38 protein-coding genes (2 of these 38 cut by a window edge) are annotated in these 57,671 nt (G+C 58.1%); 28 read left to right on the top strand and 10 right to left on the bottom strand.

What is annotated here, in order from left to right; translation table 11 throughout:
* From AB1E33_RS06800 to AB1E33_RS06775, 6 genes are all read right to left on the bottom strand, one after another.
* Window positions 1-881 carry the 5' portion of a M24 family metallopeptidase gene (locus AB1E33_RS06800; protein ID WP_372576498.1) on the bottom strand. It extends 229 nt beyond the left edge of the window, so only the first 881 of its 1,110 coding nucleotides appear in the window; it begins with the start codon at window positions 879-881; its stop codon lies off the left edge, out of view.
* A 62-nt stretch (window positions 882-943) separates the two neighbouring features.
* Window positions 944-2,536: an ABC transporter substrate-binding protein gene (locus AB1E33_RS06795; RefSeq protein ID WP_372576497.1), complete on the bottom strand. Its 1,593-nt coding sequence runs from the start codon at window positions 2,534-2,536 to the stop codon at window positions 944-946.
* A gap of 728 nt (window positions 2,537-3,264) precedes the next feature.
* The gene (locus tag AB1E33_RS06790; RefSeq protein WP_372576496.1) at window positions 3,265-4,464 is read right to left on the bottom strand and encodes a phospholipase effector Tle1 domain-containing protein; all 1,200 of its coding nucleotides are present in this window, start codon (window positions 4,462-4,464) and stop codon (window positions 3,265-3,267) included.
* 22 nt (window positions 4,465-4,486) lie between these two features.
* A complete protein-coding gene (locus tag AB1E33_RS06785) occupies window positions 4,487-5,647 on the bottom strand; it encodes an MBL fold metallo-hydrolase (RefSeq protein WP_372576495.1) in 1,161 nt (386 codons plus the stop codon).
* 56 nt (window positions 5,648-5,703) lie between these two features.
* Window positions 5,704-7,785, bottom strand: coding sequence for a S8 family peptidase (locus AB1E33_RS06780; protein WP_372576494.1), 2,082 nt, complete (start codon window positions 7,783-7,785; stop codon window positions 5,704-5,706).
* Window positions 7,786-8,472: 687 nt separating this feature from the next.
* Complete coding sequence (locus AB1E33_RS06775) at window positions 8,473-10,146, bottom strand: glycosyl hydrolase 108 family protein (RefSeq protein WP_372576493.1); 1,674 nt, start codon at window positions 10,144-10,146, stop codon at window positions 8,473-8,475.
* A 622-nt stretch (window positions 10,147-10,768) separates the two neighbouring features.
* Between AB1E33_RS06775 and iadA the strand changes: the two genes are divergently transcribed.
* The 10 genes from iadA to AB1E33_RS06725 all read left to right on the top strand — a co-directional run bounded on the left by iadA (window position 10,769) and on the right by AB1E33_RS06725 (window position 25,984).
* Entirely contained in the window at window positions 10,769-11,938 is a 1,170-nt protein-coding gene (gene iadA / locus AB1E33_RS06770) for a beta-aspartyl-peptidase (protein WP_372576492.1), read from the top strand.
* A gap of 41 nt (window positions 11,939-11,979) precedes the next feature.
* On the top strand, window positions 11,980-12,855 hold the full coding sequence (locus AB1E33_RS06765) for a cyanophycinase (protein WP_372576491.1): 876 nt from the start codon (window positions 11,980-11,982) through the stop codon (window positions 12,853-12,855).
* Between the two features lie 35 nt (window positions 12,856-12,890).
* Entirely contained in the window at window positions 12,891-15,692 is a 2,802-nt protein-coding gene (gene cphA, locus AB1E33_RS06760) for a cyanophycin synthetase (RefSeq protein WP_372576490.1), read from the top strand.
* 14 nt (window positions 15,693-15,706) lie between these two features.
* On the top strand, window positions 15,707-17,449 hold the full coding sequence (locus AB1E33_RS06755) for a Mur ligase family protein (RefSeq protein WP_372576489.1): 1,743 nt from the start codon (window positions 15,707-15,709) through the stop codon (window positions 17,447-17,449).
* Between the two features lie 575 nt (window positions 17,450-18,024).
* Window positions 18,025-20,739: a hypothetical protein gene (locus AB1E33_RS06750; protein WP_372576488.1), complete on the top strand. Its 2,715-nt coding sequence runs from the start codon at window positions 18,025-18,027 to the stop codon at window positions 20,737-20,739.
* A 16-nt stretch (window positions 20,740-20,755) separates the two neighbouring features.
* Window positions 20,756-21,139, top strand: coding sequence for a hypothetical protein (locus tag AB1E33_RS06745; protein ID WP_372576487.1), 384 nt, complete (start codon window positions 20,756-20,758; stop codon window positions 21,137-21,139).
* Between the two features lie 15 nt (window positions 21,140-21,154).
* Window positions 21,155-22,381, top strand: a complete 1,227-nt coding sequence (locus AB1E33_RS06740) for a hypothetical protein (protein WP_372576486.1) — start codon at window positions 21,155-21,157, stop codon at window positions 22,379-22,381.
* Between the two features lie 463 nt (window positions 22,382-22,844).
* A complete protein-coding gene (locus tag AB1E33_RS06735; RefSeq protein ID WP_372576485.1) occupies window positions 22,845-23,870 on the top strand; it encodes a catalase in 1,026 nt (341 codons plus the stop codon).
* A 3-nt stretch (window positions 23,871-23,873) separates the two neighbouring features.
* Window positions 23,874-24,590: a hypothetical protein gene (locus AB1E33_RS06730; protein ID WP_372576484.1), complete on the top strand. Its 717-nt coding sequence runs from the start codon at window positions 23,874-23,876 to the stop codon at window positions 24,588-24,590.
* Complete coding sequence (locus tag AB1E33_RS06725; RefSeq protein ID WP_372576483.1) at window positions 24,587-25,984, top strand: hypothetical protein; 1,398 nt, start codon at window positions 24,587-24,589, stop codon at window positions 25,982-25,984. The genes AB1E33_RS06730 and AB1E33_RS06725 overlap by 4 nt, the downstream gene beginning before the upstream one ends.
* Here AB1E33_RS06725 and AB1E33_RS06720 read toward each other — a convergent pair.
* From AB1E33_RS06720 to AB1E33_RS06705, 4 genes are all read right to left on the bottom strand, one after another.
* The gene (locus tag AB1E33_RS06720) at window positions 25,981-29,193 is read right to left on the bottom strand and encodes an ATP-binding protein (RefSeq protein WP_372576482.1); all 3,213 of its coding nucleotides are present in this window, start codon (window positions 29,191-29,193) and stop codon (window positions 25,981-25,983) included. The two genes, AB1E33_RS06725 and AB1E33_RS06720, sit on opposite strands and share 4 nt — an antisense overlap.
* A 137-nt stretch (window positions 29,194-29,330) precedes the next feature.
* A complete protein-coding gene (locus AB1E33_RS06715; RefSeq protein ID WP_372576481.1) occupies window positions 29,331-30,257 on the bottom strand; it encodes an SMP-30/gluconolactonase/LRE family protein in 927 nt (308 codons plus the stop codon).
* A 279-nt stretch (window positions 30,258-30,536) separates the two neighbouring features.
* Window positions 30,537-30,692, bottom strand: coding sequence for a hypothetical protein (locus tag AB1E33_RS06710; protein ID WP_372576480.1), 156 nt, complete (start codon window positions 30,690-30,692; stop codon window positions 30,537-30,539).
* A 160-nt stretch (window positions 30,693-30,852) separates the two neighbouring features.
* A complete protein-coding gene (locus tag AB1E33_RS06705) occupies window positions 30,853-31,773 on the bottom strand; it encodes an AfsR/SARP family transcriptional regulator (protein ID WP_372576479.1) in 921 nt (306 codons plus the stop codon).
* A gap of 377 nt (window positions 31,774-32,150) precedes the next feature.
* Here AB1E33_RS06705 and AB1E33_RS06700 point away from each other — a divergent pair, with 377 nt between their 5' ends.
* The 18 genes in view from AB1E33_RS06700 to AB1E33_RS06615 are tightly spaced (at most 19 nt apart) and all read left to right on the top strand, a layout consistent with a single transcriptional unit that may run on beyond the window.
* The gene (locus tag AB1E33_RS06700) at window positions 32,151-34,130 is read left to right on the top strand and encodes a phage tail sheath family protein (RefSeq protein ID WP_372576478.1); all 1,980 of its coding nucleotides are present in this window, start codon (window positions 32,151-32,153) and stop codon (window positions 34,128-34,130) included.
* Window positions 34,131-34,140: 10 nt separating this feature from the next.
* Window positions 34,141-34,665 carry a phage tail protein gene (locus tag AB1E33_RS06695; RefSeq protein WP_372576477.1) on the top strand — a complete coding sequence of 175 codons (525 nt, stop codon included), beginning with the start codon at window positions 34,141-34,143 and terminating at the stop codon, window positions 34,663-34,665.
* Window positions 34,619-35,362, top strand: a complete 744-nt coding sequence (locus tag AB1E33_RS06690; protein ID WP_372576476.1) for a hypothetical protein — start codon at window positions 34,619-34,621, stop codon at window positions 35,360-35,362. Before AB1E33_RS06695 ends, AB1E33_RS06690 begins: the two co-directional genes overlap by 47 nt.
* Window positions 35,359-36,096 (top strand): hypothetical protein, encoded by a 738-nt coding sequence (locus tag AB1E33_RS06685; RefSeq protein ID WP_372576475.1) that lies wholly within the window; start codon window positions 35,359-35,361, stop codon window positions 36,094-36,096. The genes AB1E33_RS06690 and AB1E33_RS06685 overlap by 4 nt, the downstream gene beginning before the upstream one ends.
* Window positions 36,093-37,385 carry a Pvc16 family protein gene (locus tag AB1E33_RS06680; RefSeq protein ID WP_372576474.1) on the top strand — a complete coding sequence of 431 codons (1,293 nt, stop codon included), beginning with the start codon at window positions 36,093-36,095 and terminating at the stop codon, window positions 37,383-37,385. Before AB1E33_RS06685 ends, AB1E33_RS06680 begins: the two co-directional genes overlap by 4 nt.
* Complete coding sequence (locus tag AB1E33_RS06675) at window positions 37,382-39,253, top strand: ATP-binding protein (RefSeq protein ID WP_372576473.1); 1,872 nt, start codon at window positions 37,382-37,384, stop codon at window positions 39,251-39,253. Before AB1E33_RS06680 ends, AB1E33_RS06675 begins: the two co-directional genes overlap by 4 nt.
* Window positions 39,250-39,537, top strand: coding sequence for a hypothetical protein (locus AB1E33_RS06670; protein WP_372576472.1), 288 nt, complete (start codon window positions 39,250-39,252; stop codon window positions 39,535-39,537). The genes AB1E33_RS06675 and AB1E33_RS06670 overlap by 4 nt, the downstream gene beginning before the upstream one ends.
* Window positions 39,534-47,189 (top strand): eCIS core domain-containing protein, encoded by a 7,656-nt coding sequence (locus AB1E33_RS06665; protein WP_372576471.1) that lies wholly within the window; start codon window positions 39,534-39,536, stop codon window positions 47,187-47,189. The genes AB1E33_RS06670 and AB1E33_RS06665 overlap by 4 nt, the downstream gene beginning before the upstream one ends.
* On the top strand, window positions 47,186-48,589 hold the full coding sequence (locus tag AB1E33_RS06660; RefSeq protein ID WP_372576470.1) for an eCIS core domain-containing protein: 1,404 nt from the start codon (window positions 47,186-47,188) through the stop codon (window positions 48,587-48,589). Before AB1E33_RS06665 ends, AB1E33_RS06660 begins: the two co-directional genes overlap by 4 nt.
* 6 nt (window positions 48,590-48,595) lie before the next feature.
* Complete coding sequence (locus AB1E33_RS06655) at window positions 48,596-49,264, top strand: hypothetical protein (RefSeq protein WP_372576469.1); 669 nt, start codon at window positions 48,596-48,598, stop codon at window positions 49,262-49,264.
* Window positions 49,261-49,620 (top strand): LysM domain-containing protein, encoded by a 360-nt coding sequence (locus tag AB1E33_RS06650; protein ID WP_372576468.1) that lies wholly within the window; start codon window positions 49,261-49,263, stop codon window positions 49,618-49,620. The genes AB1E33_RS06655 and AB1E33_RS06650 overlap by 4 nt, the downstream gene beginning before the upstream one ends.
* Entirely contained in the window at window positions 49,617-50,768 is a 1,152-nt protein-coding gene (locus AB1E33_RS06645; protein WP_372576467.1) for a hypothetical protein, read from the top strand. The genes AB1E33_RS06650 and AB1E33_RS06645 overlap by 4 nt, the downstream gene beginning before the upstream one ends.
* 12 nt (window positions 50,769-50,780) lie before the next feature.
* Entirely contained in the window at window positions 50,781-51,293 is a 513-nt protein-coding gene (locus tag AB1E33_RS06640; RefSeq protein ID WP_372576466.1) for a phage baseplate assembly protein V, read from the top strand.
* Window positions 51,294-51,312: 19 nt separating this feature from the next.
* Window positions 51,313-51,657: a hypothetical protein gene (locus tag AB1E33_RS06635; protein ID WP_372576465.1), complete on the top strand. Its 345-nt coding sequence runs from the start codon at window positions 51,313-51,315 to the stop codon at window positions 51,655-51,657.
* Window positions 51,654-52,013, top strand: a complete 360-nt coding sequence (locus tag AB1E33_RS06630) for a GPW/gp25 family protein (protein WP_372576464.1) — start codon at window positions 51,654-51,656, stop codon at window positions 52,011-52,013. Before AB1E33_RS06635 ends, AB1E33_RS06630 begins: the two co-directional genes overlap by 4 nt.
* A complete protein-coding gene (locus tag AB1E33_RS06625; protein WP_372576463.1) occupies window positions 52,010-54,433 on the top strand; it encodes a putative baseplate assembly protein in 2,424 nt (807 codons plus the stop codon). Before AB1E33_RS06630 ends, AB1E33_RS06625 begins: the two co-directional genes overlap by 4 nt.
* Window positions 54,430-56,940, top strand: coding sequence for a baseplate J/gp47 family protein (locus tag AB1E33_RS06620; protein WP_372576462.1), 2,511 nt, complete (start codon window positions 54,430-54,432; stop codon window positions 56,938-56,940). Before AB1E33_RS06625 ends, AB1E33_RS06620 begins: the two co-directional genes overlap by 4 nt.
* Window positions 56,940-57,671 carry the 5' portion of a hypothetical protein gene (locus tag AB1E33_RS06615; RefSeq protein WP_372576461.1) on the top strand. It continues 1,500 nt past the right edge of the window, so only the first 732 of its 2,232 coding nucleotides appear in the window; it begins with the start codon at window positions 56,940-56,942; its stop codon lies beyond the right edge, outside the window. The genes AB1E33_RS06620 and AB1E33_RS06615 overlap by 1 nt, the downstream gene beginning before the upstream one ends.

The following is a 57,671-nucleotide window of genomic DNA, read 5'->3' as shown; positions in this document are numbered from 1 at the left end:
CGATCCGCGAAAGAGGAGTCCTCGAGCACACTGATCACAGCGTCATCGATCTCATGGGCCGTCACGCCTGCACGTGTCACATCAAACCCTTTGAGATTGGCCCGCAGGACCGTGTCATAGACCGCTTGCCCCTCGTCGGTGGCATGATCCAGGAACACCGTGCGGGTAATATCAGCGGCAAAGCCATGTTTCCGCGCGCCAAAATCCATCAACAATGCATCGCCCGCTTTGACCGCATAATCGGGGCGGGCCGTGGCATGCGGGCGCGCCGAGCCATCGCCGGCCGCGACGATCGGACTAAAAGACAGATCTTCGGCTCCTTCTGCGAACAACGCTTGTATCAGCACCTGCTCGATCTCTTTTTCATTCTGGCCAAGCCGAACAGTATCGAGCGTGCGTGCCAGAGCGCGCTCCGAGATGGCAATCGCGGCCTTCAGGGCGTCGATATCAGAAGATGTCTTGATCATGCGCAGGCCGGAAATCTCGCGCTCTGCATCGAAGATCTTGAGATCGGGTTGTGCAAGCTTTATCGCGTGATGCACAAACACCCGCATGACCTGCCCTTCGACGGCCAGCGACGTGATGTTCATATGAGCCAGTAGGGCGGCGAAAGCCGCGTCATAGCCATCCTGATCGCGCCAGTCGAATACGGCACCTTCAAAGCCGACTAGATCCCAGCTTCGCAATTCGAGATTGGGAACCAGTGCAGCAGCGGCGCCCTGCACCGGGATCACCAGCATAAAGGGGCGTTCGTGGCTCATGAACGTGTGTTCAACCGCACGAGTAAAGTTGGGGCCGGGCACAAGCGCCACTGCATCCACACCCAAATCTGCGGCAACCTCCGCATAGGCGGTCAAGCGATCAGAAAGGGAATGCGACACCTGGGATAACCTTGGAGTTGTTGGAGGCGGCGCATGCGCGCCGCCCCTTTTCTCAGGATCGCTTACTGCGAAAGACCAACCTGGTTGAAGATATGGCCCCCCAGCGGGTGCACGACATATCCGTCAACTTCGGGGCGCATGGTCATATAGACAACCGAATGCGCGATGGTCGCCCAGGGCGCCTGCTCTTTGAAGACCTGCTGTGCTTCTTCGTAAAGCGGCTGACGCTCTTCCTGTGTCGGCAGCACCTTGGCCTGCTGGATCAGGTCTTCGAATGGCTGGTGGCACCATTGAGCACGGTTCGAGTTTTCGCGACCGTCGCAACCCAGCAAAACGGCAAGGAAGTTGTCCGGGTCGCCATTGTCGCCAGTCCAACCCAGCAGGACCGCGCCATCGCGGTCCAGTTCGCGCGACCGCGACAGATACTCGCCCCACTCATAGGACACGATCTCGACATTGACGCCGATTTTTGCGAAATCCGCCTGCAACAACTCGGCCATGCGGCGCGCATTCGGGTTGTAGGGGCGCTGTACGGGCATCGCCCAGATTTTCAGGTCAAGTTTCTCGACACCCTCGGCGGCCAGCAATTCCTTTGCCTTCTCGGGATTGTACTCGTCATCTACGATGGCCTCGTTATAGGACCACATCGTTGGCGGGATCGGGTTCTTGGCGATCTGGCCGGAGCCCTGGAAGACCACATCGATGATCGCCTGCTTGTCGATTGCCATGTTCAGGGCGCGACGCACATTTGCATTGTCATACGGCGCAACAGTGGTGTTGTAGGCGAGATAGCCGACGTTCAGACCTTCCTGCTCCATGACAACCACATCCGAGGCATCTTTCATGGCCTGAACATCTGCCGGGTTCGGATAGGCCATGACATGACATTCGCCTGCCTGGACCTTCTGATAGCGCACTGAGGCGTCAGGCGTGATTGCAAAGATCAGGCTTTCCACCTTGGCCGGATCGCCCCAATAGTCGTCGTTACGCAGATAGCGGATCACGGCGTCTTTCTGATAGGCTTGGAACGCAAACGGGCCAGTTCCGATGGGCGCCTGGTTCAGCATCTCGGGGGTGCCGGCATCTTGCATGGCAGCCGCGTATTCTGCTGACAAGATGGACGCAAAATCCATCGCCATGTTGGCGACAAACGGTGCCTCGGGACGTGTCAGATTGAATTTGATGGTATAATCATCGACCTTTTCGATGTTGTCGATCAGGTCAGGCATCGACATGCCGTCGAAATACTCCCAAGTGCCGCCAGACACTTTGTTATACGGGTGATCGTCGTTCTTCTGGCGGTCAAAAGTAAAGATTACATCATCCGCGTTAAAATCACGGCTTGGCGTGAAATTGTCGTTGCCGTGAAACTTCACACCTTTGCGCAGGTTAAAGGTGACGGTCCGGCCATCATCGGACACTTCCCAGCTTTCCGCCAGCCCCGGGATCACTTCGGTCGTGCCGACCTTGAATTCGGCAAGACGATTATAGATCGGGTGGCTGGACGCATCAAAAGTCGTACCAGCGGTATAAAGCGCCGGATCGAATCCTTCGGGCGAGCCTTCGGAGCAATAGACGAGCGCCTGTGCAGATGCCATTGATGCACCAAGCGTGGCCATCAGAATTCCCGAGGCAAGCTTTTGTTTTAGTGACATTATGTCCTCCAACTGTCGGTTTTTTTGGCGGTTTCTGCTTGTTAGCTGGGCGACTTGTCTTGCGCCTTGTCAGGCAAATGCTCGCTAGCAAACAATTCCGCTCGGTTCTCGGAGCATCTTTATTTGGATGCACGAATATTGTGCATACGATCACGAATGATCATCCTTGCCAAGCTGATAACGGCGTTTGGTGTTTCATCCCAGAAAGTGATAGTGCGATCTGTTTATTGGGTATCGCCAAGTGCTTGGTTTGTTCTATCTGGGCGCAGCGGCGGCGGTTTTGGTGCAAATTCTGGGGCCGGTCTTCAGGCCTAGGTCGTGTTGACAAAAAAGGGTCCAAAAAACGATTTTGGGCATGATTCAAGCCGGTCTTTGCGAAGGAGACCAGCTTGGCACGAAACACGATAATGGACGAAGAAAGAGCTGTTCTGGTTGGTTTCGAGCTAGTCAACATGATCCGCAAAGGCCAGTTTGGTTCTTCAACAAGCTGATTCCGTCAATTTGTAGAGCTCGCTGGAAAAACCACTCAATCAGAGCGATAGCTTTGAACCACACCAAAGATTGCGACGTACCCAAAAACAAAAAACAAGCCATATATTGCTGGCGAGGGCGGCAATGCAGCAGTGGACTCGAAACATTTTATGCCTGGAATGACGCCACCTCAGATGTTTGAAATCCGAGTATCAGGATATCTTCGTGGATTGGAAATTAATGTTGCAATTCCGTTGCTAGATGTCTTTAGGGAACGAGTATTTGGTAGGGTCTAAGCCGTAACTACGAACAAATTGCTCGCCATCCATTTTGTGCAAACGTGCAACCGCAACCACTTCTTCCGACCGGTAAGGTTCAGACATGTTTTTGAATTTTGCCGGATCGCTGCACAAGCGTTTGATAACCGAAGGGTCGATCGACAAGTTTGAAGTCGCGGGCTGGTCGCCAAGTGATCTTGTGCCTTTGCCAAGCTTGAAGCGAATTGCCTCGATCATCTTGAAGCCCAGGCCGTAGGAATTATCTAGCGAATCCTGGGGGAAGGGGCGGTATTTACCAAGAAATTTGGAGTCTACCGCCACGCCGTGCGCCCTGGCTTCATCGACAATCCAGTGCAGCGCGATATTGGCCAGCCCGTCATTGCCGTAACTGCCACCGACGTTTCCATGGACCCCTGCGAACCAGCGCTGTTCCAGCGTCTGCCCCTCAAGGGCGGTTTGCCAGATCTCAGGACGAAAGTCATACCGCTTTTCATCGATAGCCAGCGCCTGCCGCGCATGCCGGACGCAATCCGCCGGGTGTGGCAACACGTGGAAGGACTTTTCGGATACTGATGTACCGGACTTGGCCTGGAATCTTGAGCCGAGAGCCATGACCGTGTCCCAAACCCCTAAAAACCCGACTTCGACAGGGCGAATACGGTCTGCCGGTCTATCACCCCGGGAGGACACGACATCCGACGGTGCGCCGCTGCCGCCGGTATCCAGATAGCGCCGGAAGAAAATCGGAATATAATAGGCATCGGTCTTTTCTGGCAGCCCTCCCATCCAAGAAATGAAGTGGGTCAGGCCCCGCGCTTGCGCTGCGCCACGGCTGAAGCCAAATACGAAAATCTTTTCTTCGGGGGCGTGATTATGCGCAAGGAAAGTTACCGCCTGTTCAATATTCGCCTCGAATCCGGCGCCCCAGGCACCGCCCAGCTTGCTATCGGCGAAATTCAGAAGCTTGTTGCTGATCCCCGGATAGAGCCCAAGCGCCCCGACGCCGGAATCGTAGTACAGGATCTGACGGGTACCGTCCACAGGATCAACCGGCAGGATCGCGCGAGCCAGTTTCAGAGGGTTCGCCGGTTTCAGCACACTGGTTTTGCCCTCTCGCTCCAACGGCTTGAAGGTGCTGTTCCAGGTTCCGTCCAGGCACAGGATCACTCTTCCCTTCATTTACACATCCTTTTCCAGAGGGTCAAACCTCGATATCTATGTATTTGTCGCCGTTGGTGGGGAAATTCAGAACTTTTCTGCGCGCTGGATCGGCCAGTACCTTATCCAGTTGGGCGACGAGCCCGCTCTTCTTGAATGCTCTGTGGGTTTTTATCTCTTCCGGACCATAGGTCATGTGTACTGTGTAGTTCAGATCCGGCCGCGCGACAAAGAGCATCTGCAATGTATGCGGCTCTGGGTTGCCATGTTTGCCGTCTCCGCAAACCACATAGTGATCTGCCGTAACTCTCTGAAAGAACTCGTTGGTTACGTTTCGATCGCTACCATGATGTGGCAGTTTTACGATGTCGAAATGCGCCTTTCCTCCCATTGCCAGACGGCCGTTCTGTTCTAGCCACTGTATGACCATTTCGCCCCGGGCATCTCCCGTCAGCAGCGCCGTCTTTCCACCTGCTTCGGCCGCCACTACAATCGAAGCGAGGTTCGACACAGATGTATCCATGCTGCGCGCCGCAGTTTGCGCATCCGCTTCTTTCTCCAAGATTTTCTTGAGCTTCTTCGCCCACTCGTCGCGCAGCTTGTCGATTTGTTGCTGTTCCGGGCCGATTACTTCGAGCGTGAGTGCACCGTGTTTCCAAGGTACGGCAGCATTTCCATGAAGCGCCATGCGATCCTTGAATTGGGGGTTGATGTCGATGTTCAACGCTTTGAGGTCCAGCCGCAACTGCCGGCCCTGCGCGACGCTGGACAGAACGAGTTTGGATTCATGCGGGTCAAACCCGTCGATTGCGATTTCGTCAAAGACACTGGCCAGGGATGCGGCCTTGCCACGTGCCGCCGACGCGCTGGTGCCAGTGATCCGGGCGATCGTGTCGGCAAAACTGTTGTGCCAGGCTGTACGGATATGCACGATCGGGTCACGGTCCTCATCGCGCGCTTCGATCAGTTCAGCGGTCAGGTCCAGGATGCCATCGATGTGGTCCGCATCAACATGGCTGACCATCAACAAGTCGATGACCGGTGGCTCGCGATTGTTTTTCGGAAGTCCCCTGAGCTGGTCGCGCAAAAACCGGTTGTAAACGCCCGAGGGTCCGCCATCGATCAGTACAGTGGCTCGTTTGGCAAACAAGAGCAGACTGTCGCCATGCTTGGCTTTGATGGCGCGAAGAGTCAGGTGAGGCATCTACAAATCTCCCTAAATCAAGACTGTTTGAACTTCGGCAGGCGCTGTGAAATGCGTCAGACCGATTGCAGCGCGCGCAGGATGTCGACTAGGCCGTGGCCCTGGAAATACCGTTCGCGTTCGAGATCCGTGGAGGTCTCACAGAGGATGCGTTTGATGCGCTCGGGCTGCGCGATCAATTCCGTGTGCCGGGCCATCAGCAGGGCAGCAGCACCGCTGACATGCGGTGCGGCCATGCTGGTGCCATCCTTATATTCAGCACGATTGTTCGGAGTTGGACCGCGAATTTTTTCGCCGGGGGCGACGATGTCGGGTTTCAGCCTGCCATCCCCGGTCGGCCCGCGGCTGGAAAAGTAGCTGACGCCGTACTCGTGGGGCCGCTTGCGGTGGGTCGAGCCGACGGTGATCACCCCATCTGCATTTCCCGGATCGGTGATCGAGACAGAGCGATAACTGTCAGTCGACTGCACTTCTTCCATATCGGTCATGTCGAACCCGCGATTGCCGGCCGCAGCAACGATCACCATCCCGGCGGCGACGGCTTCGTTGCATTCATCGCAGATCGGTGTGCGCCCACAGGCAAAGCGGCGGACTTCGTGAATCAGAGACAGACTCAGATTGGCGCCGTGCACCTGCATTGTTCCAGCGCGCGAATTCATCCAGCGCAAGTACTGAATTGCGGCGAGCAGTTCGAATTCGTCGGTCAGGCCGTCGTCACGGAACACCCGCACATCGATAAGGTTGACATCGGGGCAGACACCCTGCATCCGGCGAGTGCGTGCGTGCAGGGGTAACTTCCTTTCCTGTTCAGCGTCCTCGTCGATCCAATCCGCACCGAGAATGCCGGCCACATGAGTGCCGTGATCGTTGATGGGCACCTCGGGGTTGTTATCAACTATGGCCGCTTCGAGGTCTTGCCAGTTGATGTCTTTGCCGTCCTCAATGCGGCGGGACAGTTCGTCGAGTAGCTCCCTGGCCTCGTCCTTTATGCCGACATCCTTCTTTCCGGGCATCCGACGCGTGATTTCCTCGAGCACCTCGCGTTTGTTTTTCTGCGCGACGTCATCGTCCTTGTCCATCTCGATATCAAAGTCTAGCAGCGAGCGCAGGCGCGTGAAATCAAGGGTTTTGATCACACGGCTCCGCTTGAGATGATCGAGCGTCAGGTCAACATCATCTGACGCCAACGGGCGGGCGCCGGGAGCATTCTTGAGCTCGTTCCGGACCTCTTTTTCATATTCGGAGGACAGCAATTTGAAGGCATTGTGTTGGGAATCAATACCACTGTCGACCACCGCCCATGTCATGTTTTCGCAAGAGATGTCGAACAGACGGATCGCAGCGTCGGCCTTGATCGTCAGAGCGGACTTGTTCACCGCCAGGCGGATCGGGCGGTTCTTTGTGACCCGCCAGATGTATTTGTCTTCAGAGTAGGTGTCGGACGTATTCCAGTCCCAGTAGAGATCCGTAAAGGCCTTGACGACCTGCCTGCGTGCCTCGCGCGCCTGGTCCCGCGAGATCGTCGATCTTCTTTCACGGTCACGCATTTCGTCTCGCGTTTCGATCAGATCGGGATCAAGGCGCGCACGGCGGCGATAGGCAAATTCGGTCTCGAACTGCCGACCCAGAACGTCATCCTTGTCCAGGAGGTTATGCCCGTTGAGAAAACAATTGGCGATCAGGCCAGCGATACGCACGAACCAGGACAGATCGGGGGGAATGTCGCGGATATATTTATAGCGATCGGAATCTTCCTTGATCCCGGTGCCGTTCCGGTGCCCGGGATCAATTTCGCGGCGCATAAACATCAGCGCATCGCACAGATCCTTTTCGCGCCCGCCTTCTGGATCGGGTTCGGGAAACTTCGTCCACTTCGCGACTTTGGCGGTGGCCGGCAGCGTGTGTTCCAACTCGCGCAACCGGTCATAGGTTTCATGCCACCACCGGGTCAGCGGCAGAACCACGCGCATCAGTTCGTCGAAGTAAAGCAGTACCGCCAATTGCCCTGGGATGTAAGAAATCCGAGGCCGCTTCCCCAAAGGTTTGCCAGCCTTCTTCTTCTTGCTGCGATAGGTATTCAGCATATCTCTGATCTGAAACGCGGCGCTTCCGGTCCCACCATTACTATTGGTGGTCAAGATCAGCTCTTGCTGCAGGTGAGGTTCGGCCGCGAAGGCCAACCATACATTGGGCAGTATCGGGCTGTCCTGCGTATATCGTAGCCCCCCCGGCGTCTCAAATAACAGACTGTTTGTAAAAGCCAATCTGCGCTTGCTCTCCTCGGCCATAGCCCCACCCAATTAGCTTATAAAAAGTCGCGGTTGTCAAAAGATACGCTAAATCGAACATGATCACGTTACCCCAAAATCCCGCCATTTTCTAGTCGCTTAGGGGGTTCTCAATCCCCAATGGAGGAATCTGGTCCAGATAAAAGAGCTTCATTTCCGGTTTTCATCTCCGAAAAAGTCGAGCACCCTTTTGGGAGGACGTCTTCTGGTTATTTCGTTCGGTTCTGAACTAGGTTTTCACTGGTTGATCCTTCTCTGATTTTGAACCCCCGCCAGCATCACAGAACAGCCATGAACATACGAGACGGTGGTGTCATGCTGACCCAATTTGGGTTGCCAATGCCTACATTTGGACCTAGGTGACATCAACGAAGGCATCGTCAATTAGCTGTATCCGCAGGACTTGAAACGGGTAAAGATGGCCTTCTCCAACTTATGGCCCCTGTTAAAAACCTTCCGATCGAACCCACAGCGACATATGGCGCAAACCCGGGCATGTCTGTGGCCTCAGTTCCGAAGAAAAATACTCCAAATCTGTCAAGTCCGTTCATTCACCATCCCAACCAGCCGTATCGCCTTATCTAGCTTGCCGAACATCCCCCATCCCGTGAGCAGCGAAAACAGCGTCAGCAACAATTCGGTATTATCGGAAATGAATTGAACGATGTCCCCCGAAATTCCAAGGCTTGGCAGAACCGCCGTCAGCACCAAACCGACAATCCCCGACACTGACTTTTTGCCATTCATTGCCTTGCCAATCGTTTCTCCGAGTGCAGCGTTGATCGGTGTCAGGGGAGGTTTTCCGTCTGGCCCAGTTGTAATGGTCGAGACATCCTCTAACTCACCGTCGCCAGCTAACTTATCTTTCAGAAGCAACCGTAGCAGGGTCTTGTTGCGGGAGCTTGTCGAACCGTCCTCGGGATCGGACTCCAATACCAGTTCGGCAATCTTGGCAAGCGAAGCTTTCGTATCACCCTCTCGGGCAGAAATCGCAATGGAAAGAATATCCTGAAAATCTACTTTGTTTTCGGAAATGTTCATCTTCGTTGTCGGGCGCACACCCGCTCCTGTTGGCAGAGTATTTACGATCTCACGAAGCCCGGCCATCCTGTTCAGCCATCCGGCCCCAAAAACCGAAAAGGTATCCAAGCCGCGCAGGTGTTTTTCCTGCTGATCCATAAAGGCGTCGGCCAGAATACTGGGATCGGTCTGTTTTATGGCCCCCATTGTTAGCCGGCCCAAGATGCCATCAACGCCAAGACCTTTACCATCTACCGTCAAGCCTAAGATATTAAAGGCTTCCTGCGCCATTTTTATGGACGTCTTTGGCCCTGATAATACAGCGCAGTTATAGACCACCATGGCCATTCGATCGGGCATCTCGCCACAGCGACACATTGCGTAATACCTTGCGCGGAAAATGTCGTCAGCTTCGGCACGAGTCAGGTTGCGAACATCCTCCACGCTTACATCTGAGCCGCGCCAGTCGGCCAGAGTGCCAATGGTAACACCCATGTTCGTAGCGCCGCCTTTGTCAGCGGGATGATTTACGAAACCGCCTTCCCAACGCTTGATAAAGTCGTGGAACTTCTGAAACCGAGGGTCGAAGACTGCGCTCATGATTTGGCTTGGCATGTCGCTGTCGGACTCGACCTCGAGTTCCGCCAGAATCGCCGGGTCCAGTGGCGGGCGGTCGGGGGCAAGGTCGGGTGGTGGCGGCGCGGTACCTGGTCCTTCCCAATTGTCGATCAGGTCACTTAAATGTTCGGCCCAGATTTCATCGCCACCATCGGGATACTTGCCTTTGCGCAACTCAGATGCCGAAACGCCTACCAACTGAATGTGTGGCTTTTCGATCAGTTTTCCCTTCTTGTTGAAAAGGGGAGTCATGCCATTCTTTTGGGCTATTTCGTGCATCCGATCCCAGAACTTGGCCTCAGGGCCGCTATCGTCCCAAGACCAATTTCCATCGATCTTGAGGACAAAGTCCACAGCCAATCCGTATTGGTGGATCGACCCCCATGGGCCCACCCAGGTGACCTTGGGACGTTTTGCGAATAATATCGCTTGCCGTTCCGGCGTGCGAAATGCTTCGAATACTTCAAATGGGATCTTTTCGCTGTGAAGTTGCTTTTGTATCGCTGCAACTTTTTTACGGATTGCCGGGTGAAGTCTGGATGTGTCGCTGTCACGCTTAGCGGAATTTCCCATGGTAATAACCGTTTTCCAATATATTCAAAAAAAATACCTTAGCTGCCGACGAAGGCGATTGCGTCGGTTAATTCAGAACTCGCTAGACTCATCAAATCGAGATGCAGCGAAAAATACTTACAACACAAAACGTCTCTAGAGATTGGCGATCAAGATAGCAAAAATTGGCATTAAAGTCATCCCTTAGCTTACTGAGGGTGGAATCACCCACTTCGTTGGACCTATGCGATCAGTAAGTGTCTATCGTGATGGGTGCCCGCACTCACGCCCAAGTTTATCGCGAACCTGGGCTGACCCCGAAAATCTGGCACGGGTAGTCGGAGATTCCGTGACCCTAGGTGTTTGAACCCAAGGTTTGATGGTGCGATCCACTCGATGGAATGGAAGGAAGCCCTAACCGAACAAACCCTTGAGCTAGACCGCACGGAGCAAAAAAGTTCGATAAGGCTCGCTGCCATCGTGCCAGACCAATGCTAGTATTCGCCAGGAGTAGGAAAACCACAGAAATTGCTCATCGGGGTCGGATGTTTTCACCTTTCATAGCCAGTTCAATCGGGGTCGAGTTTGTAAACCGCGTGACAAGCCATTACGAAAGCGATGGAATCCTCAAAAGGCTTGCCGCGTGCTAACACTTCTGACCAACGCAGAGATTTTTGCGCCCGACCTACTTGGATCGGGCTCTATTCTGATCGCTGGCGAGAAAATCGCCTATCTGGGCACCGAGCTACCGGCACTGCAAGCTGCGCTTGAGGTTTCCGTGCATGACCTGGGTGGAGCTCCAGTTGTGCCCGGCCTAATCGATGGGCATGCCCATATCACCGGCGGTGGAGGTGAAACCGGGGCGTCAAGCCGCGTTCCGCCTCTCCACCTGTCCTCCTTTACCTCCGCTGGTGTCACTTCCGTCGTCGGCGTCCTTGGCACCGACGATTTGACCCGAAGCACCGAAAGCTTGGTGACTCAGACCTATGGATTGCGAGAAGAAGGGCTTTCGGCGTGGTGCCATACTGGTGGTTATCATATTCCCATGACCACTCTGACCGGTTCAGCACGCGGGGATATTGTCTTTCTGGATCCGGTGATCGGTGTCGGCGAGCTTGCGCTCAGTGATCACCGGTCTAGCCAACCCACCCTGAACGAGGTTCTGAGGATCGCCAGCGAGTCGCACGTTGCCGGCCTGATGACGGGCAAAGCCGGAATCGTGCATTTTCATATGGGCGATGGACCCCGGGGTTTGGAAATGCTGGAACAGGCAATCAAAACCAGTGAGATTCCGGCACGGGTCTTCAACCCGACCCATGTAAATCGCAACAGACCATTGCTTGAGCAGGCTATTGCACTTGCGCGGCATGGCTGCTTTATCGACGCGACGGCCTTTCCCGATGGCCATATCGACCCCGGAGTTTCGGCTGCCGATGCGTATCTTGAGTTTCGAGAGGCCGGGTGTCGGATTGACCGCTTCACAATCAGTTCGGATGGCGGTGGCTGTCTGCCGGCCTTTGACAGCGATGGTAGGCTGACGCGGTTCGGGGTAGGCGTGTCTCAGACCCTGCCTGACACGTTGACCGAGCTTGTCGGATTGGGCGTTCCACTTGAAGAAGCGCTTGCTCCCTTGACCTGCAATGTCGCGGACCTGCTGAAACTGCATCACAAAGGCCGTCTGGCTGTTGGCATGGATGCCGATCTGGTGATTTTGGATGGCGATCTGGGCGTTCGGGATGTTATGGCTCGCGGTAAGTGGCACATGCAGGATCATCAGACAGTGCGTCGGGGCATGTACGAATCCACGAAGTAACCCTCCGAACAATCGGGACGAACGAAGGACAGAGAACGGCTATGTGCCCAGCACCAGCAAACGAAGATACGGATCGCGGATTTATCATCCCGATTGGCGGGGGCGAAGACCGGGTCAAAGAGATGCAAATCCACCGGAAATTTCTGGACCTGTCCGGTGGGCCAGACGCAGATATTGTCGTGATTCCAACCGCCTCGATGTTGGAAGATACGGGTCCCGATTATCACCGCATCTTCTCTGATCTGGGGGCCGGTACGGTCGAGTTTTTGCCCATCTCGCGCCGGGCCGATTGCGACAATCCGGAATTTGCCGACATGCTGGACCGGGCGACCGGGATTTTCATGACGGGAGGCAACCAGCTCCGTCTCTCAGCCATTCTTGGCGGAACCCTCGTTGCGCAGAAGATTCGCCGCCGAAACGCGGCGGGTATCCCTGTCGCTGGAACGTCCGCCGGTGCCTCCATCATGTCCGAGCACATGGTCGCCGGTGGCAGCAGCAACGCGGCGCCCGCAGAGGGGAACATCACGTTGGCGCCCGGGATGGGGCTGACCAATGCGGTGATCATCGATCAGCATTTTACCCAGCGCAACCGGCTGGGGCGTTTGCTAACTGCTTCTTCGTTTAACCCTTTTCTGATCGGCCTGGGGATCGACGAAGACACGGCTGCCTTTATCGGTCCCGACAACGTAGTGGAGGTTGTGGGCAGCGGGACGGTCACTGTTGTCGACGCCAGCCATCTGACACATTCGTCCATGTGGGACGCGCGCCGCGGAGAGGCGCTCAGCCTTCTGGGCCTGCGCCTTGACGTTTTAGGTGAAGGATGCCGTTATGACCTTGCGGCACGTCAAGCCTATCCACCCGATGAGCATGCGGCGTTCTGCACCCTTCCTGTGCCAAGTGGCGGCAACATCGGGTGATTGGGGGGAACAATAATTCTTGAACGGGGAAGCCTATGAAAATCGTCTCAACCAATGTCTATGTCGGCCCCAACGTCTGGGCGAGCTTTCCGGTCATACGACATGTCATTGATTTGGGATTTTTGGAAGACTGGCCCTCGGCAAAAATCGGTAGCGGATTTGTCGACGGCCTGATAGCGGCATTGCCGGGGCTGTCAGAGCATGGCTGCTCCTATCGTGAACCCGGCGGGTTCATCCGACGTCTGCGCGAAGATGAGGGCACTTGGCTTGGCCACGTGATGGAACATTGCGCACTGGAAATTCAGGGCGTTGCAGGCACCGATGTGACTTTCGGGCGGACCCGTTCCGCCGGCGAGCCTGGACAGTACAACATGGTCTACCAGTACCGGCAGCGCGACGTTGGTCTGGATGCCGGCAAGTTGGCGCTGCGATTGCTGATGCATCTGTTGCCACAGACACTGAAGGATCAGTCCGACTATGAGTTCGACGAAGACTTCAACTGGGAAGAAGAGCTGCGCACCTTCGTGTTGCGCGCGCAGCGCAAGGAATTTGGCCCTTCGACCGGGTCTCTGGTCAAAGCGGCGGAAGAGCGGGATATCCCTTGGATCAGGCTCAATGAATACTCGTTGGTCCAGTTCGGTCACGGTAAGTATCAAAAGCGGATTCAGGCGACGATTACCTCTGAAACCAAGCATATTGCGGTCGAAATATCCTGCGACAAGGAAGACACGCATAACCTGCTGAATGATCTCGGGCTGCCGGTGCCACAGCAACACATGGTCTATAGCGGTCGTGAAGCTATCCGCGCCGCACGTCGTATCGGTCATCCGGTCGTCGTGAAACCGCTGGATGCCAACCATGGGCGCGGCGTGTCGATCAATCTCAATACCGACGAAGAGGTTGAGGCGGGCTTTCACGAGGCCAAGGAGCATTCCAAAAGCCGTGCCATCCTGGTCGAGAGCTTTGTCACTGGGTTCGATCATCGGATGCTGGTGATCAACAACAAGCTCGAGGCAGTGGCAAAACGCGTGCCGGGGCATGTGGTGGGCGACGGAAAAAGCTCGATTGCCGAGTTGATCGAGATCGTGAACCTCGACCCGCGCCGGGGGATTGGTCACGAAAAAGTACTGACCCAACTGGAGCTGGATAATCAGGCGAACCGGTTGTTGGACGAAGCAGGGCATAGCGCCGAAACAGTTTTGCCCGAAGGCGAAATCTTCTATCTCCGCTCGACCGCAAACCTGTCAACCGGTGGCACGTCGATTGACATGACCGATGTTGTCCATCCCGATAACCGCGACATGGCAGAGCGCGCGATCATGGCAGTAGGATTAGACGTGGGCGGGGTCGATTTCCTGATCGATGACATCACCAAATCCTACAAAGAAATCGGTGGTGCGATTGTCGAAGTGAATGCCGCTCCGGGGTTCCGCATGCATGTCGCCCCGTCCGAGGGCCAGTCGCGCGACGTCTCAGGCAAGGTGATGGACATGCTGTTTCCGGTCGGGGAAAGGGCGCGCATTCCGATCGCGGCGATCACCGGTACCAATGGGAAAACCACGACCTCACGGATGCTGGGCCATATCATGAAAGGCAGCGGCAAGACCGTTGGCATGACGTCGACCGACGGCGTCTATGTAGATGGCAAGCTGAGCGTCAAGGGCGACATGACCGGCCCAAAATCCGCTCAGATCGTCCTGCGCGATCCGATGGTTGATTTCGCGGTGATGGAAACAGCGAGGGGCGGGCTGGTACGGTCCGGACTTGGATACCAACGCTCAAACGTGGCGGCATGCCTGAATGTTTCAGCTGATCATCTTGGCTTGCGCGGGATCAACACTGTTGAGGAACTGGCCGTCGTCAAACGTGTGGTGGTGGAAAGCGCGACAGAGACGGCGGTTTTGAACGCTGACGATATCAACTGCCTCAAGATGGCGGATTACGCTGACGTCAATTCGATCTTCTATGTCACTACCAATCCCGGGCACAGTCTGGTGAAAGAACATATCAAGGCGGGTGGTAAGGCCATCGTACTGGAAAACGGCATGAATGGTGACATGCTGACCATCTACGACAATGGCTTGCATATGCCCGTGCTCTGGTCGCATCTGATCCCGGCAGCGCTGGAAGGCAAGGCGATCTTCAATGTCCAGAACGCGATGTTCGCAGCGGCCATGGCCTATAGTTTCGGTGTCGACCTTGACAACATCCGCCATGGGTTAAGAACCTTTGACACAAGCTATTTCCAGGCTCCGGGCCGGCTGAATGTCTATGACGAGCATCCGTTCAAAGTGATCCTGGACTACGCGCATAATCCGGCCGCTATCGGCGTTGTGACCGATCTTGTGGACCGACTGGACGTCAAGCGCCGCCGTATTGCCGTGGCCGCGATGCCGGGTGACCGGCGGGACGAGGATATTCTGGAAAGCGCGGGCATCCTTGCCGGGCATTTCGATCATTACATCTGCAAGGCGGATGATCGTCGCCGAGGGCGCGGCCATGATGAAGTCCCGCAGATGATCAAAGCGGAATTGATGCGCAACGGTGTGCCGGAAAGCACAATCAGCGTTATCCCCGCCGAGGTCGAAGCGGTGAATGCCGGGCTGGAGATGGCGGCTGCAGGCGACCTGCTTGTCATCTTCGGCGATGACAGCGCGCGCTGCTGGAAGCAGATCATCTATCACAACGCAGGCGATGACGAGGCTGAAGCCGAGGTGCAAAGCTCAAGACCTGCGGCCGTGACGGGTTTCGAAGAGATGTTCGAAGCCGATCAGTCGCTCATTCGGGATGAGCGCGGTGTGCGCCTCGCGCGCGAAATAGACGAAGAAGCCGATTGATCGAAGGATCGCCGATGGATCGTATCGAAGAGCTTGAGACAGCGTTGACGATTGTCAGCGCGACCACAGATCACATTCAGGTTGATGATGTTCGCCGCCTGACAGGACCAGGTTTGCTATGGGACCGCCCGGGCGCAGTGATGGACGTGTTTTGCGAAGACGCAGAGCGCGATCTGATTGCGAGATTGTGGGAACGTCACGCCCGTAGGGTTCTGGATGCTTTGGGCTGGCAACAAGAGAACCGTATCGTTCGCCAGTTTCAAGGAGGCGTGAACCTCGCGATTTCCGCTCCGATGGATCAACTATATTCATCTATTTTTGCAGCTCAGACCGCGTGGCACTTTTGCGCCGCGGAGTTGCTCGGGCAAACTCCGGGTAATTTCGACACCATGATTGCGGATGTCAAAACGGTGATGGCGAAAGAGGCGAACCCGGCTCTGATCGCTTTGATCGCTGCCGCGCATACCCATGGTGTCGATATCCTGTGCGATGATGATGAGATCTCGATCGGCCACGGGACGGGCAGTCAGGTTTGGCCGGTCGACGCCTTGCCAATGCCCGATCAAGTTGATTGGGCCACTCTTCATGATGTGCCCATCGCCTTTGTCACCGGAACCAATGGCAAGACCACCACAACCCGGCTCTGCGCGGCAATTGCCAGGGCGGAGGGCAAGATTGCGGGGCTAACCTCCACCGATTTTGTTCGTGTCGGAGACGACATCCTCGACCGCGGCGACTACTCGGGCCCAGGCGGGGCCCGCATGCTGTTGCGCGATACCCGGCTGGAAGTTGCCATTCTCGAAGTGGCACGCGGTGGCATCCTGCGGCGGGGCCTGCCTACACGCCGGGCAAGGGTTGCCGTGGTCACCAATGTCGCCAATGACCATCTGGGGCAATATGGCGTGAACACCGTCCCGGATCTGGCTCAGGCCAAGTTCGCTGTTCGCAGGACTTTATCGGAGGGCGGCGTGCTTGTCCTGAACGCCGACGACCCTTTTGTTGTTGCCGAGGCTGATCGCGCCGATGCAACAATATGGTGGTTTTCATTGGATTCAAATGCACCGCAAATCACCGAAGCTCGTGCCCAGGGCGCACCCTGTGCCTATCTGCTTGATAGTAAAATGGTGTTTTTTGACGGTCAGGCAGAGCATTCTGTGACATCTGTTCGCGATGTACCGATCACAATGAATGGAGCGGCCAGTTACAATGTGTCAAACGCCTTGGCCGCGCTCTGTGTCGGTAGGGCAATGGACTTGGCCGATGGTAGTATATGCTCTGGGCTTTCTGGCTTCAAACCCGACGCCAAGGACAACCCGGGTCGCTGTAACGAGTTTGCGTGTAACGGCGCCCGCGTTTTTGTGGATTTCGCCCATAACCCGCATTCTATTGCCGCAGTATGCGATGCGATGTCCGCCATTCCGGCCAAACGCCGGTTTATTATGCTCAGCCATGCGGGCGACCGGTCTGACCAGGATATCAATGATGTCACCCAGACTGCGCTGCAGTTCAATCCGGATGTTGTGGTTGCGGTTGAAATGGAAAGCTATTTGCGCGGGCGTGAACTTGGGGAAATCCCGGCCCTGATTAGGAGCGCGGCGATCGATGCAGGCTTGACGTCGGATAGCGTGCTTTATGCTGGCTCGCCCACAGAAGCGGCGCGTGTAATTCTGGATCAGTTAAAGCCCAACGACTTAGCGTTGCTACTGGTATTGTCCGAACGTGATGCGGTTTTTGATCTCTTGGAAAGTCAAAACTGATTGCGGGTCGCAACTGTAGTTGTGATAGCAGCCTTGTCACTTTGAATTTGGGTCAGGCCTTCGGTATTGGGGCGGTTCCAGTCAAGTGGTTTGCCGCCGCAATGTCGCGGCGTTCCGATAGCATGAAATCAAGGATATTCTTGTCGCGACCAGCTCGTGGCAACCGGTCAACAATGCCAGGCACAGCCGATCTGCTATTTCAAGAACTGGTATTTTGGCTTCAAGCAACTTGGCAATCTTACTGTGTTCTACCTAACTCATGTGACGGTTGCGGACTCCCATTCAATGCCCCCTATGCTCTGCGAGAGTGTCCCAGCCGGTGTTGCGCCGCGCGGTTTGTCGATAGCCAGTGGAGGCGCTTTCTGGTCTGACGTCCGGAGGCGCCGCAGCCTTGTCTTGCTGATTTTGATATCGGCAAACCCCAAGCCGTGTTCTATTGTTAGAGAAAAGATGAAACCCAACCTGATCAGCAGGAGTGAAGAGTAGCCCAAAAAGACGCCGGAAATTGTCCAAGGCGTCGGAAGTAGCTCAGGCTTTGGTGCTACCATATGGCCGCACAACGAGAAGACTTAGCGATGGCACGGAACCCAGACGCACTTTCGAAATATCCAAAAATACAAGAATGGGCTGCCAAGTTTTACGAGGTTAAGGCCTGGCAAATGTCCAATACGCCACCAGATCCGGCTGAGAGCGATCCGCTGGCCGGAAGGCGTGTAACCGCGCGATCCGAGATCGACAAGATTGCCCTTGGCAAAACACTGTTGTCTGGCTCGCGGCGGGCCTTTGCCTCGGCCAAGGCGGCCTTGGCGCGAAAAGTTGCGACCATAAGTGACGCGGCTACATTTGATGAGGTCGACGGCGAAATCGCCAAGCTGGCAGTGGATGTTGCCGCACAGACCGAAATCGCCAGTGCCCGGATCATCAGCGAACAGTCCATGCAACAGGTGCAGGCCAAGTTTGACAGTGTGCGCAAGTCTCTTGACGAGGGCGGCTATGTTTATCTTCAGGCCAAACTATCTGATGTGATGGCTCTTCACCGCGAAGCTGAGAGCAAATCAGACTATGACACGGCGCAAGACGGCGCGGCGGCGTTCATAATGAAGGCGGCGCAGGCAGAGGCCTTTGGGGATTTCTATTCGAAATGGCGCCAAGACACACTTGCCTTTACCGAGATGGCTGTACCGGATGTTCAGAAAGCGACGGCGCTTGGCAATCGCAGTACCTGCAAGGCAGCGGCCAATGCTGAAACCCGACAGGGGAAATTCACTGAAGCGCAGGCAGAGCTTGTGAAGTTCGCGAAACAGGCCCCGATAGTCGAAGCGGACTTTCAGGATGCTCGCCCTTATTTCGCAAAGGTAAAAGAGTTTGAAAACGAGCATCGGGTCACGTTTTCCGTGGTCGCCTCAAGCGATGTCAAAGATGCCAACAAGCTTAAGAGAGGCTACAAGGCGGCGCGCAAGCTCGGAGATGTCGATCATAAATATGTTGAGGCCATTGCAGCAATCGACGTGTTGCTCCTGTTTGTCACGGCCAATTATGACCTGGCCGTCGAAATTAACAAATACGACAAGATGATGCTGCGAAATGAGCCCTATCGCAACGCAAAGCGAGATGCCGAGGCGAGAATAAAGGCAGGCGACCCTGCGGGGGCGGCGCAATTGCTGCGGGACTTTGCGGAAGATGCCGGGAACACGGCTGCGATTGACGCATGTAATATTCGCGTGTCAGAGCGTGCCCTGTCGCGCGAATACGACGCCCTGTCAGCTATTTTGACTGGCACCGAGAAATCTGCGCTGGACGACGCCTGGACCGATCTGGGCGCGGCCCGGTCGCAGAATCCGCCTGATTATGCGACCGCGAAGCCGCATTATGACAAGATCGTCGACATGACAAACCTTTCGGAAATTATCTCGTTGATGGCCGAGATCCGGCCTGTTCGCGGCAAGTACCCTGCCGCTGATGGGTATGGTTTTTTGAACAGTTATCAGACTTCGCGCAGCGCTGGCAGATTTGCGGAGGCGTTGCAGCACCTGAAACCGGTCGTGCCCAAGGTCAAGGCGCTGGCCGGGTATCTCGATGTTCTGGCCTTTGCCAATCAGGTTCTGTCGAAACTGCCCGGTGGATCAGCTTTGGCGGCAGGATTGACCACCGAAATCACGCAGGCCGAAGTCAAGGCGAGGGGCGGGAATCCGGATGGAGCACAAACAGATCTCGACGCAGTGCTGACCGGCACCGATTATGCGGAACTGGCAGAACAGCAGAGAGACTATGAAATCCGGTACGATGCGCTGAAAAAACGCCAGAACCGCGCCTTGCGCCTGATGATCATCAATGAAGCAAAGACGCCTTTGGTGACTGCGTTGACTTCGATCAGGTCTTTGGGAAGCAGCGGTGCGTACGACGAGGCGCTTTTGCAGATGCATGCACATGGCCATCGAATAGAAGAGGCGCTGGCATATGCTGCGGCCCACAAGCAAGCCAAGATGGTCATCGACGCGTTGAAACGCGCGGTTGCGCAGGATCCGACGCGCGAGGCAGTTATTTTTGCGGGTGGACCGTCAAAGTCTGATCTGGAGTCCGACTATGGCAAAGCCGAGGCCAAGGCAAAGTCGGGTGACTATGATCAGGCGCGCGCCGATTTTGATGCTCTGATCTTGGTCAGCAAGACGATGATTGATGCCTGCGCGCAAGCCTACGAAGACGCGGACGCGGTCGGTAGCAACGCCGGTCATTCGTTGAAGCGCCACGGTGATCACGTGAGCGACGATGCTTTGATATTGCGGCTCAAAGACGGGTCTGCACCCGGCGGGGGGCATAGCCCGACTTCGGCCTCGTCCAAGTTCAAATCCCGTGCCGACTGGCTTGCCGGGCGCGAAGCGGCTGCGGAGATGGCAATGCAGGCCGGGATAGACATCAATGAAACGGAGTTGGACCCCGGAAACCAGCCAACGCCGCACGACTATGAAATCGACCATGGGAAGCCGATTGATGAGGCATTTGTCGGTGTTAGCAAACAGGCCAAATTTGACCCTAATACCGGAGAATTCGGCACTACCGAGTATTATGACACCTACGAAAAGATGTCCGATCTGACCCGTAGCTATGTACTCTTTGTTTGGGAGTATGAAAAAATCGACGGCGCCACCCCCGAGGACAACGCAGATTACATCTCGAAGTACACGGCAAAAAACGGCGCGGCCCCGGCCAAGATCGCGGGGCGTTGGGTCATGATGCAACAATATCCCGTCGCCGAAGGATGGGACGACGAATTGAAAGCCTACGTGAAATAAGCGGGAGAGCCAGAGTATGAGAATGCATCGGGACATGATCCGAAAATACACCCGCAAACTGACGCAAGGGGCAGGGGCCAGCGCACCTGATCCAATGTCTGATCTATCCCGGTTCGACCTGGACATCCTGGGGGTTCAGCGGGCGGCGGAGGCCGATGGAAACACAGATTGGCTGCGCCTGTCGCTTGATGCGCTGATCACCGATCCGACCGGGCGCATCAATATCTTTGCTGGCCAGGGCTATCCTTTTAGTGATGCGCAATTGGTCGAACTGTTCACCTATGCCTTTCACAAAATCTGGCCGGATGCGATGCTTAGTGAACCGGGCAATGAGTTGGTGATGGAATTCGAGCGGATGACGGACGAGGAATGGGCCGATCAGATCGATTCTAGCATGTGATGGGAAGGTTTCGTCATGGCCAAGAAGAGCGCCAAGGAAGCGTTTGTAGCGGAAGACATCAAAAAGCTATTTCTAAAGGCCCGGTCATCGGGTCAGCCTGTAAATTTTGCGTTTGGCCTGGCATCCAAACCTGAGAATTGTGGATTGGTTGCAGATCTTCGTAAGCCGGCGAACACTCTGAAAAGCCAGGTCAAGGATGCGCCGGGAATCGGCAAGACCTGCTTTGGAACATTTACCGTTGTAGAGGCAGATGTGTTGCTTGTTCCGACGAAACCTCTGAAAGGCATCATCCGTCAATTGAGGGTCAAGCTCCGCAAAGAGGGCATGGGCAAGTTTCACCCGCGATTAATAGATGCGGATGGCAACGAGATTGATGAGGATACGCTGCCGGATGAGGATGAAGTCGGTGACGCGAACAAAGGCTCCAGTCCCGAGATTGACGTCGCCGCGCTGAAGAAACGTTTGCAGGTACTAAAGGTGGATTTGCAGAAACTGGGCAAGGATGCGCCAGCGGACCTCGTAAAGGATTTCAAAACGGCCGCGGAGTTGTTCTCCGCCAAGGATGCCGCTGGCGCAGCGGGGGTGGTGACCTCGCTTGAACAAAAGCTGACGGATGCGGGGCCATCATCGTCCAAAGACCAGAAGGCGGCTGCGACAGAGCGGTCGGCGCAAGACTTGGCCAAAAAGCTCAATTCGGCGCTGGCCGAGAAATTGGCCGCTATCAAGGCGCTGCCGGAAGGTGAAAAAAAGACGGCATTGATGGACCAGGTACGTACGATGGCATCGATGGTCAAATCCGGCAACCTGTCCGGCGCAGCAACATCGCTAAAGACCCTCAAGGCTGATCTGGAGGGTGCGGACGCATTGCTTGTCAGTCCACGCGAGATATGGCGGGACGCCAAAGAAGGGATTGATGCGTCCATTACGCAACTGCAATCGGTGATCAAGGGCTTTAGCGACCCGGTTTTGGACCGGATCGCCAAATCCGGTTTGAACGGCGTGACGGAAGGCAATCAAACAGCACTCTCCAAGGCCATGCTCGAGTTTGAGGCGGCGAAAGGCGCGGATCGCAAGAAAGCCGCCAAGGCGCTGGCCAGTCAAGCGGCGGCTTACAAGCAGTTTTTGGAAAACGATCCGGTAATCGAGCTGTGTGAGAATAACCCATTCAACGTCAATCTACCCATCAGAAAAAAGCTTGGTGGCGCATTGGCGAAGATCGCACGAGATTGCCTGGCGAACTGATTGCCTCCGTTCGCGCTTGTTTAAATTCAATCTCTCGCAGCAGCTTCAGAGTGTCTTCGTCAGAGTCTCGTTTCCGAACTATCTCCCGATCCCCTTTCTCGCCCAAAATACTGGCCCAGTTTTAGGTCGCAGAGACAAGTGGCAAATTCGACTCCGACTTGATCCATCCAATACGGTCCAGAAAATACTAATCTCGCTAAACTTCGCTACGGCAAACGAAACAAAGTCGCCCGGACAATAACCGATCTGATCGCAGAGGTGTTTTCACTCAGGATGCCAATGAATTTTGGAAACAAGCTGGGTCGGACCGGAAAGGACCTGGTTAATATGATCTTGACTCGGGTCGGCAGCGGGTCGCAGTCTGGTGGCGAGGGGTTTGCATTCTCGCGGACATGATCACGCGAAATGCGTTTTGCAAAGTATCTGTTTATTCTAACCTTTTTCTGGCACGCTGGGGATATTGATGGACGATCCTAATCTTGTTGAAGAAATTGTTCATGCGCTTGATATCGAAGGTGGCAGCATCAGGCGACGACCGGTTCACACGATCGGTGTCGGCGCCACAGGTGTTTTTGAGGCGTCCCCGGTCGCAAAGAATTTTTGCACCGCCGAGCATTTTCAACCATCTGAAAAGCCACTGGATGTGGCTGTTCGCTTCTCCAACGGTATGGGCTTGGTTAAAGAGCATGATGGCTGGTCGGATGTTCGCGGCATGGCCGTGCGCTTCAAGCTGAGCAATGACAGGGCCACCGATCTCATTTCAATGACGCTGCCGGTGTTTTTTGCGCCGACACCTGATACGTTTTTGCAATTCGCCCTCGCGGCGCGCCCAAAGGAATGCCATCGTGAAACCCCTTGGCAAAAGATCCGGGATTTTCTGAAGCTGCAGTTGCCGATGCCTGACCCCTATCCGGGACAGAAAACGCGCCCCAACGAAGCGGCTACGGAGTTTGCCGACAAACATGCCTATGCCCAGCCAGCGGTGCTTCAGGCATCAATTATCGGTGCGCCGGTAAGCTATGTTCGGGCGTCCTACCACGCCGTTCATACCTTCATCGTGACCGCACCGGATGGCACTGACCGCTGGGTCCGGTTCAACTGGCAGCCTATAGCCGGGGTCCTCAATACAAACCCTCTAAAACCACCTGTGGATGTCTACTTGAAGAAAGATCTTGAGAACCGGCTTGCGAATGGCATTGAGCGGTTTTCACTTATGATGACCATTGGTGAAACAGGCGATGACTTCAACGATTCCACCAAGCAATGGCCGCCGCATCGCAAGCGGGTGATGATGGGTATTCTGACGCTCAAGGAGGTGCCGGAGGATCAGGACACGCATTGCGAGGATCTGAGCTTCAACCCGTGTCTCCTGATCGATGGCATGAGAGCGTCCGAAGATCCCGTCCTGAAGATCCGCAAGGAAATCTATGAATTTTCAAGCAACCGGCGGGGGGGCATTCCTTGCCCGTTCAGCCGGACGGAGGGCTAGAGCATGAGCGATGATGGCGGGTGGCTCAACAGGTACATAAACAGCCTGCCCGAGCGGGGCTGGTTCAAGTTTCTGTCCAAATATGTGGTGGTGCCTTACTGGGTCTGGCGTGATCCCAAACCGAAACTGCCGGGGGGGCCGCGCCCGTCGTTGCAGCCTAGCGACAACGCGCAGCGCATGATGAATCTGTTGATGCCCCTGAAGGATACGTCGCCTATCGGTCGCGCCAAGGCGGTCATGGCGCTTGCGCAAAACGTGGATGAGATTTTCGCGGGTCTCGACAATGTGGGAACGGTTCATTCGGCGCGATTTCTGCTGGTCGAAGACTATGTCTGCATGATCTCGGTCTATGATGGGGACTTTAGCAACTACATCCGGGATTTCATCGCAACCATCGGCAGCGTTTTTGATGATCTCATGCACTTGGTTGAGGGGGGCGAGGCGCTCTTCCCTTGCGAAGATCACGTTGAGGAATTCATCGAGTGGGTCAAGGCGCATGATCTGTTTCAGGCACCCGATTACGCGATCAATTTGTTTGATGTGCAGGATGCGCAGGCGGGTCGATCACCGGACGCCCCCCCTCATGAACTCATGTCGCTGCCGCGTGAATTGATCCTGCAGCTACATACCAATCGCAACATTTCGCTGGGCGGCGGCTATCGCGGCTATCCTGGATTTTCGGCCGCGCAGGTGCGCGACAAGCTGGGAGTGGGCTGGTGAGCGCTATATTTGATCCCGAAGAGCTGCAGGGCAACATCCTGCGCGGATATCGCAACAATATGGTCCGCCATCTTTTTCTGGAAGTCACAGACCGCGCAAAGGCGCGGCAGTTTCTGGCGGCCTCCGCCGATGGCACGAGCAGTGAAATTCCGGCGATCACCCGTTCGGCGAATTGGAAAGTGAAGCCCCAGGTTTGCTTCAATATAGGTGTGACATTTGAAGGCCTGCGAGCGCTGGGAACTGCTAGCCGCGACCTTGACAGCTTTCCGTTGGAGTATGCCGAAGGCATGGCAAAGCGAGCGATCAAACTGGGAGATTTCGGGGAAAGTGCGCCCGAGCACTGGCCCGCGCCCTTTGATCAGCCAGACCGGATTCATATCGTGGCTTCGGTCTATGCAGACGAGGAAGAAAACCTCGATAAGACCGAAACGCAGGTGGCAAAGGCGTTCACTGTTCTGGGCGTACGAAACGGACGCAATCTGCCCGATAGCAAAGTGTTTTTCGGCTATGTCGATAGCATCTCACAGCCCAGGTTCCGCCATGTCTTCGATCCTGCGCAGGCCAAGGTGAATGAACCCAAAGATCCGCTGGGTACCGTTCTTTTGGGGCATCCGACGCATTTTGAAGGGATGTTGTTTAGTATTCCCCAACCTGATGTGCTGGGCCACAACGGGGCCTTCAATGCCTTCCGTGTGCTGCAGCAGGATGCGAAGGGTTTCGAGGATTACCTTGATAAGGCCGCCACGGAGTTACTCGATCATCCCAAGGGCGGCCTCCTGCTGGCGCCCGAAGATGAAAAGCGGGTGGGAGAGGACATGGATCGCCATGGCGCACTGCGCGAGGTCGTTGCGGCGCAGATGTGTGGTCGATGGCGCAATGGCGTCCCTTATGAACTCTCCCCCAATGCGCAATGGCCTGCAAAAGAAGTTTCGCCGACCAATTATGACTATACCCGCGCCTCGCGTTGCCCGGCCGGCGCGCATATGCGTCGCGTCAATCCACGAGGCGGACCCATCGTTCAGCGCGTTGCCAATTATTCAAGACGGCTGGTGCGTCGGGGGATGTCATATGGTCCCGATTTCGACCCTGCAAACCGGGACGATGCTGAGCGTGGATTGCTGGGGAACTTCATCGGCGCGAACTACGGAGCGCAATTTGAAGCGGTTGTTTGCGATTGGCTGAACTACGGGCTGCAAGATCCCGAAATCACCGGTACCAACGATCCATTGCTCGGGGCCAACGTGCCTGAAACCAGCGCGTTTGAACTGACGCTGAAAGACGGCGGTCGCATTCGGCTAAACGGTTTCCCGCGTTTCGTCAAAACACGTGGCGGCGCGTATACCTTTCTTCCGAGCCTTCCTGCGATCCGGTACCTTGCGCAGCTTTCGAACTAGGTTGACGGGGTTGGTCCTGTCCTGGCATCCAGCTCCTGCAGGGCATCCTCGATCCGCGTGAGCATGGGCGATGCACCGGTCGGTTTGATCAGGCGATGGGCGGTCATCAGATGCCCAATGGCCTGTTCATTTTTCTTCTTGAGCTTGTACAGAAGGCCAAGGATCATCTCTCCGCGGGCGAAATAGTGCCCATCCGGGTCGAATTGTGTGTTTTTGCGCACTCTCTCAATCAGCGAGATAATGCGCTTTTTCCCAAACAGCATGACGCCCGCGAGCGATCCGAAATTGCGCATCAAAACACCAAACGAAGCATCACCCTCGCCCGTCAGGATCTGCAGATACACCTCGCTGAGAAACAGGCGGTTCCAATCCGCTGCGATCTGTGCACCCTCGGATTCGCGAAGTTCGATAGTCGCTTTTATCTGTTGCAGGCCCTCGCTCACTCGGCCTTCCATCGCCAAAGCGACCCCAAGCATTGTCTGGGGAACACCGGCGAAGAGGAGCCAGCCATTGGCCTCACACATATCCACGTAGCTTTGCACGGCTTCGCGGGCGCCGGGTCGTTCAAGCGGAACAAGAGCGGCCACTCTCGAGGATTCGGCAATGGCCATCTCAAATTCGGCACGTGAAAGCCGGTGTGCTTCCTCTGACAATTCAAGCGCAGTCTGGTGGTCGTCGGTTACGACCGCGATAAGCGCTTTCATGGCCATTCCATACCCAAGTGCGCGCGGGTCGTTGTTTTTTTCGCCATCCGCCACCATGCGCTCTGCGGTTTCTCGCGCCCGGATGACCCGACCACGCGTTAGCTCGTTCCACCCAAGTGTCGCGAAGAAGAAGTTTTGCAGATAGGCGTCGTTGAAGTTGGTCAATGCAGCTTCGATTTCGGCCGTCTTGGCTTCGAACTCGGCATTGGACAGCGGTGCGCAATATATTCCAACCGAAAGTTCATTGACCATAGCGTAGGCAATAGATTTCGGATCGCCGACGCGCTTCGCTATCTCGGTAAGGTCCCTTTGAACGTTGAGCGCCTCGAGAAACCGGCTGTTGCAGACAAGACAAGACACATAATGGTGCAAGAACAGAACGTGGTCGCTGTTGTCACCAATCTCCTTCAGGATCGGCCTGACCCTTGGGGCCAGTTCAATCATGGTCATGACGTCCAGAGAAATATTCGAACACAGCGCATAATTGGCAAGGAAATTTGCAAAGGCATCATCGCTGGCACAGGTCGGGTCCTGTTCATAAAGCGCCAGAGCATCGGCAAAATACTGGTTCGCCTGGTCATGCGAGAATACGCCAAGGCTTTTTGCCCCAGCAAGCGCGCTGTATTCAAAAGCCAAATCAGTACGCGGCGTTTGCATGTAGTGATGGGCGAGGGTTTCGGCCGCTTCGGGCAGCCGGTTGGCGTTACGCTTTTCCAATGCTGCGGCGATTGCGAGATGCAATTCAGATCGCCGGTTCGCAACCAAACTTTTATAAACAGTCTCTCGTAGCAATACGTGCTTGAACATGTAATCCGAAGAATCGGGCTTGCGAAACACTATATCAAGCGCCTGCAGCCGTTGCAGCGCTGCGCCAGTTTCATCGGCCTGCTCGGTAACCATCGACAAAAGCCCGGGATCGAACTCTCGGCCAATGGCAGCGGCGGCCTGCAAAAGCGCGCGATCCTTTGGCTGAAGCTGCTCGATACGCGCAGAGAGAAGGCTTTGCATGCTTGCCGGCAACTCATCACCGCCAGGCTTGTTTTCGAATACCGCCTGACCCTGTACGACTCGCAGCGCGCCCTTTTCCGTCAGAAAGCTCAGGATTTCTTCACCAAAAAGCGGGTTGCCTCCTGAGCGGTCGACCACCTCTTTGATCAACGCATCTGGCAGGGAGTCAACCTTCAGTCGGGATTGAACAAGATGGTGGATATCCCCTTCGGTCAGTGGTTTGAGTTTCAGGGTCGAAACGGATGGGCTGTCTTTCCACCCCGGAATGTACTCTGGTCGATGGGTGTTCAGGATCAGCAAGTTATCCAGATCGCCGCTTTCAACCAATTTGGACATCATGGTTTCCGATGCGCCATCGATCCAATGGGTATCTTCGACTAAAAGCACCACCCGCCCCAATTGGCATTGCGCCTTCAAAAGTGCAGGCAGCAGATCGCGCGTTCGTAGACCGATCAACACACCGTCGAGACCATCCAGCGTCCCTTCAGGCGGATTCAGACCCAGCAGGTTCATCATAAGTCCGAGATTTTCGGGTTTATCCTGCCCGGCGCGCTGCAATCCCTCCTGCAACTTCGAGGCAATCTCTTCGGGATCGTCATCTTGATTGATGTGAAAAGAGCTGCGTACAACCTCAAGAAATGGCAAGAATGGCACCTGTCGACCGTCTGTGGTGCAATGCCCTGTCAGTATGACGGTTTCTTTGGCCTTCGCGTGGCCCAGAAACTCATAAACCAGGCGTGTTTTGCCTAACCCCGGTTCGGCAACAAGATCGATCACACGCAATCCGTCATGCGTTTGATCCAGCGCCTCCGAAAGCGCAGAGAGCTCGACCTCACGTCCTACATACTGACTTAAGCCGCGCGCCTGAGACGCATCGAAGCGCGTGGCGCCTTCGCGGATCGACTGCAGCTGCCACAGTTTTTGCTTCTTGGCCACGCCTTTAATCGTATGTTCGCCTTCAAAGTTCAGATCGACCAACCACTCGACAAGCCCACGGGTTGTGTCGCAGATCAGGCAACCCCCTTCGGGGGCTAGGGCCTGAATGCGGGCTGCAAGATTGACGCTGTTGCCGACCGCCGTCATCTGTCCGTCTGCGCCTTCAACCGCAGCCATGACCACGGAACCAGAGCTGACGCCAACACGCATGATCGGGGTGACGCCGAACCGTTCCTCGATGTCATCTCCAGAGGCCGCAAACAGAGCCTGGATCGCCATAGCTGCCCTGCAGGCTCTTAATCCGACATCTTCCAACGCATCGGGAATGCCGAAAACGGCCATGATGCTGTCGCCTGCAAATCCCCGGATTACACCGCCATGTTCTTCTATGACGCCGGAGAGCATGTCATAGATCATACTGGTGAAATGGGCAGTGGTTTCCGCGCCCAGCTGTTCCACAATGGGTGTATAGCCCACCATGTCGGTAAAAAGCACCGAAACCAGACGACGCTCGCCTAGCCTTGGTGACGACCTGTCTGTGGTTTTGGCGTTGTTCTTCATTGCGGTAGATGCATAACACAACAAATACCGCGCGGGCTACTGTTTGCGGTACCGGATTTTCAACTGCCATTTCATAACAAATTTAGTGACGCGACACATGGCGTCGCGCCCGCATTGGAAAATCTGCCGTCGGGCCCTCAGGCGGTGAAAGACAGCTTGAGCCCCGGTCGCGGCCAGCGCGTCTTGTAGATCTTGCCAGTGCTCGACGCGGTGATCCACACATCTCGCAGATCCGCACCGCCGAAGCAGAGATTGGTCGTGAAAAGGTCGGGCACGGCCAGATGCTCTGTTGTTCCATCCGCGCTAAAGATGGTGATGCCACCGTTAAAGATCGTGCCGACACACACACGCCCATCCGCCTCGACTTTCAGACTGTCGAGCCACTGATAGCCCGGAAGGGTCTGAACCACATTGCCCGGTGTTTGCGGGATCTTCCCCGGTTGCAGCTTGCCCGGCCCGAGAATGTCCATGACCCAGAGCCGTCCAAATACCGTGTCGGAAACAAAGAGCTTCTTGCCATCCGGCGAGAGCCCGACCCCGTTGGCCGTCGGCACCGTTGCAGCATGTATCAGGGTGGTGCCGTCGGTCGTTGCGTAATAGACGGCTCCGAAATCGCTGGTGGTCGCATGTTGCATGCCCGTATCGGTAAACCAGAAACCACCTGCCGCATCAAAAACGATGTCGTCAGGTGCAATAAGATTATGGCCCCGGGATTTTCCGAATAGCTCGGTGACTTTTTTGGTCTGCAGATCAACACGCTGGATCGACCCACCGATGTAATCCGGGCGTTTGGAATCCGGGATCGTAATGCGGTCCGGCCCAAACTCGATGAAGGTATAGACGCCACCATTGTTGCAGATATAGGCCGCGCCATCGGGTCCGATCGCCACTCCATTTGGCCCGCCGTCCAGAAATGTCGGGTTGGGATCAAGCGATTTGTCCGGCATCAACTGCGCGAGTGTCTTGTGTTTGATATCGACAAACAAAACAGAGCCATCGTCCATTGCAACCGGGCCTTCTGGAAAGCCCAGACCGCTCGCAACTTCTTCCAATTTCAGTGACATCCGGTCGCTCCCTTAGCAAAAAAATTCAGAAATGGTCTTCACAAAAAAAGCGGCATCCAGATCACTGCAGAGCCGCCGGGCAGACAATTCCTCAAATGCCTTCTCATGAAGTCAGCTTAACCAGACCTTCTCAACCTCGCAACGGGGCCAACCGAACTGGGGCCGTAGTCATGTATCCTGTGGTTCGGTTGCTCATGTTATGCTTGGGGAAAAATGACATCGATGAAGTCATTGTCAATCAGCTACAAGCGCCACCCACTTCCCCCGAGGCTCCCTCCATTAAAACGAGAGTTTGCGGGTTTGGATTTCATATTCTTTGTCGTTCATAGCTGTGTTGCGGAACTTCCGGGATGCGCCGAAGCTGTCGGACTGGAAGTCCAGGGACCAGCGCTCACTCTTGCGGTTGCTGATCATCGTCGCCAACAGATTTGTCATGTGGCGATCAAGGTGGTTCAGTTAGATCCGCAAAGGGCCAGTTCAGGCATGGAACCTTCCCGTTCGAAAATTTGTCCCATCTTGCAGCCCGAAAGTTCAAGTTTCCTTGGTTAATTCAGTTGGCGGAGAAGTTCGCGACAAAACTGTAACTTTCGCCGCGTTAACGTGAGAGTCGTTCGAACATTGCCCGGGCGCGATCGACCTCTTCTAGGGCGCGGCATAAGCGCTTGAGCGCCTGTTCGGCCATTTGCGGTGATACCGTGCCCTGATCTGGTTCCAGATCTGGAACCCCGCCCTGGCAAAGAGCGGCATAGGCCTCTTCGGTCTCGGGTGCTGGATCGATCTGCAGTTCTCGTTGCAAGTGCGCCCGGCATTCCTGATATTGACGTATCGCCCGGCTACGCTGGCCGGTCCGCACATTCAGGCGCATCATATCCCGGTGTACATCCTCGCGCAGCGGATCGCGCTCAAGTATTCGCAATCCAAGGCTCAACCCCGCCTGGTACTGGCCCGTATGTAGCTTGTAGCGCATCAAGTGCGACAGCCCGTCAAGATAACGTGCCGAAAGCCGGTCACGTTCGCGCAAGACCCAAAAATCCTGCGCGCCCGATAGAAAATCGCCCGCATAGAGCGCAAGCCCGGCCTCGAGTTGATGTACCTCCTCGCGCGACATCCGCTGCGGCAAGATAGCCAATGCCCGGTCGAGGGCCATCTCCATGTCGATCACATCCACATGATGCTTGCTGGCCCAGTTGAATCCCAGCGTGTCTGGCCCATTCAGGCACAAATAGGTGCCGTGTCGAACGCCCTTGGGTTCCAGAATCTGCCGCAGGCGCCAGACAGCTGTGCTGAGACAGCGTCGTGCGCGGTCGCTGCCTTGGTGGCTCCAGAAATGATCTGCTAGTTCGGTGCGTTCGTAGCTGCGCCGCCCGCCGCAAAGGAGATACCCCAGCAGTTCTGCCACCTTGCGCGCGGGCTTTTTAGGTGCGGCCTGTTTCAGTGGGGCTGCACGCGGTGCAGCGGGGCCGGGTGGGCTGACTTGAACAGCGCCAAAGAGGGTAACGACTAATGCATTCATCATCAAAAGACCTTTCGCGGGGTATTCGATCGGCGAGTCTTTCAAAATCCGGGCGCGCGTCTGTCGGAATAGACAGGGTGCAAAGAAACGGCTTCAACAATCTTCTGGCGTAGGCTCGCTGAACAATAAGCCGCCGGACCTGAACACCGACGCTCCACCGCAATTTTTCTAATGCACAGAGTACACCAGAAACGGGAAATGCAAAACACCTGGTCAAGCCGCCGGTGGCTTTCTGCGCATCGTTGGCGCGACAGATCCGTGACACTTTGGTGACAGACGCGTGTTGATAGGGGCGCAGACTGGACCGAGTCGCTGTTCCCATGCCGGGGGCAGCCTCGGAATTCCGGGCGGCCCCCGCCCACGATGATGGAGCTCGACTCATGCCAGTCTCACCTACCTATCCGGGCGTCTACGTGCAGGAAGTGCCAAGCGGTGTCCGGTCAATTGCCGGGGTTGCGACCTCGATTGCGGCCTTTGTTGGCTGGACCGCCCGCGTCAACGGGCGCGACAATTACCCTTATACGGTGCGCAGTTTTGGCGAATACGAACGCCACTTCGGTGGTCTTCATCGCGACAGTCACGTCTCATACTCTGTGCAGCAGTTCTTTGCCAATGGCGGAACACAGGCCGTCATCGTGCGCGTGCCCCGCATGGGGGCCCTACCAGCGCAGATCACGGCGGAAGATGCCGTAGGTGCCGGTGCCAATGCGGCGCTGACCTTCACGGCTGCAGCCACGGGTCTCGATGCCAATAACCGCCTGATCGATGTGGACCACGACGATGCGGTGGATGCCAACGCCTTCAACCTGACAATCACCGATCCGGGCAGTGGCGAGAGCGAGCGCTTCCTGAACGTCTCGATGTCGCCCACGAGTACACGCAACGTGTCAGCGGTTGTGAACGACCCGGCCACTGGATCGAAACTCGTGACCGTCGACATCGCCGATCCTGCGGCCAGCCGCCCGGTCCAGACCGGGTCAGTGGGCGCTGATGTGACGCTTGCAAACCTGCTCAACGACCAGAATTATTCGATCCGCATCTCTTCCGATGTGCCTGCTGGAGCGATCACCAGTGTCGAGGTGCCGGTCTTTGCCGTGGGCGAGTCGCTGCCGCAATCCATTGCTGGGCTCTGCCGACATGTGGAGCGCCAGATAAACGCCGTCATTGGCCCGCTTCTGCCGGGTGCCGCCGTACGCTGCGTTCCTTCTGGCACTGGTGCAGGGCTTCGCATCTTCCCGGATTTCGATGCGACACTTTTGGGCGACGCGCTTGATGCCCGCCTGACCTTCGGTGCGGGCGTACCAAACTCGGCTCTTGCCATGCTGGGGCTATCGACCGGCACGCGCAATGTGGGCCACTACCGCATGGGCCTTGGCCGCGACGAACAGGCGTCAACGGGCGCCGTTGAGGCAACGGCCGGAACGGGCCTTCCCGACAGTGCCACGATCATCGGAAACCAAGGCAACTTCACAGGGCTTTATGCACTGCGCCGCGTGGATCTCTTTAACATTCTCTGCATCCCCGATGCCACGCGTTCGGCTCCCGGAGATCCGAACGCACTTGACAGCACTGTCGATCCGAACGAGATTTTTGCCCGCGCGATGGAGCTGTGTCAGGCCGAGCGAGCCTTCCTGCTGGTCGATCCACCTCCGGAGGTGCGCGATACGGCCAGCGCTATCGACTGGATCAGCGGTAGCCTGACGGTCACGGGCAATCACGGTGCAGCCTATTACCCGCATCTGCTCTTTGTCGATCCCCTGCAGAATTTCGAGATCCGCAAATTTCCGCCCTCCGGAGCCATTGCGGGTCTTTATGCACGCACCGATGCCAGCCGTGGCGTCTGGAAAAGCCCAGCTGGGACAGAAGCGACAATCAGCCGTGTGCGCGGACTCACGCAAAATCTCACGGATGCGGAGAACGGGGCGCTGAACCCTCTCGGGCTCAATTGCATCCGCAACTTCCCGGTCCACCGTACGATCTGCTGGGGGGCGCGGTCGCTTGAGGGGGCCGATGCGGCGGCCAGCGAGTGGAAGTACCTCTCGCCGCGTCGCTTTGCACTATTCATTGAGGAAAGCCTCTACCGCGGGACGCAATGGGCCGTCTTCGAGCCCAATGCCGAACAGCTCTGGTCGCAGCTCCGCCTGAACGTTGGCACTTTCATGCACCAGCTTTTCCGTCAGGGGGCTTTCAAGGGCACCACGCCGCAAGAAGCCTATTTCGTGCGCTGCGACGCTACGACCACAACCCAGGCCGATATCGACAGCGGCGTCGTAAACGTGCTGGTAGGTTTTGCGCCCCTCAAGCCTGCGGAATTCGTCATCATCTCCATCCAGCAGCTTGCTGGTCAGGACGAGGTCTGAAGGAGTCGTCATGCCACCTTTTGTTGTCAACACTCACCGCTATCACGAACTGCCCAACTACAAGTTCCTCGTCGTCATCGACGGGCGCGTTGTGGCGGGCGTCTCGAAGGTCAGCGCACTCAAACGCACGACCGAGGTCATCAAGCATAGAGCCGGGGGCGATCCCTCGTCCTCGCGCAAGTCGCCCGGACGGACGGAATATGAACCCCTCACGCTGGAACGCGGCAAGACCTACGATCCGACATTCGAGCAATGGGCCAACAAGGTCTGGAATTATGGCTCTGGTCTGGGCGCTGAAAGCTCGCTGCGGGACATGCGCAAGGACATCCTGATCCAGCATCTGAACGAGGCCGGGCAGGTCGCCATGGCCTACCGGATCTACAATGCTTGGGTCTCGGAATTCCAGACGCTGCCCGATCTCGATGCCAATGCCAATGCGGTCGCGATCGAAATGATGAAACTCGAGAACGAGGGGTGGGAGCGGGACTATGACCAACCAGAGCCGGACGAGCCGAGTTTCGTCGAACCCCAGTGATCCAGTCTTTCCGGACGCCGTGACGCTGATGGCGTTATGGGACGCACTACAGGGGCTGGAACCCCAGATGCGCCCGCTACGGGTGGCCCTGCCATGGATGGAAAAGGACGCGCGCAGTCTGGGCGCGGTGCAGGCAGCGGCCTTGCGGGGTTACGCCGAGCATTTCGGCGACCGGATTCGGTGTCAGGACCAATGTCCGGACTGTGCCGCGCAGCTGGGTCTTGACCTGTCTGCGATTGAGCTTTTGCAAGCACAAGGCACGGCACCGGCAACTACAGGTAAACTGTGCTGGGAGGGCTGGACCATTAGCTACCGATTGCTAGGGCCCGGCGACTTACTGGAGGTCAGCTCGGATGCGGATACGGGCCGGGCGCAGATTCTCGATGCCTGCATAGAGGACATCGAGGGACCGGGCGAGGAGCTGCCAGGGGATCTCGTAGACATGCTCGGGTTGCAGATGGAACGCGAAGATCCGTTGGCCGCCGCCGAGATGGCGCTGGAATGCCCTGATTGCGGGGCACGCTGGCTCAGCGGTTTTGACGCTTGTGCGACCTTCCTTGCGCGGATCGAAGCCTGGGCGCGGCGCACCCTTTGGGAAGTACATCAACTAGCCATGCGCTACGGCTGGAGCCAGCGAGAGCTTCTGCAGATGTCGCCGCTGCGGCGCGAGGCCTATCTGCTGATGGATGAGTTATGAGCGATTTCTTCACCCGCCTCGTGGCCCGGCATCAGGGTCGGGAAATTGGTTTGTCGCCGCGCCTGCCGGGGATTTTCGAGCCCGAAGGGCAGTGGGGCGAGGGCTTTGTTGAAAATAACAAGGAAAGCGTGACCCAGCAGCCAAAACACGTACCCCAACAGGTGCCAGAGGAGGCGCGATCGGTTCAGCCAAAGCCAACTAGCGGACAATGGGAAAAAAAGTCTTTGAATCCGAAAAACGAAACGAGGACGGAGTTGCGTGACACAAAAGAGATCGAGCGGGAAACCCGGATTGAGCGGGACGATGAAGTGCCGAACGTAACGACAGAACATCACACCCATGAGACACATGTCGTTCATACTGACCACCACCTTGAGACTCACCGCTTGACGGAGCGTGTCGAACGCCAAACCACTCGTCCGGAGCCACACCGCCCGGACACGAAAGCCGAGCCACCGGTCACGCCGGAAACCTCGAGGCTCCGGGTGGAGCCGACGCCCACACCCCCGCCACGCCCTTTGCCGACCCAGCAAATTGCGCGTCTGCACGAGATGTCCGCCCCGATGCCAGCACCTGCACCGAAACCGGTGCAATCGGAACGCCGGATCGAAGTGCAAATCGGGCATCTTGAAATTCGTCAATCGCCCGCGCCGAAGCCGAAGGCGCGAAAACAAGCCGCCAGTGCACACCCCGGCCCGGATCTGAAAACCTATTTGGGGGGGCGGCGTGAATGAGTGACGGATATGCCATGGCCGCCGTAACCGCCGTCTTACGTGCGCGGTTGAATGCGCGCCTCGTGGCAAGCGATGTGGGTGCTGTTGTAGGCCAATTTACCGTGACCTCGACGCCGCCGGACCTGATCCGCCCGGCCCAAGGCAATGATCCGACCCAGTTGAACCTCTTTCTCCACCAGGTGACGCCAAACGCTTCTTACCGCAATTCCGACCAACCCTCGCGCACTATGTCCGGTCGCTTGAATCGCAAGCCCGTCCTTGTGGTGGATCTGCATTACCTGATGTCAGCCTATGGCGCGCAGGCGCTGTTCGCCGAAGTCTTGATGGGCCATGCTGCTTTGCTGCTGCATGAAGAGCCTGTTTTGACCCGCGAACATATCCGCGCGTCGCTCGTGCCCCCCATCCCCGCGCCCGTCGCGGCATCGGGAATCGATGAGCAAGTTGAGTTGATCCGCATTTCGCCCGAGGCGATCAGTTCCGAAGAAATGTCGCGCATGTGGTCCGCGCTTGATGCGCAATACCGCCTTTCGATGGCCTACAAGGTCTCGGTCGCTTTCATCGAGAGCGATGTTAGTCCCGGCGCCGCCTTGCCCGTCACGCGTCGCACTATCACCGTCCTGCCGACACTTGGCGCCCAACTGACGGGAGTCAGCGTTGTGGGAAGCGATGCGAGCACACTGACCATGGCCGACACGGCTGAGATCACGGGGACGGGGCTAAACACGGACGGTCTTGCGCTACGATTTGGCGAGCTCAACCACTCGCCGACCCCCGCCCAGATCCGCCCCAGTGGCATTTCGCTGCCCTTGGCCGATCTGACCACGGCACCTCTGCCGGGGTTGGTGCCACTGCGCGCGGTGATTTCGCCTGCCCTGGGCATTCCGCCCGTGCCACATGCGGCGCTGGTCTCGAACACGATTGCGATGCCTCTGGCCGCAACCTTCACCCTTGTGCACACTCCGGATACGGAACGGGTCGTGGATGGCGTGACCTATCGCACCGGTGATCTGGCCCTGACGACGACACCCGCCATCGGGGCGCGGCAACTGGTGACGCTGGGCCTCAATCAGCTTGGCGCTCCAGCGGGATCAGCCGCCCGACAATACAATTTCAGTGCACCGGGCGACAATGGTGTGACCCCGCCGGCTGAAACGACGACACAAGTGATCTTTCGCTACACGGATGTGGCCGCAGGCGATTACCTGCTGCGCCTTCGCGTGGATGGCGTGGACTCACCCCTGAGTATCGATGGAAACGGTGTCTTTGACGGCCCGCAGGTGACCATATGAAGGCAAACCCCGATACGCTGGCCCCTGCGCTTGGCCGCATTCGCGCCCGGCTCTTGCGCTTGCTTGGCAACGAGGACCGCGTGGCCGAAGCTGATACCGCTTGGAATTCTGTAGACCATACCTCTTCGCCGCTCGCGCGCATCTGTATGCAGATGGGGCTTAGCGATTTCGAGAGTGATCTCTTGGTGCTTTGCGCTGGCGCAGAGCTTGATCCGGCCATCACCGAGGCGCTGGCGCAGATGCGCGGGGCGGGGGAACCAGCGGAGGCGAATTTCTCGATTGCACTCGCTTGCCTTGATGCGCCGCACTGGAACGCTCTCTCACCCGGGCGCCCCCTGCGCTATTGGCAGATGCTGGGCCTTCAGGGGCGCTCACCGACGCGGGCCTCGCTGACTGTGGACGAACGGACGCTCAGTGCTCTGCTGGGGCTCGATGACCTGGATCAGCGCCTGCTTGCTCGGGCTGATCTGCCGCATTGGGAAGGTGCGATTATTCCCACCTCGCATCTGAAGGTTATCCGTGGGATCGAACGTATTTGGAATTCGGGGACCTATGCAATTTGTCTGGAAGGTCCGCACAAGGAAGACCGCCAGCGCCTGGTTGCTTGCGCCGCTTTCGACGCCGGGCGCCGCCTGTGTCGGATGCAGGCAGAGGCTATCCCATCCGAGGCCACCGAAACGCATCTGCTGCAACGCCTGTGGGAACGTGAGGCCCTGTTGCAACCGATCCTGCTGTTGATCGAAGTTGAAACCGAAGAGGAAGCCGCACGCGCAATGCGCTTTGTCGAGGGCTGTGACGCGCCGCTCGTCCTGTCGTCCCGTGATCCACTGGGCAGGGACGGGCACCTTCCCGGCCTTCATGTGCCAACGCCCAGTACCGAAGAACAGGAGTTGCTCTGGCAGCAGGCACTGGGCGACAAGGCCAATGGCACGCTGCGCGAATTGCCCCGTGTGCTGGGTCAGTTCCAGCTTTCTGCCGCCGATATCCAGCGCCTTGGCGCAACCGAGCCGCAGGGCAATACGCTCTGGTCGCGCTGTCGGGCACTGGCACAACCGCGTCTTGCCCATCTGGCCGACCGGATTTTATCGCAGGCCAGTTGGGACGACCTCGTTGTGCCCGTGCGCGAAACCGAGATATTGCACCATCTGACCGCCCAGGTACGTAACTGCTTCACCGTTTATCACGGCTGGGGCATGGCGGGCGGATCGGCCCGCGGGCAGGGGGTTACCGCACTTTTCACGGGCCCAAGTGGCACGGGCAAGACGCTTGCCGCCGAGGTCATCGCAAACGACCTCGAGCTGGACCTTTACCGCGTCGATCTCTCCGCGGTGGTCAGCAAGTATATCGGCGAGACCGAAAAAAACCTCGCACGCATCTTCGATGCGGCAGAGGCCGGCGGGGTGGTATTGCTTTTTGATGAGGCCGACGCGCTTTTTGGGGAGCGCAGTCAGGTCAGAGACAGCCACGACCGCTACGCAAATATCGAGATCGCCTATCTTCTACAGCGGATGGAGTCTTTTGCGGGGCTTTCGATCCTTACGACGAATATCCGCGACGCCATCGACCAGGCTTTTCTGCGGCGGTTGCGGTTTCTCGTGGAATTCCCTTTCCCTGACAAGGGGTTGCGCCGTGCAATTTGGTCGCAGAGCTTCCCTGCTGAACTGCTTGGTGTAGGGCTTGACCTTGACCGGCTGTCCCGCCTCAACGTGGCTGGTGGAACGATCCGGACGATTGCACTCAATGCGGCGTTTCTGGCAGCGGATCAGGATACGCCACTCGACATGGGACATGTCCAGCGCGCCGCGCGTTTCGAGTACGACAAGATGGGGCGCTTGCTGTCTCCAGCAGAACTGGAGGGTTGGCCATGACCCGCTTTGCCCGACGTCGGCGTATGGCTCGCGGTGACGAGACCCAGTATCTCGCGTTGACCATCGAGCGCCTAACGCTTGAAGGTGTCTCGCGCGTGGAGGGGCAGCGCATTGCCGACAGCCTGACTAGCGCCCTATCCCGGGCGCTTGAAGGTCAAGACCTTCCGAATTCGTCACGCCAGATCGATCGTGAGACGGTAGAGGCCCCGGTGCAGGGCCGGCTTTTGCCCGAAGATGCAGGCGTCGCGTTGGCGGAGATCGTGGCACGACAGGTGCTGTCATGAGCTATCAGGACCGAAAGGCAAAACCTGTCGAAAGACCCGAGGAAAGCAATGATCTGACCGGGCAGTTAATCCGCGATTTCGCGCAGCAATTGGGTCTTGACCTGTCCGGCGTGTCCATCAAAACAGGCGAAAGTGCTGGGCGCATTGCGGGTGCTCACGGGGCGAAAGGGCTAGTGCTGGGCGGTGCAGTGCATCTCGATACACACTCCTTCGACCCGAGCGCCGGGTCCGGACGCGCCTTATTGGCCCATGAATTGACCCATCTGGCCCAGATGCAGGCCCGCGCCCTGTTCGATCCTAGCGCGGATGCAGAGGCCGAAGCTCGTAAAATGGGCGCGCGCGCCGCTGCCCTGATGCCACTGCAGGCGCCGCTGGCCCAGCTCGATCCACGGGGCAAAGCGGCTGATACGGGCGCGGGTGTAAAAGCGGCAACGGCCAAGGCGGCTCCGAAGGCGACGCGGCCTGAACCTGCCTCTGCCGCAAAGATGCGGCGTGAGATCAACATTCGTAAAAGCGAAATTTCCATCGAGGCCGCAGATGCGCGTTCCGAACTGAACCGCCAGTTGCGCGGAATCGTGACGAACGACAATGTATCGAGCGCCTTGCGTATCCTGCAGGCCTTTTCCTTTGTCGATGCCGCTGCCCTTGTGCGCTCGATGGAGATCCCGTCGCAGCGGCGTCTGCCCACCGAACTAAACTCGCCGCATTTCAGCGCTTATCCGGACCAGATCCTTGCCGCCTATGCCGGACTTGTAGCCAAGCAGATTGACGTGTTCGAAGTGGATCACTTCGAGGAATTGCAACTAGGCGGAGTGACCGACGAGGCGTTGATCGGTTTCGATCTCATTTTCGACACGCTTGTGTCCGAGCGCAACGATCTGGCGGTCGAAATCCTCGAATCGTCCGTCGGCGATGACTATGCCAAACGGCTCGTTGATCCGTTCGGTTCGCCCCAACCCGATCGACACGACGGTGAGAAGAGGGCGCTGGACGAAAAGGACAAGCCCGAGCTTACCACCGGGCAAAAAGAGGCTGCGGCAAGCCTTGCCTCACGTGCGAAACTCGATCTGTCGGAAAAGGCAAACGCGGCCACAGCGCGTGATGTGCTCAAGCGTATTCGGGCCGAGGCAGGGCGCCAGCCAAGCGCCGAGAAAGAAGAAAACGGCGGCGGCAGGGACGATCCGCTTGCGATGTTTGGCGGTGCCTTGCGCAATTCACCACCCGTCCTGCGCTACATCGCCGAGCGGATGGCGAAGAACGGCGCGCTGCAACTGCTTTTTGACCTCACGGATACCGATGATGCGCTCTCGGATGCATATGCGGGTGTCTTCTTCGGGCTGATGGCTGCCCGTCCGGTCTGGAAAAACCTTGAAGACGTCGTGCGGCTTCTGACGCGTGGTTTTTTCTCCGACTGGAAGGTTTTTGACTGGGAGGCTGAATATGCCTACCGCCTGCTGCGGGTCATGCCGCTTGAGGCGCAATACCGTTTCCGCCAGATCGAGGGGGGCAAATACCACCGGCGGTTGGAAGAAGAGGTTCCGCGCGCTCTGATCAAGTCGGGCGAATTCATCGGCATTGAGGTCAGTCGGGACAAGCGCGGCGAATTCAGTTCGACTGCGAAGGACTATGCGGCACTGCTGGAGAAGGAGGACAAGGCGACAGTCCGACGGCGCCTGGATCTGCAGAAGATCGTGGAATATGCCGAGGACAACAAAGGCAATGGAGATTTTCCGGAAGCGCTCTTCGGTAAGCTCGAGGCCTTTGCAAAGGGTGATGGCGAAACGGCTGGACCCTCGACGGAGTTCACATTTCTTGTCCGTCGGCTGGACCGGAGCGGCGCGATCGCGGCAATGATCGACGATCTCTCCGATGCGTTCCTATTTGACGTGGCAAACCGGCCCTTCACCAACCTGATCTTCATGGCGCGCGATCCGCTTTACCTGCGCGATCACGCGTTCCGGCTGATGTCGACGACCTTCCTGCTGGACATGGCCGTGACGGACCGGGATGCCTATGTGGCCTTCCTTCTGATCCGGGCGTTGCCGCTTGATGAACAAGAGAGGTTTCTCGCGGCGAGCGGCGGCCCAGGGATGGATGAGATCTGGTCAGAACTGCATGAGCGGATGCGCAAGAGCCGCGACATGCATCTCTTTGTCGAACGCGAGGGCGGGCTGGACCGTGCGGATGTGCTGGCACGTTTGCGGGCAACGAAGGAGGGCGAAACCCTCTGGTTGGCGAAGCGTGTGCACGAGCTCGATGCGCAGATCCGTATTGCGATTGCCTACGGCGATTACGCTGCGGTCTTTGATATCTCGAAGGTACGCAAAGCCTTCGAAATTGCGGAACTCGATCCGGTGGTGCAGCGCCACCGGCTTTATGATGAACGCCCGGGTTCAGTGCGGACGGAACCGGATCCGGATGCGCTGCCAACATCTGTCCTGTCCACACTGCCTGCTCTGCAATTCCTGCAACCACTGGGACGTGCGCTGATCCGGGCCTTGCCGACAATCACCTCTGCGCTCGATCTTTTTTTCTTCGGGGCAGATTTGCTCGTCGGGCCACGGGGCAGCGGCTACCGAGTAGACATCGAAAAGGGTCTGAACCTCGCGAAAATCGCAGCGGATTACACGGCGCTCAAGGCACCCGAGGGCGGCAGTGAGCGCGAAGGGCGCGGAGAGGACGAAAACCAGGCTGCAGTGACTTTCGATATCCCGGCGCGGCAGATGATCCTGCACCTGCCGAACCTGCAGTTGGGGGGCTTCAACGACTTAATGGGCGGCTGGCGCGTGAACACGGGCCCAATCTCGCTGACGGGGCTGAAGGTGACAACGACCTATGGCGACCGGTTCTTCTCGGAGGCCAAGCGGATCGACGGAGAGGCCGATGGGCTAAACGTTACAAGCGCGGGCTTCATCGGGCCGGAAACGGCACTTGCCTTTGGGGCGCTGGCGCTTTCGAAACTCGACCTGGGAGCGGAAATGTACGGGGCCCCGGACGAAAAGATGCCGGGCAAGACACGGGGTATCTGGTTGCCGTTGCCGCTGCTCTTCCCGGCCATATTGGGGCTTATTGAGGTCGCCTCGCATCTGGGCGACGCATTCAGCAGCAAAACACGGGATCGCCTGACTGGGCGGCGCTTTGAATTTGACAAGCTCGAGATCAAGGGCTTCGCGACGAATAAAGGGTTGGGCTTGAAGGCGCTGACCATCAAGGATTTCGCGCTGAACGTCGCAACGACACCCGTCCAGCATCTGGAAAACCGCGACGCGCAGATCACCAGGCAACTTGAGGCGATGTCGGCCACAGAACGTGCTGGTGAAGAGGGCAAGAAGCTTCGCGACGAACAGGCAGAGACCAAGCGGATCCTGCGCGACGCGCGGAGCCATGAGAAGGATCGGCAGCAGCTCAAGAAGAAGCATGCAGACGATCCCAAATCGTTGTCGCAAGAGGAATTGCGGCGGCTGATCAAACACGAACGGTCGCGTGTGCTAGGGGTGACCCTTGATGTGGGCGAAATCGTGCTCGACCGGCTCGATTCGAATGTGCAGCTCGATTCGCTGAGGCTTGGCGGGATCAGCGCACATGGCGCAGGCAAAACTGCCTTCCAGCTCCTCGCGAGCAAGGGTATCGACCGGCTGGCCGATCCGGCGACGCTTGATCTATTCGGGCGGCGCGTGGCGGCTGAATCGGCGGGGGGCGTGCCATCGAAATTTGACGGCGCTTATGCGCTGTCGGTCAAAACACTTTCGGCAAAGGGGCTGGGCTTCGTCTATGTCCCGAGCGAAAGCATGGTCAAGTCGATGACCAAGCTCGCCGGTGATCTGGCTGCGGCCCATCCGACGGAACAGCGCTACACGCAAATGCGATCGCGGCTTGACACGCTGATGCCTGATGTTCGGGCCTATCACGAACTTTCTGAACGCGACGCGGCCGGGCAACTGACGGCGACCGATCGGGACAGGTTGGCCCGGCTACGACACAAGTTGCGCGCAGATTTCCGCATAAAAGTGGGCACGATCGAGGCCAGCGAAGTCGGATTAGGCCTGAACATCGGCACCACTGCGGATGTGACGGCAAGCTTCGGCAAGATTGCCCTGCGTGACATCAAGGGACTCGGCATCGAGATCAAAGCGATCGAGGGAACCGAGGTGCATCTGACGGTCGGGCTTTTTGTCAACATGCTGCAGAAAGTCTTTCACGGGCGTGAGACACCGGGTGCCGAGTTAGTGGCGTCGGGTGGCATCAGGGCCAAGTCGCTTAGTATCAAGGGGGCCTTTGCCGAAGCCTTTGGCGTGCATGTGCAAAACATCGAGGTCACTGACCTGAATGCCCGGGTGGAACGCGATGGAGATGACGCTTTCCTGATCAATATCAGCGAGTTGGGCAGCCTCAGTGTCACGGACTTGTGGCTGCAAAGTGCTGACAGCACGATCCAAGCGCCGGGCATTGCCAAAGTGGAGAATGCGCATTTGCGCGTGCACGTGACTACTCGGGCCGAGGAGAAAAATGGCGAGAAAGCGCGCAGTCTCGCGGCAATACGGGTTGATGGCGAGATTGGGCGGATCTCCTATGACGGAGGCGAGGGACCGCTGACCTATGAGGCGCCCGCGCCTGCAATGCTGCAGCCAAAGAAGAAAAAAGGCGCAGAAGCGAAGCCGCCTGCGCGCATGAGAGTATCCATAAATGGCGGTGCGTTGGGTGGGATCAAAATCGTCAACTTCACGCGGAGCTTCAACAAAGGTGAGGCAGAAGAAGGCAAGACCGGTACGGCAGAGGGCAAGACCGGCGCGGAGGAAGGCGCGGTGGGTAAGCAGGATGCTCAGGCAAAGAAAAGGGCGAATCCGTCCTTTGTTGAGGTCAAGACCATCGATGCCCTGAGCGTAGCGGGGATCGTCCACAAGAGTCTCAGTGACGAGGGCAAGCCGAAAGGGATTACGCATGAGCTGAAAGGCACGCTGTCGGGCAATAACGACAAGGAAAAACCCGAAGGTGTGGCGAAAGAGGGGGCTGTTGCCCTCAGGGCTGACTTCGTCGAAGAGGCACTGAGTCGAATCCGCTTTGCGGGCATGGACCTGTCCGACGGCCTAATTGTGCTGGGCAATAACCGGGTCACGATCCGGGCCTTGCGCAACCTTGCCGGTGACGTTGAATTCGAGGGCGACGACATCATCGTGCACGGACTCAGTTTCGACCTGCTGCGACTGGGTAAATTCCGCTGGCGCACGGAAAGCGGAACACTCTTCGAGGCCAAGCGCAACACAACGCTGAAGGGCTTCAGCCTCTCCGGTCGCATCAATCGCGATGAGAACGGGGATCTGAAAGAGGTCAAGGTTACTGCGATGAAGGTTGGCACGCTTAGTGCGGGCTATTTCCGCTACCACGACCCCAAAAAACAGATCACCGCTGTTTTCGGGGCGATGTCGGGCCCTTCCAAGGGTATTGTCGTCAAGAACCTCGTGGTGACGGGGCTCGAATGGTCGGGCGGCTTCCCGAGCAAGGGCAGCGTCAAGATGGAACAGCTCGACACGGTTTTCGACGTTGCCTTCGCCAAGAAACTTGAGGCGCGCGGAGAGCTTGGGGCCAAGGCGCTTCAGCTTGATTTCTTCGAGAAAGATCGCGTCGTCGCCCGCTTCAAGGACGGGCATGTGGATGCCCTTGTGAAGGCGGGCGGTAAGGAAGCGCATGTGGATGTCGACGGCATCCAGACCGGCGATGAAGTCACGGGCAAAGACGGCAAGCCGGCGCTCGACGGCTTCATCGAGTATCGCCACGGCGAGGGCATGACCCTGAAGAAGCTGCGCGTGGAGCGGGTCGCGCTTGACAAGTTGATCGTCGACAGCCCCACGATGGGCCTTGCCTTGCCGATCCCGCCTGCGAAAGGCACGCCGGCGGGCAAGGGCGAGATTGCGCTGGAAGACATCAAGGTCAGCGCCGAAGTGGCATTTCATCCATCAACGCATGAAGATGCACCGCCGGTTCAGAAGATCAGCATCACTGAACTTGAGATCCCGAAAATCACGGCAAAGGGGATGGAGGTCACGCTGAAATCTCTGGGCGCCGTGCTGACCCTGCCCGAGACGCATCAAGCATCAATTCTGGATGTGAAACTGGGCGAAACCGATGGCAAGTCGCTTTTCACGGTCGAGGCCGAATTCGACGAAACCACGGGAGATACGGCCTGGGGACTGACGGGACTTCTGACGACCGGCAAGATTGATGTGCCCAAGTTCAACGCGGCGTTGAAGGGCTCACTCGATGCCCAAGGTGCATTATCGATTGCAAAGATCGATGCACGGTTTTTAGGCGGGTCGGACTACAAGATAGATCTGCACACGCCGTCACTCAGCGCGCTCGAGATCGACCTGGCGAAGAGCGGGATGCCTCTTATCTTTAAGCTCCTGCGCAATCCGGGCGGGAAGGGCCCCTATGCGGGTGCCGAGAAAATCACGCTGACGCCCGAAGGGATAAAGGTGCTCAAGGGCAAGACAGGAACCTTCGAATTGAAGCTCACCGATCCAGAATTGACGGTTCAGGGGCTCAGTATCGATGGCACGCCCGAGATGCAGATGACCTATGAAAAGCCCTCGGCCAGCGGAGCGCCCGGTGCGACGGACAAGGAATTGTTCATCAAACATTTGAAGATCACGAACGCAAATGTTCACACGCCGGACCTGTCGGCATTCATGACCTCGTCCGGATCGGCATCTGGCGGGGCCAGTGATCCACTCAAAACTCTAGAAAAGACCGGCACGACCTACGAACCGCTGCTGAACAGTGCCTCAGGGCATGTCAATTTCCACATCTTCATTTCACGAACCGAGGCGATTACATTCCACCGCAAGGAACCAATCGATATCCCGATCCGGATGCCGATCACCAACGGGCGTGCAAACCTCTCGAACGTTGTCCGTGAGATGGGATTGCAGGTGCAGCGACTGGTCCGGGAGGCGAAAGGCAATACCGCGGCGAGCCTGCTCGATACGGTGCGCACGGATTTGGATGCGGACAGCATCGATCTGCAACTGAACGAGCTGATCTACAACACGCTCTTCACGCCGGAGGTCGACACGGACTGGGCGACACTTGCGGAAATCGACCTGCGCGATCCGCCCTCGAACACGGTCCCGTCCGGCGTTTCCGAGGCGAGCGTACCTTTGCGGGCACTCTTCCGGATCAACCCGTCCGTGGGCACGCCCAAACCGCCCGAAGGCGTGCCGGTCAATACTGGTCCGGTGAATTTCTCGCGGATCGATGTGGACCTGACCCTGTCTAACTCAAAAGCTTTCCCCTTTAAGTTCGGCAAACCCGGCGAGACCCATGGGGAACTGCAGCTGGCGCCGGACGGGATCAAGGGCTTGAAGATCGGCGGACAGATCCAGATCAGCGATACACCCGGTGGCAAGGTCACAAATGGCAAGATTTCGTTCGGGGCTGAACGTGCGCGTCTGCAGAATATCGATGTCACGACGAAAGGCGGATCGCAGATCAAGACGGGTTCAATCACGATCAACTCGCCCAAGGACGGGCTGGCGGCGGGCGGCTTTGTGGTCATTTCTGGCAATGAGCCCAAGGAACTCAAGGCCGGGGCTGTGGCGATCGATATTCATGAGTTGAGACTGCTTTCGCCCAACACCAAGAAGGTCACCCCATGACCGAGCGCGCGCGGCATAACACGCGTGGCCGCGCTGAGGCGCGCCCGGCAGCACGCGCCGAACGCCAGGCGCGGGCTGCGGCGCAGGGCCAACGCCTTTGGCACAGCGGGATTGATGCGGGCACGCGGGCGGCGGCGCGCGTATCTGGCAGCGGGCGGCCTCTTACTGGAACCCTGCGGCAAGAGATCGGGCGGCGTTTCGGGGCGGATCTGTCGGGAGTGCGGTTGCATGACGACGCGATGGCGCAGGAGATCGTGCGCGAGCGTGGGGCGCATGCGCTGACCGAAGGGCACCACATCTATATGGGTGCAGGTGCCTTGCAGCCCGAGACTGCAGAGGGGCGCGCACGGTTGGAACATGAGCTGTTGCACGTCGTCCAGCAAAAGCAGGCGGGGGGACCTGCAGCGAGCCTTGCTGATGAAAAGACCACGCAAGGCGGATACGGGGCCGAGCCGCCTAAGGTCGTCTACGATGTGGGTGTGAGCAAGGCGGTGGAGACAGCGCATATCCTGTTCGAACATGACGACATTCATATCGGCGACAAGGCGCTCGGTAATGCAGTCAACGCCCTCTCGAACCTCAAGAAACCGGTCATTGTCGAATTGCATGGCTATACGAGCATGGAAGGCAAACGGGACTACAATCTCAACCTCTCTGCGCACCGTGCTGCGCGGGCGAAGCGCGAATTGCTGCCCTATCTGCCCGATGGTTCCGAAGTGCGGCTGGTGGCCCATGGCGAAACCGAGGCATTTGGCAACAAGCGTCACTTGAACCGGCGTGTCGGAGTGAAAGTCGTAGCAAAAGGGGCCAAGGGCCAGGATGGCAAGACCCTGCCGCTGAACCCGCGCGCCGCCGCGACCGACCCGCAGCCCAATCGGGAAGGAGCCGAGGTCGCGCCCGAGGTCGGGGCGACCGTGCCCCCGCCGGTGCTATTCCCGCGGCCCGGCACGCCAGGCTTCTTACCCGGTTTCTACCGGCCGCACACGGATCCGAGCATTGGCGGCCCGCTGCGGCTCAATCTGCCCACGGTTTTCCCGCGTTGTCCCTTTGCACCCGGCACGGATGAGATGGATTGGGTTGAGATCATGCGTCCGCTGAACGGGCGCGGCGGGCAATTGTCGGTCGATCAGACCCTTGCCCTCTCGCACAGTTGGGCGGCGACCTCTTGCACTTATTTTGGCCTGCTCTCGCCACTCTTGGGCAATGATCTGGCCCGGACGCTTACTGTCAAGGGTACGAACATGGGCCTCGCCACGGCAATGGACCAAAGCGCCTATTGGGAACACCCGACCGCTGCCGACCGCTTCGATCTCGAACTGCGCCGACAGGGTATCGAGACCACATTTATCCCCGTCAGCGACATCCTGGTCGGGGCCTATCAGTTCATCTGGGGAGAATAGCAGCACATGGTTCGCACATATCGCACTTCCCCGCGTGCTCCGCGCGTCCGCCAAGGTGGTTTTGTCCTGATCGACACCGAAACCGATGCGGTCGAGCGCGTGATCGCCTTTCAGTACAACCCTGACAGTCTCTCGCGGTCGCTGCAGGCGCGCGGCTCAGGTGAGGGGGGCGACCGGGCCGAAGCCCTGCGCCTGACAGGCCCGCCGACCGAGACGATCAGCATCGAGGCTGAATTGGACGCGACCGATCAGCTCGAATTCCCCGATGACAACCCGACGGCGGTTGAGGTCGCTCTGCATGCCCAGATCGCGGCGCTCGAGGCGGTGCTTTACCCATCTTCCGAAAGCGTTAAGGACACCCATGAGCGGGCCCAACAGGGCGAATTGGAGATTATCCCGAACAAAGCACCCCTCGTCCTATTTGTCTGGGGACAATCGCGCGTCGTGCCGGTGCTGATCTCGGATATGAGCCTGGTCGAAGAAGGCTTCGATCCGGAACTCAACCCTCTGCGTGTGCGCCTCAGCCTCAATATGACAGTGATGACGACAAACGACCTTGCCTATGACAGCCGGGCAGCAGGGATATTTCGGGCCTATCACAAGACGCGCGAGAATTTGGCGCGGCGCCAGCCGGAAGGGTCGATCAACGAGCTTGGTCTGGAGGATTTGCCATGAGCACCGACCCGCTAACGCTTCTGGGTATCGTGCGGCCCGAAGGGCCGGGGACAGCAACGCTGCTTTCACCCACCAGCCGATATCACAACATGCCCGTCAAAACGCGTGAGATGCCGGACGGGCGCACCGTGGCCTATTTACCGCGGCGCTTCCCGAAGGACCCCGAGACGATGCGCGTGATCACTGAACATGTGGTGCGTGACAGCGATCGACTGGACCGGGTTGCGGCAACGCATCTGGGTGACCCCTTGCTCTTCTGGATGATTTGCGACGCGAACCTCGTGCTTGATCCTGGCGAGGTTCTGGCAGAGCCGGGTGCGCGGGTCATCATTGCAATCGAGGATCCGGGCGCGTGACAGGCGGGGCGCATATCACCCTGCGGATGGGGCCAGTCGTGGCCACTCGAGTGCCCGGCTTCGTCATTGACAGCCTTATCGAGGTGCAGACAACCGAGGCCAGCACCGGGCGCAGCGGGTTTCAGATGCGCTTCACCTATTCCGAGGACAGCGAGATGGGCCGCGAGGTCACGCGTGGCGTTCTCTTCGAGCCCCCGGGGCGCGTCATTGTTTCAGTCACAATAAGCGGGCGCGAGCAAGTGCTGGCCGACGGGGTTATTACGCGGCAGGATTTCGCGCCATCGAACAATGCCGGTCAGGCCTCCCTGTCGCTCACTGGGACGGATGTGAGCCAGATGATGGATCTTGTGGACCTTTCGGCTATCCCGATGCCGCCTGCCCCGGCCTTTGCCCGCGTGGCCTTGATCCTTGCGAAATACGCAATGTACGGGGTTGTTCCCGCGCCAGTGCCCTCTGTCTTTCTCGACGTGCCAAACCCGCTCGAAGAGCTGAAGATGCAGAACGAGACCGACTACGCCTACATGACCCGGCTGGCGCGAGAGGTGGGCTATGTCTTCTACGTCCAGGCCGGGCCGTTCCCGGGTCAGAACATCGCCTACTGGGGGCCTGAGATAAAAGTGGGTGCGACGCAGTCACCGATGCGGATCAACCATGACGGTGAAAGCAATATCGATAGCTTTTCCGTGAGTTACGACGGGATGAAAAAGGATCTCTACATCCTGCTTTACCGCAATGAGGCAACCCATGTGACGATTCCGATCCCGATCCCTGGGATTGACCCGATCAATCCGCCGCTGGGGCGGCGCCCGGCCATTCCGCTTGGCTACAGGCTGCTTAACCGCAAAGAGCCCGATCCGATCGTGGGCGAGGAAGAGGAAGACGCTGACACGGCGCGCTTCAATTTCGCGCGCACGGCTTCGGCGGGCCTCGCGGCGGCGGCGCGCAACAACGAGATCATTTCAGCCTCCGGCGCGCTCGACGTGACGCGTTATGGCGAGGTTTTGCGGGCGCGCAGGCTCGTGCGGGTGACGGGGGCAGGGCATCACCATTCGGGCGATTACTACGTTTCGAGCGTCTCAAGCACGCTGAAGCCCGGTTCGTTCAAACAGAGTTTTCAACTGACGCGAAATGCGCGCGTCGCCTGGTGAAAAGGGAGCGAGATGGAGAAGAAGCGATATTACGGCAAATACAGGGGTACCGTATTCCAGAATCTGGATCCGCTTCTGAAGGGCCGGATCATGGTCGAGGTGCCCAGCGTCCTCGGGCCGACACCCTCGGGCTGGGCCGAGCCATGTCTGCCCTTTGCCGGCCCGCAGGCGGGCTTTGTCGTCGTGCCGCCCTTGCGCTCAGCCGTGTGGGTGGAGTTCGAGGCGGGCGATCCGGAAAAGCCAATCTGGACCGGGGGCTTTTATGGCACCCCGGCAGAGGTGCCGGTGCTTTTCAATTCGGCGGTGCCACCCGTCAACAACGTGGTCATCCAGACGCAATTGCAAAACACGCTGATGATGAGCGACGTGCCGGGACCGACTGGCGGCATTCTGCTCAAAAGTCCGACAGGTGCGCTCATTTCGATCAACGACGTGGGGATCACGCTTTCCAACGGGAAGGGGGCCATAATGGTCATGGCCGGGCCTTCCGTAACGATCAACAACGGCGCGCTTGTCGTGACCTGATGCGAAAAAGGAGACCAACATGCCCGGACCGCTCTTGACTATCGGCGCAGGCGTATCCTGCCCCCATGCCGCCCCAGCAACGGGCGCGCCGGGATTCCCGCGCGTGACACTTTCGGGCATGCCCGCGTCCATAGTGTCCGATCTCTGGACGGTTGTTGGCTGCCCTTTCCAGGTCCCAATCGGGACGGGCACGAAACCCCAGCCCTGCATCAAGGTGCAATGGACCGCACCGGCCACGCGCGTCTTGATCAACGGCGTACCCGCATTGCTCGGTACCTCTGCCGGGATCGGTCAAAGCGTCGAACAAATCCCGCAGGGGCCTGCAATCGTCTCGACCGTGCAACCAAGGGTGACGGGGATATGACACATATTGACTACCCTTTTGGCATTGATACGCGCGGGCGAACGCGGCGCACGGAGGATGCGGAGTATGTGCGCGATCTTATCGAGCAGGTGCTCTTTACCAATCCGGGCGAGCGCGTGAACCGCCCGAACTTCGGTTCGGGAATCCTGCAGGCGGTCTTTGCGCCCAACTCCGATGCGCTGGCAGCGACGATCGAGGCCAGCGTGAAAGCCGCGCTCGATCAATGGGTCTCGGACCTGGCACAAGTTGAAACGATCCGGGCACGCGCGGACGAAGAGAAACTGATCATCGACATCATCTACCGTTTGCGGCGTACGGGCGAGCGGCGAGAAACACGTCTGGAGCGGGTGCTATGAGCAGCGAACGCTATACCTGTGCACGGCCCCAGCGGCTGCAGATCTTGCGGGAACAGGGGGCGATCAACGGGCTCGATTTCCTCGAGATTGCCGACCCGGCACAGACCCAGCTGCGCGTAGTATTCGCGCATCCGCTGCCAGGTGAACCGGGCGAAGTGCCAGCTGCTGGTACGCCGATTGACGAGACAAATATTGTCGTGTTGGGCGGTGAGCGCATCCGGGGCATCCGGGTCGAGAGTATGGCCGTGGCGGGCAATGAGGCGCTCATTACCGTGAACAATGCGGGTGATTTCTCACCCTACCGTTTACGGCTTGTGGCCGACGCGACACTGCCGGACGGGCCGCCCCCGGCAGGATTCGATCCATGGCTGGCTGAGATTGCCTTTTCCTTCAAGGTGGAATGCCCAAGCGATTTCGATTGTGCGCTAGAGGCGGCTTGCGAAGAGGCCGAACTGAAAGAACCGGTGCTGAATTACCTCGCCAAGGATTACGAGAGTTTCCGGCGGCTGATCCTAGATCGCATGGCCTTGCAGGTCCCCGATTGGCAGGACCGCTCGGCCGCGGACATGCAGATCGCACTGATTGAGATCCTCGCTTTTCTGGGCGACCAACTGAGCCAGTACCAGGATGCGGTGACCCCCGAGACTTACCTCATGACATCGCGTTTGCGACGATCGGTCTCGCGCCATGCGCGGCTGCTGGATTATCGCCTCGGGCAGGGTCTGAATGCAAGGAGCTATGCGCATGTGGCCGTGACGGCATTCAGTGCGGCGGATGGTGCGGTGTTGCCGGCGGGGACACGTCTGCTGACAAAAACAGAGACGACGCAGACCACGATTGCGCCTGCGGAGCTGGACACGGCGCTTGGGCAAGGGCCAGTGGTATTTGAGACGATGGCCGAACTGACTATGGCCGAGCCGCGCAATGCAATTGCGATCCATACATGGTCCGATGACATTTGCTGTTTGCCGCGAGGGGCCACTTGTCTCTGGATCGCTGACACTCCTGCTCATGGATTGGCACCGGGCGATTTGTTGCTGCTTGAGGAAATCGCCAGCCCCGAGACGGGCCTGCCGCAGGATGCCGACCCGGAGCGTCGCCATGTGGTGCGCCTGACCGACCTGATCGCAATGCGGGATGACCTAGAAGGGATCGACGTTACGGAAGTACACTGGGACGCCGCCGATGCGCTCCCATTTTCCTTGTGTGTCTCGGCCGAAGTGCTCGACCAGAACGGAACGCCGCAGATCCTCCCAACCAGCCTGGTTCGCGGCAATATAGTGGCTGTGGATGACGGGCTGACCCTTGCCGGCCAGACGCTTGATCCTCCGACCCGCCTCGACGCCCGCCTCTATGAACCGCGCCTGCCGAAAGTGCCTGTCGTCTTCCGCGAGGGTTACGATGCGAGCGCTGCACTCGATCAACCCGCCGCGCAGCTCTTTCAGCGCACAGCCGCTGCGGCACTGCCAGCCGTGACGCTCAGCGATGGGGTTGAAGATTGGCATGCGCGCGCGGACTTGCTGCGATCACGCCGGTTCGATGCGCATTTCGTAGGCGAGCCCGAGCGCAATGGGCAAGTCTACCTGCGCTTTGGCAATCACCGTTTTGGCAAGGAACCCGCAATCGGCACGATGCTTGTCGCAACCCTTCGAACCGGCGGAGGATCCGGAGGCAATATCGGTCGTGATACGCTGGCGCACATCGTGACCGATTTGGACGGGATCGAGACGGTGCGCAACCCGGTGCCGGGCCAGGGCGGCGCGCGGCCCGAGAGCCTGTCGATTGCACGCACATTCGCCCCGCAGGCCTACCGGACGCAGCGTCGCGCCGTGATTGCCGAGGATTACGCACGTGTCGCGGAAGAGGACCCCGATGTGCAGCGCGCAGTGGCCGAGCATATGTGGTTCGGGTCATGGTACACGGTCGTGATTACCATCGACGGGCGCGATGGACGGTTGATCAGCGAGGATGCGGCTTTTCGCACCGGATTGCTAGACCTGCTCGACGCACGGCGCATGGCAGGCGTGGATCTGCAATTGCGCGACCCAATCTTTCTGAACCTCGATCTCGCCGTGCGTGCTTGCGCCGAACCCGGGCGCTTTGCAAGCGATGTGCGCGCAGCCCTGATCGACCGGTTCACAGCGGGGCGTCAGGCAAATGGGCAGAAGGGCTTTTTCCACCCCGATAACCTCACCTTCGGGCAGGTCCTGTTTCCCAGCGAAATTCTAGCCGCAGCGATGGAGGTCGACGGAGTCCAGTCGGCTGAAATATCGCACCTGCGCCGCTGGGGCCAGCCGGGGGCCAACTTGATGACCCAAGGCAGCATCACGCCCGGCGCGGCCGAGGTGTTTCGGCTGGAGAATAACCCGAGCCTGCCGGAAAACGGGGTCTTTGCCTGCGACGTGGAGGGCGGATTATGAGCGACGTGCACCATGCCACAAATACCACCTGCGACTGCTGCAAAGACATAGCGCCACTCGTTCCGCGCCCGCGCGGCAACACGTCGGGCAAGGTTCGAATCGAGGCTCGGATCGGCACCCAAGCCGCTTTCAAGGCTGACATGCTGGCAGCCCTGGCACGCCGCGGCAGCTTGCGGCGCCTTTCGTCACGCGAGGATGACGACCCGACGGTGGCGTTGCTTGATGGCTGGGCCAGCGTGCTGGACGTGTTGAGTTTTTATCAGGAGCAGATCGCCAACGAGGGCTACATGCGCACAGCTGAGGAGCGCAGGTCGGTGGGGCACATGGCAGCGGGCGTTGGCTACAAACTGCGCCCGGGTGTGGGATCCGAGACCTATCTGGCCTTCACATGCGAGGCGACGCCCTCAACCCCCATCGAAGTGCCGATCCCGGCGGGTACGCAGGCGCAAAGCACACCAGCGCCGGATGAGACGGCGCAGATTTTCGAGACCAAGACCCAGATCATCGGGCGCCCTGAGTGGAACGCTCTGCGCCCGCGCCTGATGGAAACGGCGCCCGTGCGTCGCTTCATCAAGACAATCTACCTTGCGGGGACAAACACCCGGCTTGAACCCGGCCATGCGCTTTTGTTCGTGGCCGAAGACGCCGATACGGATCCCGGCAATGCAACCTACGATCTGCGCCGCGTGCAAATGGTCGAAACCTTTGACCCCGATGGCCCCGACGACCCGCGTCCGGCTTACACAAAAGTCACGCTCGACCGTTCGATCCGCTTCCTGATGTCTTCAGACAACGCCGAAATTCATGCCTTGCGTCAGCGTACGGCGGCGTTCGGGCACAATGCGATCCGCTGGGAAGATCTGCCCCTGCCCTTGCGCGTAGGCGAGATCAGCCCGGTCGACGGAACAACCTTCCTGCCCGGACCATATGCTAACGCTAAAGACAATTGGGCGAACGGGGCTTATTCCTCCTCGCTTTCAACGCTTTATCTTGATCAGGTCTATCCGCGCCTCGTGAAGAACAGCTGGATCGTGATGAGCAATTCTTCTTCGACCGCCCTTTATCGCGTGAGCAAGGTGCGCGAACGCACGCGCACGCAATTCCTTGTAACGGGCAAAGCTTCGCGGCTTTCGATCAACGGGGCCGGGGCGCAGAATTTCACGCCGCGCAACGTCAGCGTCTATTGCGAGAGCGAGCACCTGACCGTGTCGGAACGCCCGCGCACTCTTGCGGTCTCAGGCACAAGCGTCGTGCTGAACTCGGCTGTCGAAGGGCTTGAGCCCGGGCGGCACGTGGCTCTCACGGGGCTTTCGACCGATGGGGGGGCGGTCAGCGAGGTGTTGGCGATCAAGCAGGTTTCGTCGAATTCTGCCGGCTTCACGCGCTTAACCTTCGAGGTGGGGATGGCACATGTTTATGACCGCCTGTCTCTGCGCATTAACGCCAATGTGACGGCGGCAAATATGGGGGTGACGCGAGGCGAAATATTGGGCGATGGCAATGCGGCACAGCCCTTTCAACGCTTCGATCTGCAATCGGTCCCGCTGACTTATGTTTCAACTAACACGCCTACGGGTTCTGAAAGCACGCTGGAACTGCGCGTGGATGGTCAGCTATGGGACGAGGTGCCCACGCTTTACGGACAGGATACCGATGCGCGCGTCTATACGGTCACGAATGCGGATGACGGTGCCGCAAGCATAGAATTCGGGGATGGGCAGACTGTTGGCAGCAGGCTGCCCTCGGGTCAGTCCAACGTAACCGCCCGCCTACGCATCGGCATCGGGACCGACGGGAACCTGCCAGAGAACCGGATCGATCAGCTGGCCTCGCGCCCTTTGGGTGTGAATGGCGTACTGAACCCGGTGCCTGCATCCGGGGCGGCAGATGCAGAGGAAACGCGCGAGGCGCGCCAGAACGCAGCAAGGCAGACGCGGTTGGTGGACCGGATCGTCACGTTGAGCGACTACCAGGACTTTGCCGCGGGTTTTGCCGGGATCGAAAAGGCGCTGGCTCAGACCCTCTGGACGCGGGCACAGCGGCTGATCCACATCACGCTTGCAGGGGCAGACGGGGCCCCGGTGCTGCCGATGACGGCGCTTTACGACAACCTCAGTAAGGCGATTGACCTGGCGCGGCATTCCGACGAACCCGTTTCGATCGGGTCTTATTCGGCGCGCAGTTTCATTTTGGCCGCGGATCTGTCCGTTTCGCCCGAACTGGTGCCCGAAGACGTGGCCGCCAAGGCGACCGCACATGTATCCGAGGTCTTTTCTTTCGCGAACCGGCGCTTCGGGCAGGGTATCAGCCAGGCTGAGATCATGTCGGTCCTGCATGCCTGCCCGGGCGTAGAGGGCGTGATCCTGCGCACTTTCGATTTCGCGGGCCAATCCGGTGTCAAAGACCTGCTGCCCGCGGCCCTGGCGCGGCAAACGCCCAACGGTGTGCTGTCAGCAGAGCTTCTTCTGCTTGATACGGCGTCGCTTGATCTGAAAGGAGCGTTCTGATGGCCCTCGACCAGGATCGCATCTACGAATTGCTACCCGCAATCTACCGGTTACGCGATGCCGAGGCAGGCGGCGGAGCGCTTGAGGATCTGGTGGGCATTATCGCCGAGCAGGCCGAGGCGATGGAAGAGGACATCGCCGCGCTCTACCGCAACTGGTTTATCGAGACCTGCGATCCCTGGGTCGTGCCCTACATTGCAGATCTGCTCGACGTGCGCCAGACGCATGATGTCACCGCAAGCCGGTCTCTTCCACAGAGAGCCTACGTAGCCAATACGCTCGCATACCGCCGGGGCAAGGGGACGTTGCCGGTGATCGAGGAGGTCGTGCGCGACGTTACGGGCTGGATCACGGCGGCGGCCGAGCACATGCTGGATCTTTCGGTTACGGCCAATATGAACCATGTGCGTCCCGGTCATCCGGGCACGCTGGATCTGCGGAATGCGGCGCAGCTGGGCCTGACGGACGGCGCTTTCGATCCGGGGCCGCGTACTTCCGAGATGCAGCGGATTGCCGATGGGGACGGGCGCTACAACGTGCCCAATATCGGGCTGTTTGTTTGGCGCGCCGAGGCCTTCCCGCTTGCGCAGGTACAGGCGAGGCGTACGGATGGGGGCGGCTCGGGGCGCTTTCACCTCGATCCGTTGCGGCGTGATATCCCGCTCGCCAACACGCCCGAAAGCGAGGCGACCATCGATAGCCTCACGAGTGAGGAACACACGCCCGGGCTG

Source organism: Ruegeria hyattellae (genome assembly GCF_041537925.1).
Classification (GTDB): domain Bacteria; phylum Pseudomonadota; class Alphaproteobacteria; order Rhodobacterales; family Rhodobacteraceae; genus Ruegeria_C.
This window is presented reverse-complemented; position numbering and strand designations above follow the sequence as displayed.

Bases quoted from the DNA above. Each gene is read 5' to 3' on its own strand.
- AB1E33_RS06795 (WP_372576497.1), bottom strand. From the start codon at position 2,536: ATGTCACTAAAACAAAAGCTTGCCTCGGGAATTCTGATGGCCACGCTT.
- AB1E33_RS06790 (WP_372576496.1), bottom strand. From the start codon at position 4,464: ATGAAGGGAAGAGTGATCCTGTGCCTGGACGGAACCTGGAACAGCACC.
- AB1E33_RS06785 (WP_372576495.1), bottom strand. From the start codon at position 5,647: ATGCCTCACCTGACTCTTCGCGCCATCAAAGCCAAGCATGGCGACAGT.
- AB1E33_RS06775 (WP_372576493.1), bottom strand. From the start codon at position 10,146: ATGGGAAATTCCGCTAAGCGTGACAGCGACACATCCAGACTTCACCCG.
- AB1E33_RS06765 (WP_372576491.1), top strand. From the start codon at position 11,980: ATGTGCCCAGCACCAGCAAACGAAGATACGGATCGCGGATTTATCATC.
- cphA (WP_372576490.1), top strand. From the start codon at position 12,891: ATGAAAATCGTCTCAACCAATGTCTATGTCGGCCCCAACGTCTGGGCG.
- AB1E33_RS06755 (WP_372576489.1), top strand. From the start codon at position 15,707: ATGGATCGTATCGAAGAGCTTGAGACAGCGTTGACGATTGTCAGCGCG.
- AB1E33_RS06750 (WP_372576488.1), top strand. From the start codon at position 18,025: ATGGCACGGAACCCAGACGCACTTTCGAAATATCCAAAAATACAAGAA.
- AB1E33_RS06745 (WP_372576487.1), top strand. From the start codon at position 20,756: ATGAGAATGCATCGGGACATGATCCGAAAATACACCCGCAAACTGACG.
- AB1E33_RS06740 (WP_372576486.1), top strand. From the start codon at position 21,155: ATGGCCAAGAAGAGCGCCAAGGAAGCGTTTGTAGCGGAAGACATCAAA.
- AB1E33_RS06735 (WP_372576485.1), top strand. From the start codon at position 22,845: ATGGACGATCCTAATCTTGTTGAAGAAATTGTTCATGCGCTTGATATC.
- AB1E33_RS06730 (WP_372576484.1), top strand. From the start codon at position 23,874: ATGAGCGATGATGGCGGGTGGCTCAACAGGTACATAAACAGCCTGCCC.
- AB1E33_RS06720 (WP_372576482.1), bottom strand. From the start codon at position 29,193: ATGAAGAACAACGCCAAAACCACAGACAGGTCGTCACCAAGGCTAGGC.
- AB1E33_RS06715 (WP_372576481.1), bottom strand. From the start codon at position 30,257: ATGTCACTGAAATTGGAAGAAGTTGCGAGCGGTCTGGGCTTTCCAGAA.
- AB1E33_RS06710 (WP_372576480.1), bottom strand. From the start codon at position 30,692: ATGACAAATCTGTTGGCGACGATGATCAGCAACCGCAAGAGTGAGCGC.
- AB1E33_RS06705 (WP_372576479.1), bottom strand. From the start codon at position 31,773: ATGATGAATGCATTAGTCGTTACCCTCTTTGGCGCTGTTCAAGTCAGC.
- AB1E33_RS06700 (WP_372576478.1), top strand. From the start codon at position 32,151: ATGCCAGTCTCACCTACCTATCCGGGCGTCTACGTGCAGGAAGTGCCA.
- AB1E33_RS06695 (WP_372576477.1), top strand. From the start codon at position 34,141: ATGCCACCTTTTGTTGTCAACACTCACCGCTATCACGAACTGCCCAAC.
- AB1E33_RS06690 (WP_372576476.1), top strand. From the start codon at position 34,619: ATGACCAACCAGAGCCGGACGAGCCGAGTTTCGTCGAACCCCAGTGAT.
- AB1E33_RS06685 (WP_372576475.1), top strand. From the start codon at position 35,359: ATGAGCGATTTCTTCACCCGCCTCGTGGCCCGGCATCAGGGTCGGGAA.
- AB1E33_RS06680 (WP_372576474.1), top strand. From the start codon at position 36,093: ATGAGTGACGGATATGCCATGGCCGCCGTAACCGCCGTCTTACGTGCG.
- AB1E33_RS06675 (WP_372576473.1), top strand. From the start codon at position 37,382: ATGAAGGCAAACCCCGATACGCTGGCCCCTGCGCTTGGCCGCATTCGC.
- AB1E33_RS06670 (WP_372576472.1), top strand. From the start codon at position 39,250: ATGACCCGCTTTGCCCGACGTCGGCGTATGGCTCGCGGTGACGAGACC.
- AB1E33_RS06665 (WP_372576471.1), top strand. From the start codon at position 39,534: ATGAGCTATCAGGACCGAAAGGCAAAACCTGTCGAAAGACCCGAGGAA.
- AB1E33_RS06660 (WP_372576470.1), top strand. From the start codon at position 47,186: ATGACCGAGCGCGCGCGGCATAACACGCGTGGCCGCGCTGAGGCGCGC.
- AB1E33_RS06655 (WP_372576469.1), top strand. From the start codon at position 48,596: ATGGTTCGCACATATCGCACTTCCCCGCGTGCTCCGCGCGTCCGCCAA.
- AB1E33_RS06650 (WP_372576468.1), top strand. From the start codon at position 49,261: ATGAGCACCGACCCGCTAACGCTTCTGGGTATCGTGCGGCCCGAAGGG.
- AB1E33_RS06640 (WP_372576466.1), top strand. From the start codon at position 50,781: ATGGAGAAGAAGCGATATTACGGCAAATACAGGGGTACCGTATTCCAG.
- AB1E33_RS06635 (WP_372576465.1), top strand. From the start codon at position 51,313: ATGCCCGGACCGCTCTTGACTATCGGCGCAGGCGTATCCTGCCCCCAT.
- AB1E33_RS06630 (WP_372576464.1), top strand. From the start codon at position 51,654: ATGACACATATTGACTACCCTTTTGGCATTGATACGCGCGGGCGAACG.
- AB1E33_RS06625 (WP_372576463.1), top strand. From the start codon at position 52,010: ATGAGCAGCGAACGCTATACCTGTGCACGGCCCCAGCGGCTGCAGATC.
- AB1E33_RS06620 (WP_372576462.1), top strand. From the start codon at position 54,430: ATGAGCGACGTGCACCATGCCACAAATACCACCTGCGACTGCTGCAAA.